The following is a 57,671-nucleotide window of genomic DNA, read 5'->3' as shown; positions in this document are numbered from 1 at the left end:
TCACGCGGATGCCGAAACGCGCCAGCTCACGCGCGGCGGGCAAGGTCAGGCTGGCGATGGCGCCTTTGGATGCAGCATAGGCAGCTTGGCCGATCTGGCCGTCGTAGGCCGCGATGGAGGCGGTATTGATGATCACGCCACGCTCGCCTCCCTCGTCCGCAGCGCCTTCAGCCATGGCAGCGGCCGCCAGGCGCAACAGGTTGAAGCTGCCCAGCAGGTTGACGTTGATGACTTTGGCGAAGCTGGCCAGTCCATGCGGGCCCTGCTTGCCCAGCACCTTCTCGGCGCCGACGATGCCGGCGCAGTTGACCAGCCCGTTGAGGCGGCCGAAGGCGCTGACTGCCGCATCGACCGCCGCCTGGGCGGCCTGCTCGTCACTGATGTCAGCCACTGCGAAGCGGGCGTTTTCACCCAGCTCGCGGGCTTTGGCCTCCACGGCCTGGGCATTGAGGTCGACCAGCATGACCTTGGCGCCGGCCTCGACCAGCATCTGCGCGGTGGCAGCGCCCAGCCCGGAAGCAGCGCCGCTGACGATGAAGTGTTTATTGGCTATCTGCATGATCGGTTTCCTTTCAAGCGCTGGCAGGGGTGGCCTGTTGCGCGTGTTGTTTGGCGACTTCCTGATTGCGCAGGATGAAGCGTTGCAGCTTGCCGCTCGGGGTCTTTGGCAACTCGCTGACAAATTCGATTTCGCGGGGGTAGGCATGGGCGTAAAGGCGTTGGCGTACATGCTGACGCAGGGTTTCTTCCAGCTGAGCGTCGCCTTGATAGCCGTTGGCCAACACGACGAACGCCTTGATCAGTTCGGTGCGCTCAGGGTCCGGCTTGCCGATCACCGCTGCCTCTATCACTGCCGGGTGCTCGATGAGCGCGCTTTCCACGTCGAACGGGCCGACCCGGTAACCTGAAGTAGTGATCACGTCATCACTGCGACCGACGAAGCTGATGCTGCCGTCAGGGTTCAGCTCCACGGTGTCACCGCTGAGGTAGTACTTGCCGACGAAGGATCGGGTGGGCACGCCGTGATAGCCACCAAACCAGCACAAGGGCGATTGCTCACGGTCCACGGCCAGAATCCCTGGCTGGCCGGCCGGCAATTCGGCACCTTGCTCATCCAGCACGACGATGCGATGGCCGGGGATGGCGAAACCGGCTGAGCCCAGGTGCACCGGATGCGCCAGGCCATGGTGGTTGCACAGCACCATGCCCAGTTCAGTCTGGCCGTAGTGATCGTGGATGGTCACACCCAGTTCGTCGGCGAACCAACGAATCACTTCGGGGTTGAGCGGCTCGCCGGCGCTGCTGACGACTCGCAGGCGGCCTTTGATCGGCGAAGAAAACTCACTGCCTGCAGCGATCAGCAGCCGATAGGCCGTTGGTGAGCCGGCCAGGTTGCTGATGCCCAGTTTGTTGATGATGCGTGCGCAGCTCTCGACGCTGAACGGGCCATCGTAGAAAGTCGTGGCGTGGCCCAGTGACAAAGGGCCGGTGACTGCGTAATAGAGGCCGTAGGCCCAGCCTGGGTCGGCCAGGTTCCAGAAGTTGTCCTGCGGGCGCAGGTCGATGGCATCGCGCATGTAGCCCTGGAACGCGACGATGGCGCGCAAGGGGACTTCGAGTGGCTTGGCCGGGCCTGTGGTGCCCGAGGTGAACATCAGCAGGAACGGGTCGTCGCCCGTGCGCATGACGGGCTCGCACCCGTCAGCGACACCTTCCAGGCAGCCATGGAAATCCAGCTCGCCAGCACGTGCCTGCACGGTGATGACCGTCGGACAATCATGAACGTCATCCAGCTTGGCGCGGTTGTGCCGGTCAGTGACGACGACACACGCAGCCGATTGCTCCAGACGATGCTCGATGGCCTTGGGGCCGAATGCGGTGAACAGCGGCTGGTAGACCGCGCCCAGGCGCCAGGTGGCGAGTATGGTCACCAACAACTCCGGAGTGCGCGGCATCAAGCCCGCAACGCGGTCACCCGCATTAACACCTTGGGCCTTGAGCACGTTGGCAAAACGCGCCGCCAAGGCCGCCAGCTCATCGAAGGTATACCGCTTGCTGTCGCCATCGCGGCCTTCCCACAGCAGGGCCAGCTTGCCGCGTCCCACATGCCGGTCGCAGCATTCGACACAGGCATTGAGCGCGGTCAGTTGCCCGCACAGCGCTGCGCGAGCGGCCTGAGCATGGTCGAACGAACGGGCGGCATCGGCGTAATCACGCATCGTCAGACTCCTGGTTTTTTATTGTTGGCGTGCACCATTGGTCTGACGATGTTGTCGCTACCTGCCCTGCCGGGCAATGGCCAAAGCTGTCAATCTGGATGACCGGTTTGGTCGCCAGCTGGCAGGTCCGAGTCCGCGTCGGGCTTCAGCATCGGCTTGGTCAACCAGAGAACCAGTCGGTTTTTCATTTGATCAAGTTCTGCGGCCAGCTTATCGAACTGGTCTTTGTACTGCTGGTCGGTCAACGCGGACTTTTGCTCGAACAACTGGCTCCCTTGTTCCTGGAACTGCTCAAGGATGGGTTCGAAGTCGCGCGCGCGGTGTTTTTCCAACCACTGGACCCAGAACGCCTGATGGCCCAGGAATGCCGCTTTTGCTTCAACGGTTCCCGCGCGCCTTACAAAGGCCCTTGCAGCGTCGAGCTCCGCCTCACTGACATTGGCTATCGCGCCAAACAACATCGAACCGGGCTGACCGGGCAGATTCATCTCTTGGGTCAGCTGCAACCGAAAATAAAGGCTGACTTCGATGGCATCCAGGGTTGGATTGGTCGCGGATTTCTCAGCGATGTAGTGGCCGACGTGTTGATTGAGCAACTGTAGCCTGAACAATCCTTGCCCCAGGTCTAGCAACGCCTGTTGCTGCCCGGCCGCCATGGCCAAGCGCTTCGCGTTGCTCACCAACGCGAGCAGATGCAGCTCGCTGAACCGATCGACGACATCATCCGCGCAGGTGGCATCGCCAATCGCATGGGCATGGACCTCGTCGATGAGCGCAGCATCGGTGTCCATGGCTTCAAGCAACGTCCACACCCGCGTATTCAGTTCAGCCCGATGAACCTGATCGCGAAAATCGCTGCTTTCCTGCAGCCTGCGCAGGATGACTTCCAATTCACTGTTTCTGGGGTCGGCGAACAATCGATCCCATGTTTCCCCACGCGTTTGCGCCTGTTCCCCTGCCACCCAGGCTGCCCTGGCAGCCAGCAGCTCAGGGGCAGATTGCAGAGCGGGCGGATGGAAAGGCGCAGGGCGCGCATACAGGCGCTCCAGTTGCGCTGCCTCAACAGCACCTCGATCCAACAGAATTGAAATACGAAATGTATACGGCATTGCCTGGATGGCAGCTGGCACGGAGGTCAAGTTATTGGAACTCAAGTCGATCCAGCGCAACATCCGACACTGTTCCAACCCAGTGGGCCATTCCAGCAGCCCGCAAAACCGCAGGTTCAGGCGCCTCAACATTGAAGCCCTGTTGACCAAGGCCAAGCGGCGAAGCGACGGATTGAAACTGAGGTCCAGATCCTGCAAATGAGTCAGTGAGCCGAGCGCCTCGGATACGCGCTCGCCATTTCGAATACTGTTGTAAGAGAGCTCGAGTCGTTCGAGTAATGGGAGATGGCGAATGCCGACCGGTAGCGCCTCCAAACGGTTGCGCGCCATGTTCAGTCGGCGTAGTTGCCCGAAACAGCTGAAGAAGGCGTCGGGAACCTCCTGCAGCGGGGTATTGACCATTACCAGGGAGGTGACGTGATGGAAGTCGATTGAGGCATCCAGCTCAGGCAGGCTGGTCACACGATGACCGCTCAGGTCCAGAACGAAGCCTTCCACGGCACTCTCATCGCGATCAATCGGCAATTGCCTGCGCCAAGCTCGTCGCAACATTTGCGCAAGCAAGCGACGCGATGCCCGCTCGCCTTCTCGCCCCGCCGCGACCCACGTTTCCAGCTGACCGTTCAACAGTAGATAGTTATGTTCTTCCATCAACAGCGCTGCGTACGGATTGGCAGCGTCCAGGATGCGATTAAGCTGCTCGTCAATCTGCCTGGGAGTAGCGCCTTCATAGAGCCTGGCCAACCGCCGCCGGATCCTCCGTCCCGGCCCCTGAACACGGGACACGCTGCCGCCCAATGGGTACCCTACACGGCCATCGTCCAATCGCTGCCCTGGGTTGAACCAGCTCGGCTCTTCCCGCCAGGCAAACAGTCTTATCAGCTTCTGCCTGCCGGTTGGCAGCAGTCTGACGACCTGCCGCCGCAGTTCGCCTGCCTGATCGTCGCTGCCGAGGCCGAGGGCGGCTTTCTGTTGTGCTGTCAGCAATGTGACGATGGCGTTGAAGAAGTCATCAGCAGCAGTGCTCTGCGCTGGGAGCTCCAGGCCATTATCGTCATACAGCAGGAACGCGCCCTCTCTACGCACCATTATTACCTGATCTGCTTCCGGTGCCTGCGAGTTGAGCACCGCCAGGCGACGCCCTTCTGCAGAGCCGGAGCGCAACTCCACACGCTGATTGAAAGACCAGGAGCCAAGCCTCGAAAGCAACCCCAACCCCACTTCTCCACTGACATCGCTGTAAGCGTTACGCAGCATCAGGCCTTGCACGGCATGATTCACCCTGGTGAGCTGAAGCAGGGAGCGCGCCTTGGTTGCCACTGAAAGCGGTAGCCGTTGCAGCAATTCGATCTCTTCGCGCTCATCGCCGCTCACCTGGCTGGCCAACTCGATGGCATAGTCGGTTGGCAAACCGGGGAAATCGCGATTGAGCACCGAAACGACAGGGTCAGAAACCGGTTCGACGAATGTCAGGAACTTGAACAGGTCATGACGCAGAAGGCTCTGCTGATCGAGGATAGCCAAAGGTCGTGCGGTGGCAGCCAGCTCGGCTATGCCGGGGCGCGTCTCGCACCACTTCAGAAGCACCGGGTCATCAATCTCGGACGTATCAGCAGCCAGCGACTCAAAGAAACGCTCGATCTTTTCATCGGCCTCGAAACGGCGAAGCGTCTCTCGCAGGTTGGCCGGCAACGGACGATTTTCTACCAGGATACCGCGCAATTCGTCCACATCGCTGCAGGCTGCCTGCAGCACCTGCCTCGCACGTTGCTGATCAAGCGGGCGTTGCTGTGGCCAGAGGCGGGCGAGCATTTGCGGCGCATCATCCCAGTCCAGCGGCGAGTCGTCAGGCAGCAGCCACAAGCGCTCGGCGTTGCGCTGCAGCACCGGGCCATAGGCATGCGGGCATTCCGGGTGAACCAGCCGCCAGGCCCCGTTTTCACTGGGCTGATGTACCTCGTAATGATGACTGCCAGCCTTTAGCCAACGGCGGTCACCGCTGAAGTACAAACCATCCTCACCCATGATCGCGTCATCCGGCAACTCGCTCTCGTAGATGCTCAGGTCGCCGTTCCATAAACCTTGGGCATTGTTGTCCAACGTGACCGCTTCCAGGCCTTCGACCAGCGCCTTGCTGACCAAATGCCCGACCGCTGCACCTACACCCACCCCCGCAGCCGTAGCAGCAGCAATTTGTGCCACGTTCAGTGCATGTTGCAGGGCCTCGTGATCATGCCCCTTGGCCCAGTCTGCAACGCCTTCAAACACCTGGGCACATACATCCTTCACCAATGCCACCAACAGCACGCCCCCGACTGCCGGGATGAAGAAACCCGCCAGCCCGGCCAGCCCCCAGCCAAGCGACTTCCAGTCTTCCAGGCGTTCGCGACTGGCCTGGGCATCTGCATCTGCGGTAGGCACTAGAAGTACCTTGGCATCTGCGCACGCACGTTCGACCTGCGTATCCACCCATCTTGTAAAAACAGAACCATGACCGGTATCACCCTCGATCTCCAGATCCGGTACCGCATCCATCAACCGCGACTGCAGCGTACGGAAAAACGCGTTGCGCTGATCCAGAGCGATCAATTGCAGCAACTCACGCAGGTAACGCTCCTCCTTGAGGGCGGTTACCCATTCAGCTTGCACGTCGCGCGTTGAACTGTGCCAGCGCAATGGATTGCGAGCATCGCCGGGCATGTAGGTAACTACACCGGCATTGTTACCATCGGCGGTCTGCAACTGGATAATCAGCGCCTCATGAACACGCACGCCCAACATGGACATCAAACCAGGGTACGCGGTCAGCCTGGTCTCGGCGCCCCTGGCGCTCGAACCATCGGCGTAGTTTTGCAGTGCGGTTTTCACATCCTCGTCGATCTTGTTCTTCAGAAACGCAACGTGCACGGCCAGCTTGAAACCCGCAAGCTTGTCAGTGACCAGCACGGTCTTGTTCTGGGTGAACATTTGATCAAGCAACGTCTGGTACTGTTTTCCAGCATCCAGCTTGCGGCACGCCTCGATCAATTCCTCGGTATTGCCAATCACTTCTTCGTCATCACGCTGGATGACCAGGCCACTGCCGCTCAACGGCGTAACGCCTGCGGCAAAGTTCTGCATCAGGCGCGTCAGCGCAGGCTGCACTTCCCAAGAATCCTGAATATGGGGAGTGGACTGCCCTTGCCCCGTGCGGATCTTTCTTCGCCACTGCAGCGTGGTCAGTGTCTGCCCACGTGGCAGCAGGCCTGCCAGGGCTTTGGAGAGCATGCTTTCGGCATATTCCCGCAAAGGCACTGCTGCCTGGGTCGCGCTGGCCACAGCCGCCTGACTGACGCTATGGCTGGCAATCAGTACCCGCAGCGTGTGGATGTTCGCTGCAGAGGCACCTTTGATCCATTGAGGGAGCGATTGGGTGAACGCGTCAGCGGCTTTTTGCATATCGCTGGCAGTGACGCTGTTGCGGACACGGGGTAAAGCCGGGAATGTGCGCATGAGGAACCCTCTGTACTGATGAGAGGGGCACAATCTTTCACCCATGCCGGGGAAGGTTCAGAGGGAAGCAGAGCAGTTACCGCAGCAATTCCGGGAGCTGCCTCTCAGCAGTGGGGCCCTCGGGCCTGAACCAACGCTCGGTAATGGCCGGGATTGCAGCCGAACCACTTGCGAAATGCCTTGTAGAACGAACTGCTGTCGGCAAATCCCAGGCGTTCGGCGATATCCGCCATGGACGGCTCAACCTCGCTGAGCCAGGCGATCGCCAATTCACGCCGCACGCTGTCCTTCAGCCCTTGGTAAGTCTGCCCCTCTTCGGCCAGGCGTCGGCGCAGGGTGGAAGGTGACAGACACAGCTGCCGGGCCAGCGCGTCGGCGTCGGGCCACTGGTACGGGTGCAAATGCAAAAGATCGTTGCGCACACGCCGCCCCAGGCTGGCAGGGTCGCGATACTTGACCAGAATATTTCCAGGCGCTTCGGCCAGGAAGCGCTGCAACTCTTGGGGCGTCCGTTTAAGTGGCAGGTCCAGGCTATCGGCGGCAATGATCATGCGCGTACGCTGCCTGTCGAACTGCAGGCTTTCCGAGAACATGACCCGGTAATCATCACAGAAAGAGGGCTCGGAACAACGCAGGTCTATTGCCAGGATCGGAATGCGGCGGCCCGCCAGCCAGCAGGCGACACCGTGCACGATCATCCAGAAAGTGAAGTAAGTAAACGCTCGGCGCGGCTGATCGCGGGGTTCGTTGATGACGATTTCGGCCAGGCTCTGCTGGCGCACCAGGCTGGGCTGCAGGTCTTCGAGCATCAGCGATAGAAAACCGAGCGCAACCTCCAGGCCCTCGCCCAAGGTAGGCTGAGCCATGGCCGCACGGCTCAGGAATGCCAGGCTGCCCACGGGCAGACCACGCCGGTCCATGGCAAAGAATTCATCGTTGCAACGCCGTGCCAGCAGCCGCCACAACCGCGCGTAGGCCTCGGCAGGCACCCGCGCCTGCGGCAGTTCAAGCTGCGCAGGGTCGATACCGGCACGCATCAGCACGCCAAGATCGGCTTGCCCATTGGGGCAGGTCTGCAACAGCGCTTCGCGCACCAGTTGCATGGAGATGGTGTCTTTTTCGCTCATCGGCCATCCGGGCTGGTCTGTGGCGGCCATGTTAGGCCTGGCAAGGGAAAATGTCAGCGCTGTATCACTGGCTCTGCGCCAACCCCATGAATGCCTGGATCAACCGCAGTTCACGCCGCCGCTCCAGGCAGCCGATCATGTGCTGGTTGACCAGCCCCTTGCCCGCCAGCGGCCTTGCCACCACACGCGGGTCGTTGGCCACTTCGGTCGACGAAACCACCCCCACCCCCAGCTCCGAAGCCACCGCCTCGGTCACTGCTTCCCGGCTATCGAGCTCCAGCAGCACACGTGGCTGCACACCCGCAGCGGCACAGGCTTTGTCGAATGTACGGCGGGTCGTCGAACTGGGTTCGCGCAATACCATGATCTGCTGATGCAGTTGCGCCAACGGCAAGTCACTTTCACCGCTCGCCCAGGCATGTCCGGCCGGTAGCAGCGCACACAACTGCGATTCGCACAGGGCCTGCAGATACAGGCCCTTGCGTGGCTCGATCTCGGTCAGCACGGCGACATCGGCGTGCTCCGACAGCAACGCCGCCAGTGTTTCCTGGGCATTACCCAGGCGCAGGTTGACGGTGATGCCCGGGTAGCGCTCGCGCAACTGGGCGAGCATCGGCATGACCCGGTGTGGCCCGTCCGCAGCCACTTCCAGCCGACCGGTAAGCAACTGCCGGTTGGCCTCGAGCATCGCCTGGGCCTCTTCCGCCAGGCCGAACATCGCGCGAGTGATAGCTGCCAGTCGGGTGCCCTCCTCGGTCAGCTCGACACGCCGGGCAGTACGGCGCAACAGGGTGATCTGGTAATGCTCCTCCAGCGCCTTGACATGCCCGGTAACCGCCGGCTGGCTGATGAACAGGCGTGCCGCGGCACGGGTAAAGCTGCCCTCCCGGGCGACGGCATCGAAGGCACGCAACTGAAACAGGTTCATATTTATCGGCCTGACTTATAGCTCGAATAACAACAAACAATTTGATTGATAGGCAGGTGAATTGCAACCTAGGCCCCGTAGTTTCAGCGCCAGTTTTCCGGCTGACCACCCGCCGCTTGTGAGGAACCACGGAATGAGCAACGCCCCGATCCTGCTGACCCCCGGCCCCCTGACCACCTCCGCCCGCACCCGCCAAGCCATGCTGGTGGACTGGGGCTCCTGGGACCGCGACTTCAATCAACTCACCGCCAGTGTCTGCGAACAGCTGCTGGCAATCATCGATGGCAGCGCCAGCCACCACTGCGTACCGCTGCAGGGCAGCGGTACCTTTGCCGTGGAAGCTGCCATCGGCACTCTGGTACCGCGTGACGGCAAGGTGCTAGTGCTGATCAATGGTGCCTATGGCCAACGCCTGGCGAAGATCTGCAAGGTACTGGGGCGAACCTACAGCACCTTCGAGACCGCCGAGGACCAGCCGACCACCGCCACCGACGTCGATCGCCTGCTGACCGCCGACCCTGCGGTGACCCACGTGGCGCTGATCCACTGCGAAACCAGCACCGGCATCCTCAACCCGTTGCCAGAGATTGCCCAAGTGATCAAGCGCCACGGCAAACGCCTGATCATCGACGCCATGAGTTCGTTCGGCGCGCTGCCAATCGATGCCCGCGAGGTTCCCTTCGAGGCACTGATCGCCGCCTCCGGCAAATGCCTGGAAGGCGTACCCGGCATGGGCTTCGTTTTCGCTGAAAAAGCCGCCCTGGCCGCTGCCGAAGGTAATGCCCACTCGCTGGCCATGGACCTGCACGACCAGCACACCTACATGGCCAAGACCGGCCAATGGCGCTTTACTCCCCCGACTCATGTGGTCGCCGCCCTGCATGAGGCGCTGCAGCAATACAACGAGGAAGGCGGCCTGCCTGCCCGCCACCAGCGCTACGCCAGCAACTGCAAGACCTTGCTCGACGGCATGGCCGCTATCGGCCTGCGCAGCTTCCTGCCAGCGGATATCCAGGCGCCGATCATCGTCACCTTCCACGCGCCGAACGACGCCCGTTATCAGTTCAAAGACTTCTACGAACGGGTAAAGGCCAAGGGCTTCATTCTCTACCCGGGCAAGCTGACCCAGGTCGAGACCTTCCGTGTCGGCTGTATCGGCGTGGTCGGCCCGGACGGCATGCAGGCCGCCGTGAATGCCGTGGCCGAGGTGCTGCGGGAAATGGAAGTACTGGACATCTGACCCTTCGCCCAACCGAACTCAGGAATTAGCGCACATGAATTACAACAACCCCACCCAGCTGCAAGCCGCGATCCTCGACTGGGCCGGCACCGTGGTCGACTTTGGCTCCTTCGCACCCACCCAGATTTTCGTCGAAGCTTTCGCCGAGTTCGACGTCCAGGTTTCCATCGAAGAAGCCCGTGGCCCGATGGGCATGGGCAAGTGGGATCACATCCGCACCCTGTGTGACGTGCCGGAAATCGCCGAGCGCTATCGCAAGGTGTTCGGCCGCACCCCCACTGATGACGATGTCACCGCCATCTATAACCGTTTCATGCCGCTGCAGATCGAAAAGATCGCCGTGCATTCGGCGCTCATCCCCGGCGCCCTGGACACCCTCACCGGCCTGCGCCAGGACGGCCTGAAGATTGGCTCTTGCTCGGGCTACCCGAAGGTCGTGATGGACAAGGTGGTGGCGTTGGCCGCGAAGAATGGCTATGTCGCCGACCATGTGGTGGCCACCGACGAAACCCCGAACGGCCGCCCGTGGCCAGCCCAGGCCCTGGCCAACGTGATTGCCTTGGGTATCGACGATGTGGCGGCCTGCGTGAAGGTTGACGACACTGTGCCGGGCATCCTGGAAGGCCGCCGTGCCGGCATGTGGACCGTGGCCCTGGTGTGCTCGGGCAACGCCTTGGGCCTCACCTGGGAAGGCTACCAGGCATTGAGCTCGGAGAAGCTGGAAAGCGAACGCACGCGTATTCACGCAATGTTCGAGCGCTCACGCCCGCATTACCTGATCGACACCATCAATGAACTGCCAGAGGTTATCGCTGATATCAACCAGCGCCTGGCCAAAGGCGAGATGCCGCAGGCGTTCTGACGGCTAGACGTCAAGCCCGTCGCGAGCATGCCCACTCCCAAGGTCTCATCGAGCCTGTAAGGAGCGGGCTTGCCCGCGACAGCTTCTGGGCAGATCACCTGGCCTGCGTGGCGCCTACCCTCTGTTGCGTTCAAGATGGCGAATGAGCTACAACGCTGTGCCGGGCATCCACAAGCAGGTCCGTTCAGACCGCCCGGTTCAGTTTCACCCACGAAGCGAACTTGTCGATGAAACCCTGCAAGAAGGGCCGGGTCTTGTCATTGAGTTTGCCATCGTCCTCGAACAGGCTCGCTGCCCCACCAATGTAAGCCTCTGGCATCTGCATGCACGGCATGTCGAGAAACACCAACGACTGGCGCACGGCATGGTTGGCACCGAACCCGCCAATGGCACCCGGCGAGACGCTCACAACCGCTGCCGGCTTGCCGCCCCAGGCGCTTTGCCCGTAGGGCCGCGAACCGACGTCGATGGCATTCTTCAGGCCGCCCGGCACCGAACGGTTGTACTCCGGCGTGACGAACAGCACCGCATCACTGCGGCGAATCTCATCGCGAAAACGCGTCCACGCCTCAGGCACACCCTCGGCTTCGACATCTTCGTTGTACAGCGGCAAGTCGCCGATCTCGACGATCTTCAAGGCAAGGCTGGACGGCGCCAGCTCCGAAAGTGCGCGGGCCACCTTGCGGTTGTAAGACTCCTTGCGCAAGCTGCCGACGACCACTGCTACCGAATACACCTGGCTCATGGCGTTATCCATCCTTTGCTGGGAAAAAGGGACGTCAGTAGTTATAGATGACCGTTCCTCGGCGGCCTGGATTTTTTTCCACCCTGCGAAAACTTCCGAGTACCTTATACGGTCTATGTCTGCAGACATTTCCTACGCAATTCAGAGGTTTCCCCCCAAATGGCAGCAGTAATGGTCGGCCAGTTCCACGCCCGTGACGCCGAAGGCCGTATCTACCCCGTCCACGAGTTCCAGGAGTCCACCCTCCAGGCTGACGGCAGCGCATTGGGCGCACCGATCACCACCTACCGCCTGGCCATCGGCGATCGCGTCAATCACCTGGGCGAAAACCGCTTCGAACTGGCACAGACTGGCGTCGAGATCATTCGCATTCCTTGATGCAGTCGACCGTGTACTGGCCGCTTTCGCACTGCAGGCCATGCACATCGGCGACGAACCCCGGGAAACCACTGTTGAAGGCCCGGGCAAACGCCAGGTAATCGAGGATCGAGCGGGTCGCTTCGGTGAACCGCTCGCCCGGCATGATCAGCGGAATCCCCGGCGGGTACGGCACCAGCATGACCGCCGCGACCCGGCCCAGCAGGGCTTCGATCGGCACCGCCTGCACCTCCCCGCGCACCATCTGGTCATAAGCCCGCGCCGGGCTCACGGCCACTTCCGGCAAACGCGTGAACAAGCGCTTGAGCTGCTTGGCCGTGGCATTGGCTCGGTAGCAGTCATGCAACTGATCGCACAGGTCGCGCAGCCCCAGCCCCTGGTATCGCGCGGCATCCACCGCAACCACGCTCGGCAGGCAGGTACTCAGCGCAGTGTTGCCATCGTAATGGCGCTTGAACTCCAGCAATTCGGTAAGCAGCGTGCTCCACTTGCCCTTGGTGATGCCCATCGAGAACAGCACCAAAAAGCTGTACAGGCCGGTCTTCTCCACCACCAGCCCGCGCTCCCAGAGGAACTTGCTGACCACGGCCGCCGGTATGCCGTGCTCACCCAGTACGCCACCGGCGCTGAGCCCAGGCATCACCAAGGTCACCTTCAAAGGGTCAAGCAGCACGTAGTTGTCGGCCACCTCGCCAAAGCCATGCCACTCAGCACCCGGTTGCAGCAGCCAGTCCTGCGCGGCCAGGCGATGGATGCCCTCCGCCGCTGGCGGCTGCCAGATACTGAACCACCAGTCAGCGGCGGCGATATGCTCGCGCAGGTTGGCCAGGGCACGCCGGAAGCTCAGGGCTTCGTCGAACATCTCTTGCAGCAGCGAGCGCCCGGCCGGGCCTTCCATCATGGTCGACGCCACGTCCAGCGAGGCGAGGATGCTGTATTGCGGCGAGGTGGAGATATGCATCATGAATGCTTCGTTGAAGCGGTCGCGGTCCAGCTGGCGCTGGGCGCCATCCTGCACGTGAATCATCGATGCCTGGCTGAAGGCGGCCAGTAGCTTGTGGGTGGAATGGGTGCTGAACACCAGCGGGCTGCTCTCGCTGCACGCGGTGCCCATGGCGTAGCGACCCTCGAAAAACTCATGGAACGCCGCATAGGCGAACCAGGCCTCGTCGAAGTGCAGCACTTCAACGCTGCTGCCCAGCGCCTGCTTGATCAGCCCGGCGTTGTAGCACAGCCCGTCGTAGGTGGAATTGGTCACCACCGCCAGCTTGATCCGTGGCTCACGCCCCGCGGCCAGTGGGTTGGCCTGGACCTTGGCCTGGATCGACTCAGGGCTGAACTCGCTGAGCGGAATCGGCCCGATGATGCCCAGTTCGTTGCGCTCCGGGCACAGGTAGATGGGAATCGCCCCCGTCATGATGATGGCGTGGACCACCGACTTGTGGCAGTTGCGGTCGACCAGCACCAGGTCATCGCGACCCACCATGGCATGCCAGACGATCTTGTTGGCGGTGGAAGTGCCATTGATGACGAAAAAGGTGTGGTCAGCGCCGAAGTTACGCGCTGCGCGGGCCTCGGCCTCGGCCAAGGGGCCGGTATGATCGAGCAGCGAGCCCAGTTCGGGCACCGAGACCGACAAGTCCGAACGCAGGGTATTTTCGCCAAAGAACTGGTGGAATGCCTGGCCCACCGGACTTTTGCGGTACGCCACACCTCCGCCGTGCCCAGGGGTGTGCCACGAGTAGTTGGATTGGGCGGTGTGCTGCACCAGGGCCTTGAAAAACGGCGGCAGCAGGCCGTCGAGGTAGTTATGCGCAGCACGCGCCACCTGGCGGGCGAGAAACGGCACGGTGTCTTCAAACAGATAAAGGATGCCACGCAGCTGGTTAAGCTCGCTCATGGCCTCGGCGGGGGCGTTTTCCAGGGTGACCTGCTCGCCCAGGGCGAAAATCGGCAGGTCAGGCGCACGCAGGCGGGCCAGGCGAATCAGCTCGGCCATGTTCTGCAGCAAGTGGGTGTTGTCGCCGACGCCTTCGGCCGCGATCAGCATGCAGGCCAGGCCATGGTGGGTGGTGGCGACCAGGCGCGCTTCGGCATGGTCGGCGGCCTTGATGATGGCGAAGCCGTCCTGGCTCAGTTCCTCGGCGATGCCGCGGATGCGCTCGCCGGCAACGCTGTCAGCCTTGATGGCACGGTGGACGATGAGAATCGGGAACTTGAGGTCCTTGTACATCCGGCTGCTACCTCCGCAGGACTTGTTGTCCTATTGAGGGTAGTAGGCCCTGTACTGTCTGTACCGGCCTCTTCGCGGGTAAACCCGCTCCTACAGGCTGTGGAGATCACTGTGGGAGCGAGTTCACCCGCGAAGAGGCCAGTACAGACAACAAATCAGCCGGCAGATGTCTCGGTAAGGGCTTGCCACATCGAAGGCCCACCCGCCGACTTGGCCACCGCCGCCAGCCGCTCGGCATGCGCCTCGAGCTCCTCGGCACTGGCCATGATCACCCGCCCCGGCGCGCGCCCGACGATGCGGCGGATCTCGCTGCCACCCGTGCCCTGCCCTTGACCATCATCATCGGCCCCGTGCCCGGCCAGCGACAAGCTGGTCTGGCCGCCGGTCATCGCCAGGTAGACGTCAGCCAGCAACTCGGAGTCGAGCAATGCGCCGTGCAGTTCACGCCCGGAGTTGTCGATGTCGTAGCGTTTGCACAGCGCATCGAGGCTGTTGCGCTGCCCTGGGTGACGGGCACGGGCCAACAACAGGGTATCGAGAATGGTGCAGTGGTTGGCGATGTCGGCGCGGTCGCTCTGCCCCAGCAGAGCGAACTCGTTATTGATGAAGCCGACGTCGAACGCCGCGTTGTGGATGACCAGGGTGGCACCCTGGATGAATTCGAAGAACTCTTCTGCCACATCGGCGAAACGCGGTTTGCCGACCAGGAACGCATCCGTGATGCCGTGGACGTTGATCGCGCCCTCGTCACTTTCGCGGTCAGGCTGCAGGTAGACGTGGAAGTGCCGCCCGGTCAGGCGCCGGCCCATGACCTCGACACAGCCGATCTCGATGATCCGGTGGCCTTCGCTGACCGGCATACCGGTAGTTTCGGTATCGAGAATGACCAGCCTGACTGGACCTGATGTGTCAACCAAAACGTTATCTCTCGTCTAAAGTTCCTTGGGTGCAGTGTATCACTGAGCAATAACCCTCCAACAGCGATTCCGCTGTGTAAACAGGTGGTAGTCAACCTCAGTACACCGAGGAAAATGTAAATCATGACCTTTACCCTCAAAACCTACATCGGCCAGCGCGGTGAGCGCTTTTCGCTTCTGTTCAGCTCTGAGGATCCTGGAGTCCCGCTGTTCTACCCTTGCGCATTCATATCTCGACGGGTGAGGGACACAAGCACACATCAAACTCAAACCACCACTCTCAAGGGGATCCAGCGGCTTATTGAATGGGAGCGTGACCGAAAGGTCAGCCTAGAAGGGAAATTAAGCCGGGGCGAAACAATGGCACCCTTTGAGATTGATGACCTAGCTGGCCATGTGCACGGCTGCCGTGACGCAAAAAAAGGTGACGTCATCAGTTCGCAGAAATTCAACGGATACTGGTCAAGCATCTGTAAGTATATCGATTGCAACGCCGAATCGCGTCCACGTCAGCAACACCATGGGCGGCTATTCGAGCAGCATCGTGATCAGCGAGCACTCCGGAGAAACTGGACCTGGCCGCCGCCACGTCGACTCTCTATGCGGGCATCACCCCTACTCGCAGCTCAAGCATGACGGCTTCAAGGACGATGACAAGGCGGACGTGCTTGGCACGGGCGGTCTGAGCCACATGGAAATCAAGTTCGCTAAGGCCACTGAGCGCGGAAATCAGCCTGATCACCCGTTCGGCGAGCAGGCCTGAAGACGCCCGTCGCCAGACCGCGGACCACGTGATCGTGGTCACCGACGCCGAGCAGATGCTGGACCGCACACAGCTATATAAGCCGCTGATGCTGCACTTATAGCACTGCAAACTTCTTTTTCGCTGGATAAGGCTATTCGCGCTTTCGCCTGCTGATTCAACAGGCAGCCAGCTCGAATATGGGTTTTCGATGTATTTGCTGCGCTTTGACCTAGCCTGGGTCGGAAGCGGTTAGTCGCGACCGGCAGCTGTCGACCTATTGGGGTTACTCCAGCGCCCGAATTCACTTAGGCGAATATTTATGAGTACCGTCAATCATGCACCCGCAATCCCCAAACCAGACATTCCAAACGGCTACTGAACCGGTGGTGCTTCAATTTGACATGGCAAGACAGCCTTTTGAGATCAAGCGCATCAAGCCCTCTCAGAGATTTATACACCACGTGAAAAATGTCTTCGCTGACAGCAACCGTCAGTAGTCATATCCTCGTGCCTGCACTTAAGCGAAAGCCGTCGACCAGCAGTTGCAATTCGTCACCAAAGCGCGCGATTTCAACGCTGGCTTGCGCAGTCTTGTCACTGGACCGCGCGCTTTGGTGAGAGGCATCGCGCACCCGCATTACGCTACGATTGATTTGCTCACTTACCGCGCTTTGTTCCTCGGCAGCTGTAGCGATGAACTGGCTCATCTCCTGAATGTTCGATACTCGCTGACTTATACCGCTTAACGCCTCGCCAGCCTTACGTGCGAGCCCGAGCGTTTGATCGGCAAGCTCATGGCCGCCACTCATGACACGCGCCGCGTTCTGCGTGCCTTGATCAATAGCGCTAACTAACGCTTGGATTTCCTCAGTCGAGCGTTGAGTACGCAGCGCTAGACCACGGACCTCGTCGGCTACCACAGCGAAGCCGCGCCCCGCGTCGCCAGCACGGGCAGCTTCGATGGCGGCATTGAGCGCCAGCAAGTTGGTCTGCTCGGCCACTGACTTGATCACATCGAGCACCACGCCAATCTTGCGGCTTTCAGCATTCAGAGTATCAACAGCCAGCGCCGAGTCGTTGACCCCGGCCACCAGTCGTTCGACATGCTCGATGGCGCTGTTGACCACTTGATTGGCCTGCATTACTTCGCAGCTGGCTTCCTGCGCCGCCATAGAGGCCTGCTCGGTATTGCGCGCAACCTCATGTACGGTGGCGGCCATCTCGTTGATCGCCGTGGCTACCTGATCGGTTTCGCTGTTCTGCCGCTCAATGCCGAGCTTGCCCTGTTCGGTGACGACCGATAGTTCGGCCGCAGCCGTGGCGATCCTTGCCACCCCGCCTTGTATCCTGCCTACCAGCGTGCGCAGGCTTTGGGTCATGCTGCCGACCGCGCGCTGCAACTTGCCGATCTCGTCCTCACGGTCGCAATCAAGCTCAAGGCTGAGGTCGCCCGCAGCCACCCTGCTAGCGGCCAGCAGCGTGCGGTTGAGCGGTTCGACGATTTGCCGGGCGATCAGCCAAGCAGCCAGCAGACCGAACAGCAATGCGAGCAAGGTGCCCACCGCGATGGACTGGCGTGCCTGGCCGACATCACGGTCGCGCTTGTCGAGCTGGCTCTGGCGCAGGGCATCGCTGACGCCCTCGATGTGCTCGGTCACCAAAGCCATTTTCGACCGCACCGCCAAGCTGGTATCGATATCGCGGGAGAACGCCACCAGGGTTTTCCGGTAGCTCTGCAAGGTGCCCACCGCCTCGCTGACCGCTGCATGCTGGTTGGCGCCCATGCTGTCGCGCAACGCCTGAGTCTGGGCGATGGCCTCATCGACCGCCTGGAAGGCACCGTCCTTCATGACCTGGTCGTCGCTGACGAAGTAGGCATAGGCGCGAAAACGCGCTTTTACCACCAGCAGGCCTAGTTGCGATAAGCCCTGCATGTATTCCAGGCGCCGCTGCGTATCTGACTCGCCATCTCCAATAATACTGCGTTCGATACGGTCGAAGCCGACAGCCACCTCATTGGTGCGGTCGGTAAGGGCTTTGCGCGCGGCTTCACGGCTATCGAAGGTGCCGACCAGCCCCTTGAAACTCTCGGTATAGGCCTGCACATCCGCGGACAACCGCCCAAGCATTTGCAAGTCTTCTGGCGAAGTGAGGACACCGGCAAGGGTTTCGATCTGGCGCTGGAGGTCGGCGATCAAGGTAAGGACCTTCTCGCGCTCCTGCGCAAGACCCTTGTCCTGATACACCAGGCGCTGGACGCGCAGATCCTTGGCGGCGATCTTCAGTTGCAGGATCGCCAAGGTCTTCTCGCCGCGATCAACCACACTTGCCATGTTCCACCAGGCAATGAACGCCACCAGCAAGGTCATGGACAACACCAGGCCAAAACCGCAAACCAGTTTGTGGCGTATTCCGAGATTGGCAAGCAACCGCTTCATCCGTTTATACATTGTCATTTCCATTGGTTTAGCCATGTGCTAGCCCGGCTGACGCTTGCTCAAGAACCGACTGACTGCCACCGTGAATGCTTCGCTCCCCATGACCCGCGCGAATGCTTGTTCCTCCTGTTCCAGTTGCCCGAACAGCGTGGCCGCGTCGCGGCGCATAAGGCGCTTGACCTCCCCCAGGGCCGGTCGCGGCATGTTGACAAAACGCTCAGCGAGCAGCCGCGTGCGCAGCTCCAGCCGGTCGTCTTCGACCACCCAATTGACCAAGCCCAGCTCCTGGGCGTCTTGCGCGGTCAACGGCTCACCGAGCAGAGCGATTTCCAGCGCCCTACGCAGCCCGACCAGACGCGGCAGATGCCAGGAAATCCCTAGATCACAACTGGCGGCGAGCTTGAGGTAGGCGAAGTCGAAGCGTGCGGAGCGACTGGCGATGATGAAATCGCAAGCCAGCGCGAGGCTCATGCCCGCGCCGGCCGCGACCCCTTGGACGCTGGCGATCACGGGGGCTGGATGCTCCGCCAGCAGGCGCAGTGCCCGGTTCATCGGTCGGATCAACCCGCTCAACACCATCTGCGGACTCTGTTGGAACTCGTTGATGTCACCACCGGCCATGAATGCCCGGCCCTTACCCTGGATAATGATCGCCGCCAGGTCATTGCGGCCCTGCAAGCGCTCACAACTCTCAAGAAAACAGCGAGCGAAATCGCCATCGAAGGCGTTCAGGCTTTGAGGGCGGTTGAACACCAGGCTGACGACACCGGCTTCCTCGACCAGCAACACGGGGGCTTCAGAGTTGGTCATCGGACATCTCCGTCAGCGCCGCGAGAGGCTGGCAGACCCCGAAGATCCATGGTTCGGCGGCCATGCGCGCGTGCTCGTAGCGCTGGATCCGCTGGCGACACAGCAGGCTCTCGCCAATCTCGTCGATGCCTTGGAGCAGGTTCTGCCGGCGCCCTTCCTCCAGTTCAAAGCCCAGATCGAGCTCGGCCAGGGCAAGCGTCTTCGCCTGCACGTCGATGTGCGCGCGCAATCCCGGCGTTGCCTCCACGCGCTGGAACAGGATGTCGATGAGCGATTGCTCCAGGCTCAGCGGCAGCAGGCCGTTGTTGAAGCAGTTGTTGCGGAAGATATCGCCGAAGCTCGGTGCGATGATCACCCGCACGCCAAAGTCGCGCAGCGCCCAGACCGCATGCTCTCGGCTTGATCCACAACCGAAGTTGGCCTGGGCGAGCAGGACGCTACCGCGATTGTAGGGCGTACGATTGAGGATGCAGTCAGGGTTGCGCCGACGACTGGCGGTCGGCGTATCGACTTCCCCCGGATCGAGATAGCGCTCGTCGTCCATGAGAAAGTCGCCGAAGCCGACCGATTCCAGGCTTTTCAGATACTGCTTGGGCAGCAGCACATCGGTGTCGATATTGGCGCGGTTCAACGGAATCACTACGCCGGTGTGACTGGTCAATGCCTTCATCGCTACAAGCTCCCCGGATCGGCCAGTGCCCCGGCCACGGCTGCGGCCGCCGCCAGTGCCGGCGACAGCAGATGAGTACGCCCGCCCTTGCCCTGGCGGCCCTCGAAGTTTCGGTTGGATGTCGCGGCGCAGCGCTCGCCGGCCTCCAGACGGTCGGCATTCATGCCCAGGCACATTGAGCAGCCTGGGTCGCGCCACTCGAAACCAGCTGCTTTGAACACCATGTCCAACCCTTCTTCCTCGGCCTGCTTGCGGACTTTGCCAGAGCCCGGCACTACCAGGGCCTGGCGGACCCGTGGGTGCACCCGGTGTCCGGCAACCACAGATGCCGCGCTGCGCAGGTCCTCGATGCGCGCGTTGGTGCAAGAGCCGATGAATACCTTGTCGATCGGCAAACCCAGCAGGGCCTGGCCCGGTTGCAGGTCCATGTAGCGCAGCGCGCGTTCCCAGTCCTGGCGTTGCAGTGCATCGCGCGCCTGCTCCAGCCTGGGTACATGGCCGGCCAGCGGTACGACCATTTCCGGCGAAGTGCCCCAACTCACCTGGGGCTGAATATCAGCGGCGTCGAACAGCAAGTCGAGGTCGAACAACGCATCAGCATCAGATTGCAGCCCCTGCCAGTACTGGCAGGCCCGGGTCCAGTGCTCGCCGCCTGGCGCCAGCGGACGACCACGCAGATAACGCTCGGTAACCGCGTCGTAGGCAACTAGTCCGACCCTGGCGCCGGCCTCGATGCTCATGTTGCACAAGGTCATGCGCGCCTCCATGGACAGCTCGCGCACCGCCGAACCTGCGAATTCGATGGCATGCCCAGTGCCGCCCGCAGTACCGATGCGCCCGATCACGTACAGGGCCAAGTCCTTGGCGCTGACGCCTGCTGCGAGCCGGCCTTCGATACGAATGCGCAGGTTGCGCTGCTTGCGGCTGCGCAGGGTCTGAGTCGCCAGTACATGTTCGACTTCACTGCTGCCGATGCCATGGGCCAGGGCGGCGAAGGCACCATGCGTGGCGGTATGCGAGTCGCCACACACCAGCGAGCAACCCGGCAGGGTCAGCCCCTGCTCGGGGCCGACCACATGGACGATGCCCTGGCGCACATCGTTGAGGCCGTAAAGGCGCACGCCGAACTCGGCGGCGTTGTCTTCAAGCCTGGCGATCTGCTGCCGGGCAATCGGGTCGTTGACCCCGTCGAGACCGGCCGCACGGTTTTCCGTCGGCACGTTATGGTCGGGGGTGGCCAAGGTGGTATCCAGCCGCCAGGGCGTACGCCCGGCATGGCGCAGGTTGGAAAAGGCCTGCGGCGAGGTCACCTCGTGCAACAGGTGGCGATCGATGTACAGCAGGCTGGAACCATCGGCCAGGTCCGCCACCCAATGGCTGTCCCACAGTTTGTCGTAAAGGGTTTTGCCGGCCATGGTTCAAGCCTCCCCGCGCTGACGGTCACGCTGGCGGCGCAACCAGCTATAGCTACGCCCGCCGAGCGCCACACCGGTCAACTGCTCGACGAAGGGCACGCTGTCGATCAGCCGGTCGAGGTCGATACCGGTGTGCAGCCCCATCGAGTGCAGCATTAGCACCAGGTCTTCTGTGGCCAGGTTGCCGCTGGCTCCCGGCGAGAACGGGCAACCACCAAGGCCACCGATCGAGCAATCGAACTCGCGCACGTCGAACTCCAGGGCTGCGAGCACATTGGCCAAGGCCATGGCCCGGGTGTCATGAAAATGACAGGACAGCGGCAGGTTGGCGGCCACGCTGCGCACTTGCCCCAGCACCTCGCACACCGATGCCGGGTTCGCCGCGCCGATGGTGTCGGCGATGATCACCTTGCCGGCGCCGGCCTCGAGCATTTCCTCGGTTAGCGCGGCAACCACCTTCGCCGGGGTGCGGCCTTCGAACGGGCATTCGAAGGCCACGGCGACATAGGCCCGAGCCTCGATGCCATCCTCGCGGGCCCGTGCCAATACCTGGGCGCTGGCCGCCCGAGCCTGAGCCAGGCTCATGTTGATGTTGCGCTGGTTCATGGTTTCAGTGGCCGACAGCACCACGGCGATGCTGCGTGTTCCCGCCTCGCGGGCCAGCTCGTAGCCACGCATGTTCGGCACCAGGGCGGAATAGCCGATCTCGTCGCGGCGCGGCAAACGCGCCACCAGCTCCGCCGTGCCGGCCATCTGTGGCACCGCCTTCGGCGAGACGAAACTTCCCACCTCGATCGCCTCGACGCCACAGCCCAGCAGGTGTTCGATCAGTGTCAGACGCGCTTCCACCGACAGCGTCTTGCCCTGGCTTTGCAGGCCGTCACGCGGGCCCACTTCGTTGATGATGATGTGTTCGGCCATGACTTAACCCACCACGCCGGCGTTCTTGAGTTGTTCTATACGCTCGCGGTCGAAACCGAGTACTTCCCCGAGCACACGCTCTGTGTGCTGGCCAAGCAGGGGCGGCGGCGAGAAGGCATCGGTGTTGTCGGCGGAAAGCTTGATCGGGTTGCCGGGGGCCTCAAAGTGGCCGCCCTGCGGGTGCTCGATCGAGACCACCATGCGCCGGTGCCGGACCTGCTCGTCGTTGAGCGCCTGGCTCAGCGAGTTGACCGGAGCGCAGGGCACCCGGGCGCGGTCGAGCTGCTCCACCCAGTGGGCGGTCGGCCGGGTTTCCAGGACCTCCTTGAGAATCCCATCGATCAGGATCTTGTCGGCCAGGCGCCCGGGCTGGGTCTTGTATTTCGGATCGCGCAGTACTTCGATGTCCAACAGCTCGACCAGGCTGTCCCAGAAGCCATCGAAAATCACTGCGATGACGATAAAGCCATCGGCCGTCGGGTAGCTGTTGTATGGCACATGAACGAAGTGACCGTTGCCGATAGGGGTTGGATCGATGCCGCTGAGCAGATGCATGGTGGCCATATAGTTGAGCATGCTGATCTGGCAGTCGAGCATGCTGATGTCGACATGCTGCCCGTGGCCCTTGGTGTGCCGGGCCTGCAGGGCGGCGAGAATACCCATCACCGCGAACATACCGCCCCCCAGGTCGCCGATGGGAATACCGGCGCGGATCGGCTGGCTAGCATCGACCCCGGTGATCGACATGCCGCCGCTGATCCCTTGGACTACCTGATCGAAGGCCGGACGACGGTAGTTGGGGCCGTCCTCGCCGAAGCCGGAAATCGAGCAGGTGACGATGCGCGGGTTGACCTGACTGAGATGGGCATGGTCGATCTTCAACTTGCCGGTGACGCCGGCACTGAAGTTATCCAGCACCACGTCCGATTGCCGTACCAGCTCGTAAAACACTTCCAGGCCCTGCTCGCTCTTCAGATCGATGCAGACACTCTGTTTATTGCGGTTGAGGGTGAGGAAATACGCGCCCATGCCGTTCAGCGAGTTGGCCGGGTCCTTGGCCAGCAGGGCTCGGGTGCCCTCCCCGGCCAAGGGTTCGACCTTGATGGTTTCGGCACCGAGGTCGGCCAGCAGCATGCCGCCGTAAGGGCCGGAGAGCATATGGGTGAGATCGAGAATGCGGATGCCATGAAGTGGCTTGGACATGACGAAGTCCTTATGCAAAGTGACGTTGATTGGGTGATCTACAACCCCAGGGCACCGGGGTTGAAACGCTCGTTGGGGTCCAGTGCGCGCTTGATCGCGCGGATGCCGCCAAGTGCGGCCGGGCTGAGTAGATCGGCATAGGGGTAAACCTTGCCGAGCTGGAAGTGGGTGGCGCCGTGGGCGTCGTACAAGGCCACCAGCTCCTTCTTGAACGCGGTGACCCAGGCACGCGCCTCAAGGTTTTCCCCATGCACCGGCAGGCGCGCACGCAAGGCCGGCGACAGGGTCATGTCGTGATAGCTGCCGAGGGCATCCGGCCAGTAGATGCCGACCTCGTACATGAAGGCACCAGGCCCGACGCTTTCGAACATGGCGCCGGTCCATACGCCATGGCGTTGCAGACTGTCCTGATGGCGTTGCAGCAGCGCCTGCAAGTCCTCATGAAAAGCCATGACCGCCGAGTTGGGCAGCACGCCGTGCACCGGCACCCAGCGCTCGCCCTTGGGCCCGACCACGTTGAACATCTTGGCGAATGGCTGGTTGCGGATCACCGTCGGCACACTGTTGGCGACCTCGCTGCCGTGGCCGTCCAAAGCCTCGCGCAAGCGCCTCATTGCTGCATTGACGCTGTAGCGATCGGCGCCTTCGACGATGTAGTGAGCCATGTAGGCGGATTCGCGCAACGCGCGCTCACCGGCCAGGCCCATGCGCAGCAACTGGCGCCCGGCAGCTAGCCAGGACGGCGAGGTGCGCCAGACCTCGCGGGCAATGTCTAAAGTCTCGCGCAGGCTGCGCCCTCGCCGGAGCTGGCCGCGCACCAGGTTGGCATCCATGCCGAAGTGGGTGTCATCGGCCCCGGCCCTTGCTGCGGCGAGCATGCCATCGCGCAATGACTGGAAATCAGCGAAGGCAAACGACGCCGTAGCGTGCTGGGTACCGGCGCGCAACAGCGGCAGGGTAATCCGTGCCTTTATGCCGAACGCGCCACAATCACCGGTGAACAGCCCGGTAATATCTGGGCCGAAGTAACGGTTGACCGGCGCCGCGCCACGCGCCGCCGAGCCGGTGCTGAGCAGCTCACCATCGGCCATCACCACATCCAGCGACAGCACCGACGCAGCGCTGCCACCATAGCCGCCGGTGCCATGGCTGATGCCATGCTGAGCGACCGTGCCACCCACGGTGGCCACCAGCCCCGAGAACGGTCCGCGAAAAGGCGTGCGCAACCCGCGCTCGTCGAGCACGGACTTCAGCGCATCCCAGGTCACCCCGCACTCGACCGTGACGAAGGCGTCCTCCTCGTTGATCTCGACGATACGGTCGAGCCGGCGCAGATCGAACAGCACCGATTCGCGGCGGGTGGGCAGGTAACCGTCGGTATAGGAGGCCCCGCCACCGCGCACGTTGATCGCCAGCCCGGCCTCGGCAACGATCCGGGTCATCCGCTGCAACGCCTGGACCGTGCGCGGCACCAGCACCGCCAGCGGCAGCTCGCGGGCGCGGAAAATGTCGTGGGCGTAGCCGGTCACCCCCGCGCCCTGGATCACATCCGCATCAGCTACCGCAGACACCGCCTGCAGCCACGACGCCGCGACGGACAGGTGGCGGCCCTTCACGCGCTGACCCCCAGCTGCTTCCAGCGCGGCGCCACCGGTGCCGGCAAGTGGGTATCGCGCTCGCAGTTGGCGCGCAGCGTTTCGATATCCGGCCCGCGATTGAACATGGCCAGCTCGCCGCGGTTATCCGCCAGGCTGGCGCGCAGTTGTTCGGTCGCTGCCTCATCCAGCCGGCCCAGGTCATCCACCACCACGCCGTAGGCGCGGGCACCCTCGACACTGACCAGGCCCTGGCGCACTTCCTTGGCCACCAGTTGCGCGTCCCGTTGCAGGGCATCCCCCCAGCCACCGGCACCCCAGGTGACGAAATGCAGGCAATCGCCCGGCTGCACGAGGATGTCGTCGCACTTGGCCGGCAGGTACTCTTCGCTACCGTCGGCGCGGACCATCAGCTTCCATGAGCGCTGCGCCGGTTCACCGCCGTTCACGCCCCACGGCGGCACGAACCAGCGGTCGTCGTGAATGGCGATACGCCCTTCGGCGAGGAAGCAGTAGGTCATGCGGATGCCGTTGCCGCCCCTGAACAGGCCGGCACCACCCGAATCAGCCACGGTTTCGTAGCGTTCGATGCGCAGCGGAAAGTAGTTTTCCAGGAATTCGTTGGGCACGTTGGTGAAACCCGGCCACAAGGAATGGCCGTCCGGCCCGTCGCCGAACGGACGCCCCGGAATACCGCCAAAGCCGATCTGGAACAGTTGGAACCACTCGCCGTGGGCGTCGTAGCCGGAGTACATCAGGTGCGGCGAGCTGGAGAAGCCAGCAGCATTGAGAAACTCTGGCGAACGCTGGCCAAGCAAGGCGCCAAGCACGTCGAAGATCCGCCCCAGGGCATGGGTGCGGCAAGACAGCGCGGCCGGGAAGTCGGGCTTGAGCAGCGAGCCCTGGGGAATGCGCACCTCGACCAGCTCGTAAAAACCGTCGTTGATGAGGATCTGCGGGTCGAAGACCATGATCATGTAAATGCCGAAGAACATCTTCAGCATGTTTTCGTTGAGGTAGAAGTTGATCGACGAGGCCGACTGCGGATCGGTGCCGGCGAAGTCGAGGATCACCCGGTCGCCGTCGCGCTGCAGAGTGCAGCGGATCTTGAACGGGCCGGCGCCGACACCGTCGTCGCACAGGTAGTCCTCGAACGACACCGGCTCCTCGCCGATCGAATTGCGGATCAACTGGCGCATGGCCCGCAGGTTGCGCTCCAACAGCAGGTCCAGCGCGCTGTCGAAAACATCCACGCCAAAGCGCTGGCACAGCTCCACCACGCGCCGCCCGGCCACCCGGCACGAGGCGACCAGGGCATGCAGGTCGGCTTTGAACCACTCCGGCATGCGCGACTGGGCCGCGGCGATACGCACGATGTCGGCCTGCAGCTCGCCGCGCTTGTACAGCTTGACCGGCGGCAGGCGGAAGCCTTCCTCGAAGATCGAGCTGGCATTGGTCGGCAGCGAACCGGGGACCTTGCCGCCGACGTCGGTCATATGGCCGAACATTGCCGACCAGGCCACCAGGCGCCCGTCGAGGAACACAGGAACAATCACCAGTTGGTCATTCAGGTGGCTGACCGCGCCGGCACAGGAGTACGGATCGTTGAGCAGAATCACGTCGCCCTCTTCGATCTCGCCGTCATAGGCATCGAGGAAGCCGCCGATGAACGAGCCAAATTGGCCCACCACCATGCGTCCGCGGCGGTCGGCGATCAGCGGGAAGGCATCGCCCTGCTCGCGGATGCCGGGCGACATGGCGGTGCGCGCCAGGGTCGCGTCCATTTCGTTGCGCGCATTGCGCAGGGCGTTCTCGAGAATATCGAGGGTGACCGGGTCGACGTCGGCGCGGCCAAAGGGTGTGGCATTGGTTTCGATAATGCGTGCGGTCATGGTCTGCGCCTCAAGCCGGATTGATCAGGATGTTGCCGAATGCATCGACGCGACCGATGTGGTCGGCCAAGATCACCGTGGTCGAGTCCATCTCGCTAACGATGGCCGGGCCATGGATGCAGTCGCCCGCACGCAGCCGGGAACGGTCGTAGATCACCGCCGGGCGGAAGCCGCCATCAACCCACATCTGGTGGTCCCGCACCTTCGCTTCGCGGGGATCGCCATTACCTTGCGGCAGCTCGCGGGACGGCAATGCCAGCGCCTTGCCCAGCGCCACGGCACGCAGGTTGACCAGTTCCAGCTCGGCCTCCATGCGGAAGGCGAACAGTTTTTCGTGCGCCGCATGGAAGGCGTCGGCCAGCTGTGCGAGGCCCTGCCCGTTGGCGAAGTCGTCCTGATGCACGGCCAACGGCACTTCAAAGGCCTGGCCGTGGTAGCGCACGTCGGCTTCGCAGCGCAGCTCGATGTCCTCGGCGGCGACACCATCGCCCATTAGCTTGCCCTTGACCTGATCAAGCATCTGCCCGAGCAGTTCGGCGATCTGTGCGTCCTCCGAAGCGGAGAAGCGCCGTGAATAGGAGCGTGCGGTTTCCGTTCGCATCCGTGTGGTGGCATCGCCCAAGGCGCAGAGCACGCCGGGAGACACCGGCGAAACCGCCGGCCAGGCGCCAGAGAGCTTGCTCACCGCGTTGACGTGCAACGGGCCGGCACCGCCAAAGCCCATCAGAGCGAAATCACGGGGGTCATAGCCCTGCTGCACGGAGATCATGCGCAGCGCACCGAACATGTTCTCGTTGACAATATCGATGATCCCGCGCGCTGCTTCGTATACATCCACGCCCAGAGCTTCGGCGACCTTCGCCACCGCAGCATGAGCGGCTTCGCGGTCGAGCTTGAAGGCGCCCCCCAGAAGGTTTTCCGGTAAGTAGCCCAGTACCACGTTGGCATCGGTCACCGTCGCCTCGGTGCCACCACGGCTATAGCACACCGGCCCAGGCACCGCGCCGGCGGACTCCGGGCCGACGCGAAGAGCACGGGTCAGCTCGGGAACGCGGGCAATCGAGCCGCCGCCTGCACCGACAGTCTTCACATCCAGAGCAGAAACCCGCACCGCTAGGTGCCCCACTTCGGTGGTACGTGCCAGGCGCGGCTCAAGGTTCTCGATGAGTGCCACATCGGTGGAGGTGCCGCCGACATCCAGGGTCAGGATGTTCTTCAACCCGGCGTTGCCCGCCACCCAGAGAGCGCCAGTGACACCGCCCGCCGGCCCGGACATTAGCAACGATACCGGATAGTCCTCGGCAGCCTCCGAGGACATCAAGCCGCCATCAGAACGTAACAGGGCAAACTGCGCGCCCATACCGAGGGCTTTCAGCTGTGCCCGCAGGTTGCGGATATAGCGCCCGACCACCGGTCGCACACTGGCGTTGGCCACGGTGGTCAATGTGCGCTCGTACTCCTGCATTTCCGGCAGGACCTGGTGCGACAGCGACACCGGCACCCCCGGCAAAATCTCTGCCGCCAGTTCGCCAACACGCAGTTCATGGGCGCCGTTGACGTAGGCGTTGATCAGCGACACGGTCAGAGCCTCGACCTTTCGCGTCTTGAGCACCTCGAGCTGGGCGCGGATGTTCGCCTCGTCCAGCGGCCGTACCTGTTTCCCGTCGGCGCCCATGCGACCGAGCACTTCGACCGTATCTTCCAGTGCCGCCAAAGGTTCTGGCTTGGGCCAGACGATCCACGCCGCCAGGCCGCCTGGCACCAGCGAACGGGCGATCTGCATCACCTGCCGATAGCCCTCGGTGACCATCAGGCCAACCCGCGAGCCCTTGCCTTCGAGCACCGCGTTGGTGGCTACGGTCGTGCCATGCAAAAACACCTCGATCGCCGACGGCTGAATCTCGGCCTTGTCGCAGATCGCCTTGACGCCAGTGACGATGCCCTCGGAAGAGTCATGTGGGGTCGAAGGCGTCTTGTGCCGCCAAAATCGCCCATCCGCGTCGTCGAACAGCAGCAGGTCCGTGAAGGTCCCGCCAACATCTACACCCAATCGATATGCCATGTTGAATCCGCCAGCTTGGTCTTGTTCGTGGCCTCATCTTGCAAGCCCGACGCGGCCCCGGCGAATGCAGCTGCGGCTTTATCCGCTGTTCGGTTTTCTGCCTTGGCGGGCGGCTGAAACCGGCAAATTGCAAATAAAAAAAGCCCGGGATATCCCGGGCAAAATGGTGGAGCAGGAGAACTTCAGCTCAGCGTCTGGCTACGTTCGCGTTCAACCGCCTCGCGGAATCTGGGCAGCAGCAAGGTAAAGCACAGGGCCGCAAGCAACGCTCCGCTCACCCCGACGATCGCCGCCGAATAGCCGACCGCGGCCTTGTCCTGGAACACATAATCGGTCAACACACCGGTCATGGTCGGGCCCACGGTCAGGCCGACGATATTGATCCCCAACAGATAGAACGCCGAGATCATCGCCCGCTGGCCGTTCGGCGTGATCAGTTGCAAGGCGGCCGGCCCAGCGCCGTAGGCGAACGCACCGAAGAACAAGATCACCGACAGCACCAACGATGCCAACCAGACATTGGGCATGAACGGGAACAGGGCCAGCGGCAGCAGCAGGCCGAAACCGGCGATGCAGGCCACGCGCACCGTACCGTCGACTTTGCCGCGCTGTTGCAGGCGATCGGCGAGCAGGCTGCCGGTGATCAGGCCGGCCGAGCAGAACACCATCATCAGGATGCCGACCGTATAGGCGCCCTGTGCCGGCGTCAGACCCAGGACCCGGGAGAGAAACGGTCGGGCCCAGAGCAAGGTTACGTTGAACGGGATGGACAGCATGGCAAAACCGCAGAAATGCAGGAGGTACGCCGGGCAGTGGCGCATGAACTGCTGGCGGAAGGTCGGCCCGCAACGCTTGCCGTCCTCGAGCACGGCCTTATCTGAGCGGCGCTTGGGCTCTGCCACGGTAAGCGCCAGCAAGGCTACGAACAGCCCCGGCAAACCGACCACGATGAATACCAATTGCCAGGAACGGATCTCGCCCAGCAGCGGTACGATCACCGTCGGCGAAGCACCCACCGCCTGGACCACAAGGCCGCCAATCAACAGCGCAAGCCCGCCACCGAAGAACATTGCCACCGAGTAGGCGCCGAGGGCGAAACTGCGTTTGTTCGGCGGGAAGTAATCGCCGATCAACGAGTAGCTGGCCGGCGACAGGCCGGCCTCGCCGATTCCCACACCGACACGGGCGGCGAACAACTGGCCGAACGTCTTGGTCAGCCCGCACGTGGCGGTGGCCAGGCTCCAGAAGGTGATGCTCGCGGCGATCAGTTTCTTGCGGCTGACTCGGTCGGCTACATAGCCCAACGGTACCCCCAGACCGACGTAGAAGATCACGAAGGCCAAGCCGTGCAACAGCGCCAACTGGCTATCGTTGATCTGCAGGTCTCGCTGGATCGGCTCGACCAGGATGGTCAGGATCACCCGATCGACATAGGAGAATGTATAGGCGATGAACAGCACCGCCACGGCATACCAGCCGCTTTTCACGCTGGGCCAGTCCGCTTCTTCGCTCGCTCGGGTTGGCACGGCTAGCTCTTCTTTTATTGTCATTTTCAACAGCCTCGTTGGGTTCGCAGAAGGAAGATGGCCGGCATGGCCATCGGTCACTGGCAGAACGCATAATCGTGGCCCCCGTAAGAACCACAATGCTCTTGTTATTGTTTTACAAAGGCCTGTCACTGTGCCGCGTACCACTCCCTGAGTACTGTCTTGAGCACCTTACCGTTGGCATTGCGCGGCAAGGCCTCGATGCTGACGAAGGTCTTCGGCACTTTGTACGGTGCCAGCTGGCTGCGACAGAATCGCTCCAACGCCTCGTTGTCGAGCGACGCGCCAGGCGCGAGCACGAGGCACGCCGCGAGCAACTCGCCCCACTGAGCATCCGGGACGCCAATCACCGCCGATTCCACCAGCCCGGGATACTCGTCGAGCACCTGCTCCACTTCACGCGGATAGATGTTGATGCCGCCGCTGATGACCATGTCCTTCTTGCGGTCGACGATGTACAAGTAGCCCTCGTCGTCACGCAGCGCCATGTCACCGACGCTGACCCAGCCGTCGCGGAAGGCGTCCTCTGTCGCCTGAGGCTTGCCCCAGTAGCCGCTGAACAGGAATGGCGAGAGACTGAACAGCTCGCCGACTTCGCCGGGGCCGACTTCGTTGCCCTGTTCGTCCAGCAGGCGTACCGTATTGGCGACAAAGGGCTGGCCGACGCAGTTGACCTTGCGCAGCTGATCCTGGGGCCGCAGGTTGGTGACGATACCCGCCTCGGTGGAACCATAGGTTTCGTGCAGCAGGCCGTCGCCGAAGTAGCTGACGATGCGCTCCTTGATACTCTGCGGCAGCGGCGCGGCGTTGGCGATGATGCCGCGCAGGCGATTGCCACGGTAGCCTTCGAGCACTTCGGCGGGTAGTGAGAAGATCGCGTGATAGTGAGTCGGCACGGTAAACATGCCGGTTACCCGCCCAGAATGCACAGCGGCGAGCACCGCCTCGGCGTCGAACTTCTCCATGATCTCGGTGGTGCCGCCGACGAACACGCAGGCCATGGCATAGGCCAGGCCGGCACCATGGCACATCGGCGCGAAGGCGAGGAAATGGTCGTCCGGCGAGAAGATTCCGTACTCTGCAGCATAGGCCAGGAAGCCCATGGCCCGCGAGCGGTGCGATAGCATCACGCCCTTTGGCTTGCCAGTGGTGCCGGAGGTGTAGGGAATCGAAAAGCTGTCCCATTCGTTAACGGGGCGCTGCACGAAATGCGCCGAAGCCGATGCCTTGAAGGCACGATAAGGCTCGCCCAGCTCGATGACATGCTCAACCGTTTCGAACAAACTGCGCTCGATGCCGCCGAGGCAGGTAGCCTGGACGAACAGCACCCGTACTTGGGCATCGTTGCAGATATCCGCCAGTTCCTTGCCCGTCAGCTTGGGATTGGGCGTGACCACCGCCGCGCCCAGGTCGGAAACCCCGGCAACAATTTCGATGTAGTCCAGACAGTTGAAGGCGATGATCGCCGCGTTCTGCCCCGACCGCAGGCCGAGACTCTCGACGGCATTGGCAACTTGATTCATCCCTTCGACCAAAGCCTGATACGAGCGTGTTTCCCCGCTGCAGATCAGCGCGGTCTTGTCCGGCTGGCGCGCCGCCGCGCTGCGAATACCGCTGGATACGGTCAGCGCGCGAAAGCCGGGCGGCAGGCCGAGAGCTTGCATGTCGGCGCCGCTCATAGTTTGAACACCTTCATGGCGGTATCGCGCATGATCTTCTGCATTGCCCCAGGGCGGAAGTCGTGATCGCGCATTTCAGCGACCGCGCGTTCCGGATCGATCACCGGCCAGTCGGTGCCGAACATCACTTTGTCCTGGCCGTAGCTGTCCATGTAGTGAACCAGGCTTGGCGACAGGTACTTGGGTGCATAGGCATCGATGCCGATATAGACATTGGCGTGTTTCCAGGCCATGGCGATCATCTCGTCGGTCCACGGCACGCCGATATGAATGCCGAGCAGGCGCAGCTCCGGGAAGTCGATGGCGATCTGATCCAGCAGGATTGGCCGTGCCACGCTCGGCAGGCGCACGTCCTTCTGGTAGATCAGGTTCTGCCCGACTTGCATCATCAGCGGTATATCGAGTTCGCAGCACTTGGCGTAGTAGGGATAGTAGAGCGCCTGGTCGGGAGCCAGCTTGAACCAGTGCGGGTACAGGTGGGCACCGACGAAGCCGAGGTCGTTGACCGCATGCTCCAGGTCGCGCAGACCTTGCATGCCACGGAACGGATCGACCCCGGCCAGTCCGGAAAAGCGGTCCGGGTGCTTGCGGCACCACTGAGCGACCTGCTCGTAGGGGATCTCGAACGAGCCCTTCATGCGCTGGTCACCCGCCCGCACCGCGATCAGCAGCGAACGCTCAACTCCGGCGCGGTCCATTTTCTTCAGGTAGTCATCGATGCTGACGCCACCCTTCATCGACTCAGGCATGCGCACCTGGGTGGTGAAGTTTTCGTCGAAGCCTGTCTGCTGGTTGCGAACCTCCTCGGGGGTAAAGAGATTCACGACGATATCAATGTAACCACTCATTGTTGTTGAACTCCTGGCGATGATCCACGTTCACTGAAATCAGTTCGGGATCATCATGCAGAGCCATCGGCCCACCCCGTCAGCACAACCTTTGCGGTTATCCGTAGCGCGGTTATTTGCCCCGCAAAGCGCGCGCTTTATCCATCTGCCGGACAAATCCGCGGCACGGATTGCCGATTGGCCGCGCAGGCTGCACAACGTAGGTTCCCTTACTCGAAGCAGGAAAAATTCATGGACAGCTCGCAACCACTGCATGCCGATTACCAGCGCGCCGGATTCGGCGCCTCCCTGCCCATCGGCAAGACACCTGCGCTGCTGGTGGTCGATGTGGTCCAGGCCTATCTTGTGGAAGGCAGCCCGCTGTATGCGCCACCTTTCGAGGTGGCACTCAGGAGCAACGAACGACTGGTGGCGGCGGCACGTGCCCGTGGCATTCCGGTGATCTTCACCGGCGTGCGCTACGGCGCGCACGGGCTGGATGGCGGGCTGTTCTTTCGAAAGGTGCCGGCGCTGGCCTGCTTCCTCGAAGGCTCGGAGCTGGGCAAGTTCCCGCCCAGCCTGCAACCAGAGCCGCAAGAGGTGGTGGTGATCAAGCAGTACGCCTCCAGCTTCTTCGGCACCTCGCTGGTGGCAACCCTGAACAGCATGGGTATCGACAGCCTGCTGATCACCGGTTTTTCCACCTCGGGCTGCGTGCGCGCCACGGCCCTCGATGCCCTACAGCACGGGTTTACCCCGTTCGTGGTCAGCGATGCCTGCGGTGATCGCAGCGCAGCGCCGCATGATAGCAATCTGTTCGACCTGCAGGCCAAGTATGCCGATGTGATCAGCGAGGCGCAGGCCATCGCCCACCTCGACGCGCTAGCGGGCTGAGGCTCATGCGCGGGCATCGCCGAGTGCCTGGGCGATGTCCCAGGCACAATCCTGCAACGGCCCGGCACAGGTCTGTATGGCCTGCTCGACGCTGAGGTCATCGGCTAAATAGCTCAGGGTCAGCTGGCCCTGCTCGAAGCCCTCCAGCAGGATCGGCGCCGACAGCGAGGAGGTGCGCCCGGGGTTGGCGGTGCATTGGCTGCGCTGGTGGGAGACGAAGCCCTGGCTGCGGATCCCCGCCGCCCAGTCGGCATCGCGGCAGCGCGCGAGCATTTCGCTGTCCCAGGCCTCTTCCTGCAGATGGTCGAGCAACTCGCCACGCTCCGCCTCGCCCAGCCAGGCCACATGCACCAGTCCCGCCGCGCATTCGAGCAATGGGAAGGTATAGCCCGGGTAGTAGTGGTTCAGCGCCAGCGACGACATGGCGTAGGTCGAGTCGCGGATGATCACCGCCTCGCCGACCCCGGTCGATACAGTGACCGGCCAGCCGAAGCGCAGGGTCAGCTCGACGATGAACGGGCGCGCCACCTTGATCAGGTTGCCGCGCTCGTTATAGCCCGACGACAGGCTCTGCACCTGGCGGGTCACGCGGTAGCGCTTGCGCGTGCTTTCGCACTCCATGAAGCCTTCATGGATCAGCGTCTGGACGATACGGAAGGTAGTCGGATACGGCAGATGGATGGCCTTGGAGATTTCCATCAGGCTCATCGAATCGTTGCGGTTCATCAGCTTCAGAACCTGGAGGCTTCGGCTCACCGTTCTGATCGGGACACCTTTTTCCATCGTTACCTCAGCGCATTGGTAAGAGAAACCGTCGCGAACGCGAATCGCTCTTGCCGGATCATGGCCCTGTATTGAAACTACGCCAGAAGCCGCAATCATGCTGCTGGCCACGATGAGCGGCAGACGGCATTGTGGCGTTTGTTCACCAGGCGGATAAACCCTCGGTGCTGCACTTTTCGTGCGGCGCTGCGAGCCCCAAAACGGGGCCCAAGGCAACATCCTGGCCGAAGGAAAACGTCACCGCACCCTCCCCACACAGCGGACGAGGCCACTCCAGAGCCATCGCCATGAGCAGCGGCAATTGCCACATTCTGGCGCAACGACGTTACGCCCGGTAACAGCGATTCGCTAGAGCCTCAGACCGAAGCTTCGTCGCCCTCTCCAAAGGCCTTTTTACAGGCCAATTCCCGGGTTTGGCGGCTCTCATAACCCGGCATGGAGCTTGCTAATTTCTAAAGCAGGATTCGCCAGTAGGCGAGCCTTTCCGACCTTGCAGCCAGCGATGTGATCATGATGGAAAGCCTCAAAGAAGAAGTGCCTATCAGAGCAGTGAGCCGCAGCCTCCATGTACTGCAGTTGATCAACCAGTACGGTCAGCTGTCGATGATGGAGATCTCGCGCCTGTCCCAGTTGCCATATCCGACCACCAGCCGCATCGTGCAGACCCTGGTCCACGAAGGCATGATCGAGTGCGAAACCTCGCGCAAGCGCTATCAGCCCACCGAACTGACCCGCACCCTGTCGGCCAGCTACGAGGACCACGGCAGCCTGCGGCAGATCGCCAAGCCCTACCTGTTGGAGCTCACCGAACGCTTCAACTGGCCCTTCATCATTTCCTGCCAGGCCGGCGGTTCGGTGGAAATCCAGGATTCCACCTACGGCACCGTCTCGACCGCCTTCAACAATTACCATCCCGGCTATCGCATTCCCCTGCTCGAATGCGCGGCCGGCCACGCCTACCTGGCCTTCGTCGACACGCCGACCCGCGACTGCCTGTTGCGCGGCTTGGAACAGAAAGGCAATCGCCACCCGGCGCTCAAGGCGTTTCAGGAGGGGCGTTATCCCGAGCGGATCCGCGAGTTCGGCTTCGCCACCTATGATCGCACCATGTGCACCGCCAACCCCGGCAAGACTTCGGCCATTTCCGTGCCACTGAGCCAGGACGGCCACCGGGTCGCGCAACTCTCGATCAGCTACATCAGCTCGGCGATGAACCTTGCCGACGCGGTGCGCCGCTTCGCTACCCCACTGCGCGACACCGCCGCGCTGATCGAGAGTGCGATGCAAGGGTTGGTGCACTGACCGCCTGGCGAACAGACCACACCTGCCGGTTTGGAGTCCCGGCGGTGCGCATGGCATGACCCTAGTGTCATCCATGCACACCAGCCGAGGGCGACCCCGATGCCTGTCAGAAATGGCTATACCGATACAGATCACGGCCAAATCCACTACCGCCATACCGCCATCCCCCACAGCCAGCGCTTGCCGGTAGTGTTCCTGCACAAGTCGGCCAGCTCATCGCGGATGTTTGAAGCATTGATGAGGGGCCTGGCGCCGGAGCATGCCACCTTCGCTCTCGACACCCCGGGGTTCGGGAATTCGTTCGATCCACCCGAAGTTACCAATCTGGGATACTACGTCGCGGTTTTCCTGCAGGCTTTGGACAGCCTGGGCATCCAGCGTTTTCACCTAGTTGGACACCACACCGGGGCCTGCGTCGGCGTGCAGATGGCTGCGCAGCAGCCTCGGCGAGTGGCCAGCCTGACACTGATGGGCCCGGCCATCCTTACTGCAGAAGAACGCGAAATCTTTCGCCAGCACTATTCCACGCCCTTCAACGCCCCTCGCGCCGACGGCAGCCACCTGCAACTGACCTGGGATTACCTGGCGCGAATGGGGGTCGGTAATTCGCTGGAACTGCACCAGCGCGAAGTGCTCGACCACCTGCGCGCGTGGCAAGGCCGGACCCAAGCCTACAACGCCGTGTGGGACCAGGACCTGTGCGAGATGTTCATGAGCATTGCTTGCCCGATGCTCGCCACCTGCGCCCCGGACGATGTGCTTTGGCCTTATTTCCGGCGCACCGCCGACTGGCGACCTGACATCGAATGCGCGGTCACCCTGGGCGCCAACTTTGAACCCGACATCGACCCCGACGGCACCCTGGCGGCGTTGCAAAGTTTCCTCAAGCGCGTCGATCCATGAATTCCCTACCAGGCGAACAGAGCGTTCCGCCTGACGAAGAACCCGCGACGACAAACTCTACGCCCCCCCGGCCCTGTGCGATGTTGCCTGCGTGGCCGGGCGGGACGATTAAATGACAGAACTCCCCCACCAGCTCTGTACCCCCGGTCACGCCAACATTCTGCATTGTGCGCCTGCCAATTCATTCAATAACAACAGGGCCTGACCAGGCCGTTTTGGAGCTACAAATGTCGAAACTCTCTCCGTTGCCGTGTGCAATCCTGGGCTGCAACCTTGCATTGCTGGCGTCAGGCAGTGCGAGTGCCGCAGGCTTTCTCGAAGACAGCAAGGCCTCGGTGACCTTGCGCAACACCTACTACAACGATGACTACCGCGAGGGGCAAGGCGTGTCCAAGCTGGAGGAATGGGGCCAGGGCTTCCAGCTCAATTACAGCTCCGGCTTCACTCAGGGCACCGTTGGCTTCGGCCTCGATGCCATCGCCCAGTGGGGTATCCGTCTGGATGGTGGCGGTCGCGCTTCGGCCACCGGGCCGGGCACTGACTTCAGCGCCAATGCCGACAGCCGACAACCGACCAACATGTTCCCGCGCAACAGCGATGGCAGCTCGGTGAACGAGTTCGGCAGCCTAAGCCCGGCAGTGAAGATGCGCATATCCAAGACGGAGCTGCGCTACGGCGTGATCGAGCCGAACATGCCGGTGCTTACCCTGATCGATGGCCGCTTGCTTCCCCAACTGTTTGAGGGCACCCAGATCACCTCGACCGACATCGACAACCTCAAACTGATCGGCGGCCAGATCGAGAAGGTCAAGGACCGGGGCTCGAGCAGCTACGACAGCATGAAGGTCAGCGGCGCACTCGGCGACAGCAACAAATTCCGATATGTCGGGGGCGACTACCAATTGGGCAAGTCGCTGACCCTGCAGTACTACTACGGCAACCTGGAAGACTTCTACAAACAGCACTTTCTCGGCGCGATCAAGACCTGGGACATAGGCCCGGGCAAGCTCAAGGCCGACCTTCGCTACTTCCACAGCCGCCCCGACGGCGCCAATGGCAAAGGCGACGCCAACTATAGCTCCAGCGGCTTCTACGGCGACGGAAAGACCCGCGGCAAGGTCGACAATGACCTATACAGCGGCCTGTTCACCTACAGCGTCGGTGGGCATGCGATCAGCCTGGGTTACCAGCAGAGTGAGGGCGAAAGCTACTTCCCGTCGATCAACCTTGGCGCCGGCAGTGGGGTGTACCTCATCACCGATGGCATGCTCGGCCGCTTCGGCGCCGCCGGCGAACATGCCTGGCAGGCCCGCTACTACTACAATTTCGCTGCCCAGGGCATTCCAGGTCTGATGGCCGGTATGCACTATACCCGCGGCGACAACATCAAGGCCAATGACTATGAGCGCAAGGAGTTCGAGCGCATAACGTTCATCAGCTACACGCTGCAAGACGGGCCATTGAAAGGTCTAGGCGCGACCATTAGCCAGTCAATGTACCGTACAAACCAAACGGGGCTGCGAGCCCAAGATGAATATAAGTTGATGGTCAAATACGAAATTCCGATTTTCTGACATATAAGTGCTTCGTTAACCGCGCTTTGCAACGGCGTCCGAAGCACGTACAGAGGATCGCCGGCGTTCTGCGAATCGCCTCCGGCGCGTCACCCAACGGGAGTTCCAGCAGCAGCGATGTTCCGACGCCCGCGCCTGTTAGATGATTGAGCCTTGCTGTTAGAGCATTTCGCACATCAGGACTGAATGGCACACATTGCTTTGCCGATCGAGGCAGCTTCCGGACTTCTTGTCGGTAGTGCGCAGTGTACGCCCGGCTCTCATAGGGGTGCGCATTCCGTAGCCGATGCAGTCGAGGAAGCCGGTGTTAATGAACATCAGACGCTCGGTGGGTTGGGCAATTCAGACCTTGGGGTTGAGCCTGGTGCGCCGGGCTTCGTCCATTATGCTCATGTTCAGGATGTTGGCCGAGATAGCCAGCATCGCTTCGACGCGGCCCAGCAACTGGTTGGTCAAAGCCACTTCGTCAAATCCATGCATCTTGGGTTTGACGAAGTAGGCGCTACCAAGCCGAGAATTGGGACGGTGCTCCAAGTCATGGATGGCCGCCAGGCTGTTGGTGACGGCATCGATAATGCCTTCGGGTACCTCCTGGCCATCGCAGTCGAGCAGCGCGGGCGTGGTCACGTGGCAGGCCCAGTTTGGACAGCAACTGAGATTCGCAGGCCGTCACCGAACCAGCCGCATTCCTTGTTCTACCGTTCACGAAATGTACATTGGTGATTCACCATCCGCTGTTGAGCAGACAATTCGTGGGGAGTATTTTTTATGGAATACTGTCTAGCCCATGGGAACTCAATGTGCTCTCGCTACTGATTGATCTTGTATTTGGTGTTGCCATGGGAGCCTTGGGAGGTTTTTTTGGGATTGGTGGTGGGCTGATAGCTATCCCAATAATGACCATCCTTTTTGATCAAACCCAGACGCTTGCCCAAGGCACTGCTCTGGTCATGATGGCGCCAAATCTCATTCTCGCCTTTTTGCGATACCAACAGCGCACGCCCTTAAATCTGTCACTGGTTTTACCGCTCGCTGGGGCTGGTCTAGTGTGTGCCGGACTAGGGGCGAAGATAGCGACCAGTATGAGTCCCCAGGTCATTCAGCTAGGCTTTGCAATTCTGATGATTTTCCTAGCAGGCTTGAATTTAGCCCGGGCCCGCCTGGTTGCGGTTTCAAAAGCCCTTACACCTTCCACCTCACCTCGTCTGGGAGCATTAGGCGGAGCCTGTGGTGCTCTGGGCGGATTTTTTGGAGTCGGCGCTTCGGTTGTCGCAGTACCCGTCTTGACCAGCGTGTTTGGGTTTACCCAGGTTGCCGCGCAAGGGATGGCCCTCTCTCTTGCTCTGCCTAGCTCGATGATTACCCTCGTCACATACGGGCTCGGGGGCCATGTGGATTGGCCGATGGGATTAGCTATGGCGTTGGGCGGCGTCTTGAGTGTCAGCTGGGGCGTGAAGTGGGCGTATCGCGCGCCAGAGAGAGTACTGTGCGGTCTGTTCTCTCTATTTTTGCTGGGCTGTTCTGCGCTACTCATCCTTCGTCATTAGCGGTCACTTCACGAAGTGTGAATCCACACTCCACTGAGCGCTAGTTGATGCATGATCTGGTATCGATATCCTGTTGTTGACACTGGTTTGCAGTGGCCGTGATGCCTTCGGGCCTGAACAATAACAAAGGGTACGTACTTGCGATGAACATCCCAAGAACGCTTTATCAGAAGCATATCGACTCCCATACCGTTTGTGAGCTGGACGATCAGGGCCATGTGCTCCTTTACATTGATCGCCAAGTCGCCAATGAGTACACCAGCCCTCAGGCTTTCAGCGGTCTGCGTGAAGCCGGTCGCAAGGTCTGGAGACCGTCAGCAACATTGTGTGTCGTAGACCACGTAAACCCGACAGCGCCAGAACGTATTTCGGAAATGCCGGACGCTGGAGGCGCTCTTCAGGTCAATTACTTTGAGCAGAACTGCCGCGATTTCGGCATCGAACTGTTCGACGTATTGGACAAGCGCCAAGGCATTGAGCACGTTGTCGCTCCCGAACAAGGCTTCATCCTGCCTGGCATGGTTGTCGCTGCCGGTGATAGTCATACCACTACCTACGGTGCGCTTGGTGCATTCGGGTTTGGCATTGGCACGTCAGAGATCGAACATCTCCTGGCTACTCAAACCCTCGTGTACAAGCGCCTCAAAACGATGCGTGTGACAGTAGAGGGGGCCCCAGGACCCGGGTTGGTATCCAAAGACATCATCATGGAACTCATCCGCCAGATCGGCGCTGCCGGTGCCACCGGATATGCCATTGAGTTCACCGGGCCGGCTATCACCGCTTTGAGTGTTGAAGCGCGGATGACCATCTGCAATATGGCAGTTGAGGCCGGTGCGCGGGGCGCCTTCATGGCTCCTGATGAAAAAGTTTTCGCCTACCTCGAAGACAAGCCACGCGCACCCAAAGGGGCCCAGTGGAACGCTGCAGTCGAAAAGTGGAAAACACTTTCTACAGATCCAGAGGCCACGTTTGATAAAGAAGTCCGGATGCATGTCGCGGATCTTCAACCGATGGTCACTTGGGGCACCAGCCCCGATCAAGCTGGCGCCATCACCGGCCTCGTCCCGGATCCAATGCAAGAGCCTGACCTCATCCTCCGTCAGGACTTACAGCGCGCACTGCGCTACATGGATTTGCAACCAGGAACTGCTCTTGAAGGCATTCAAATCAGTCACGCCTTCATCGGCTCGTGCACGAACGCCCGGATTGAGGATTTGCGCGATGCCGCGCGGGTCGTTAAGGGCCGTAAGGTCGCGGATGGTGTGCGTGCGATGATCGTCCCAGGCTCCACCTTGGTACGTGACCAGGCCGAAACTGAAGGGCTGGCACAGATCTTCCGTGATGCTGGTTTCGAATGGCGTCAATCCGGCTGCTCCATGTGCTTGGCAATGAACGATGACGTATTGAGTCCGGGGGATCGTTGTGCTTCCAGTACAAACCGTAACTTTGAAGGCCGCCAAGGTGCTGGGGCCCGCACCCACCTGATGTCCCCTGCAATGGTTGCCGCAGCCGCAGTCACCGGTCACTTGGTTGATGTACGTTCTTTGGCGTTGGAGGCTTGAGCATGGAACCTTTCAAATATGTTGAGGGCTTCGCGGCCCCAATGCTGGCAGCCAACGTCGATACCGACGTAATCATGCCTAAGCAGTTTCTGAAGGGAATCGACCGTAGCGGTTTGGACCGGGGGGTGTTCTTCGATCTGCGCTTTCTCCCTGATGGCACTCCGAACCCTGACTTTGTTCTTAACCAAGATCCGTGGAATAACGCCAAATTCTTGGTGGTCGGGCCAAACTTTGGATGTGGCTCAAGCCGTGAACATGCCGTTTGGGGTTTGAAGCAGCTTGGTGTCCGTGCCCTGATCGGTACTACTTTCGCAGGCATTTTTTATGATAACTGCCAGCGTAATGGAGTACTGACCATTCAGCTCTCGCCAGCAGAACTCAAAGAAATTGGCCAGCTTGTGAGTCAAAGCAGGAGCGCCTGCATCGCGGTTGACCTTGAGGCCCAACATATTCTGTTGGTGGGCGGTCGAGCCATTCCCTTCAATATCGATTCATTGCGTAAAGAAGCGCTGATATTGGGTCTCGATGCTATCGGTACGACTTTGCAACGTCAGGATCAGATTCGAGAGTTCGAATCCCGCCACCTTGAGAGCAACCCTTGGCTGGCGTGATAAGTCGTCAGTCTGAAGAGCGGGAGCTTTAGTTTCCCGCTTAGGAGCTACTGCAATGTTGAATGTGACAAGTCATGGTGACTGGCCCGCAGGCTACTTGATTAACCCATGTGCGCCATCGCTGAAGGATTGGCACGAAGTATTTCAAGGGATGCCATCAGCGATTGTTAGCGATTGCCTCGGTCGTAACACTGGTGGCCTCGGGTTAAAGCCCTATCATGGTCTGCGCCATCTTTGCGGCACCGCGTTAACGGTACGGGTCCGTCCTGGTGATAACCTACTCGTGCTTAAGGCCATACAGATGGCGCGCCCTGGCGATGTGTTGGTCATCGATGGTAGCGCGGACCTGAGCAGAGCTGTCATCGGCGGCATCATGCGCGCAATGGCTATCAAGGCGGGGATCTCAGGTGTCGTCATCAACGGCGCCATCCGGGACCGAGAAGAGTGGCTGGATGGAGAGCTACCGGTCTATGCGCTCGGTTATGTTCATCGAGGACCTAGTACCGATGGAGGCGGCGAAATTAATGTTCCAATCGCTTGCGCAGGTATGTTGGTAAATCCTGGTGATCTTATCGTCGGTGACGCAGACGGTGTCGTTGCAGTACGGACCGACGAACTAGCCAAAGTACACGCCCGTTGCACGGAACTGCTGGACAGAGAGGCCGACATCCTAAAAGCAGTGGCATCCGGTGAACTCGATCCGTCCAGGTTTGACGACATACTTCGTGGTAAGGGTTGCCCTATTTAAACAGAACCGCAAGCATGGTTCATTCAGCCCTGAGTCGACTGAACCATGCCTGTAAAAACTCAACACACGCTCTCAGCTTTCCTGATTCAGCTAACCTGGTGGGGTAAACAGCCCAAACATTTGCGCTTTGACTGTAATCGTGAAGCACCTGCACCAAACGACCTTGCTCCAGTAGTGGCTTCACATCCCACATCGAGCGCAATAAAAGTCCGCGATTTTTCAAAGCCCACTGCAAGACGATCTCCCCATTATTTGATGACAACTGACCGCTCACACGAACGGCTACATCCTTTTGGCCATTTCGCAGCTGCCATACACCAAAGTTATTATTTCGCTCTTTAAGAACCAAGCAGTCATGGCTGGCCAAATCCTCGATAGTCTTAGGCACGCCACGCTTTTCTAGATACTCAGGCGTAGCACAGATGACCCGACGATTAGCGACCAGCTGCCGACTGATGTGCTGGCCTGGAATGTCATCTCCAACACGTATCTCAAGATCGAAACCTTCTGCAACAATGTCTACAACACGATCAAATACATCCATGCGTACTTCGAGGTCCGGATACTCAACTGCCAGATCGGCAATCGCCGGGGCTACGTAATTACGTCCAAAACCGAAACTGCTGCAAATATGAAGGAGGCCGCGAGGAGCCTTGCGCACCTGGCTGAGGTCGCCCATGAAATCATCAATGTCATTGAGGATTCTGGTGGCCCATTGTTCCGCACGCAAACCACTTTCCGTCAGTGCAATACGCCGGGTTGATCTGTGAATGAGTTTTGTTCCAAGAGTCTCCTCTAAGATCCTGATTCGCTTACTTACATACGCTGGGGACTGCTGAAGCTCAGCTGCTGCACCGCCAAAGCTGGCTTTGCGGATTACCGTAAGGAAGACCCGAAGGTCCTCTGGAAGAGGGGCTTCTTCATGAATCGTGTTCATAGCGTTCATAGAACTCGTATTTTTCTACCGTTCGGGAAAGGATAGCATGTACGAAGCCTAGGAAAACCGTGAACCGGGCGGAAATTAATTCTCCTCACACAAAAATAATTGAGGACCTGCGCATGACCACCGTTACCCTTGCCTCGACCAAAAAAAGCCGACTCAGCGCTCTCTTACAATACGAAATTGGCGTCATACCCTTTCCGTATTTTCTCGGGATTTCGCTGATTGTCTTCATGTCAGCACACTTCGGATTTTTGCCGAAAACAATGATCGGCGGCTTAGCCGTGATCATGACACTTGGCATCCTCCTCGGACAGATTGGCCAGCGTCTACCCATCCTAAGGGATATCGGGGGTGGAGCAATTCTCTGCCTTTTGCTCCCCTCCATTCTTGTATTTCACGGCTTCTTCGGCAGCACCACCATTGATGCCACAAAGATGCTGATGAAAGATGCCAATTTCCTGTACTTTGTAATTGCCAGCCTTGTGGTTGGCAGTATCTTGGGCATGAACCGTACAATCCTTGTCCAAGGTATGATTCGAATGTTCATCCCCTTGATAGCAGGCACTGCCGCCGCAATCTTGGCAGGCATTGTTGTTGGCGTTTGCTTCGGCTACACCGTTCACCACACACTTTTTTACATCATCGTCCCGATTATCGGCGGCGGTATTGGTGAAGGCATTTTGCCGCTTTCGCTCGCCTATGCGCACATATTGGGTGGCGCTCCTGAACAGTTTGTCGCGCAGCTCGTTCCAGCCGCAGTCGTAGGCAACATTGCTGCAATTATCTGCGCAGGCGTACTCGCTAGACTGGCTGTTCGCAAACCGCACCTCAGTGGCGAAGGTATGCTCATTCGAGCCAAAGACGAAAACGACAAGTTCAAGGTAGAAGAAGAGGACGACAAAGAAATAGACTTTCGTTACATGGGCGCTGGCGTTCTCCTAATCTGCTCGTTTTTTGTCCTGGGTGGTCTATTGGAAAAGCTAGTGCATATTCCAGGCCCAGTCATGATGATCGTGGTTGCGGTACTGTTTAAATATCTGCGAGTTTTGCCAGATCGCTTGGAAAAAGGTAGCAAGAAATTCTACAAACTGGTTTCAACGGCGTTCATCTGGCCAACCATGATTGGCCTAGGAATGCTCTATGTGCCACTGGAGAGCGTTGCAAGTGTGTTTTCGTTTGGCTATGTGATGGTCTGTGTCTCGGTAGTTATATCGATGGCACTGGCTGGTTTCCTGGTAGGCAACCTGCTGAAAATGTATCCCATCGAGTCAGCCATCGTGACGAGCTGCCACAGTGGTCTGGGTGGTACAGGTGATGTTGCAATCCTTTCTGCTTGCAACCGAATGTCCCTGATGCCTTTTGCACAGATTTCGACCCGTATCGGTGGGGCTGCGACCGTCATCGGCGCTACGATCCTCCTGGGGTTCTGGCACTGATCGAGAGCGCCCGGGTTCGCTAAGTTCTCGAATACGTCTTCGCTCCCCTCCAGCTTCCCCCTTTGCCACGCACTCGGGGGGGAGAAAGATGGGAGCATTTTTGCTGCTTTGAGTCTAGGGTGAATCATTCGCTGCTAGTCAGCCAACTGGCACGCCTGCAAGGCTTGGTCGAGCAGGGGTCATCCGACAGTCCAATTCCTCAATGATGGATCAAGCTTGGCGCAGAGTCGTCCCACCTCACGCGAGCGACAGTGTGTGCATCAGCGCATGCTTTACTTTCTGCTCCCAGCATCGGCCTACCAGCTTAATTTCCAAAGAGGCTAGTTCTGCATTCTTTCCTGGCTTTCCATTTTCACCATCAAGAGACATGATTGACTTGGCCTTCAATTGCTCGTGACGCTTTCTTTCATCCTTGAGGTCTTTGAGTCGATCAAGCTGATCCTTCTCGGCCTTGCCTAATGTAAATACTCCCTGAAATTCTTTGGAATCTGTGAAGTTGGCGGTAATGAAGTCATTGTTGTAGATCATCGCTGGCACTGGCGTATTTCGGAGCCAAGTGATGCTGGAGTCTCCTGAGATGCCTGGCTTATAAATGAGCCGGCTGATTGTGGTCTTGCCAGCTCCATTCGCCCCATAAATGAAGTTGACCGGCTTGAGGTTGATCACTTCAGGTTTGACAGCGCTATAGGTGGCGATGTTGGACAGACTAATCGACTCGATCATGGCGGGGCATCCCAGCATGCCGGGGCACTTAGGTGGCCCGTGCTTAGTGAAAATCTATAAGGTTTAGGCGATGGAATAACTGCCTAACCGTTGTCCGACCGCATGATGGCGATTGGCCGCATAAGCCTAGACGGCGTGGAGGGTTACGTTTACACACCTCCCCTAAATACAGAAGCGCATGACCAGGCGTTTATCTTGCTGCTGCTCCACGCGGGGCGCTCCAACTTGCATCAGTTACTAAGGCGGCGATTGTAGCGCAGCTCAGCGCTTGGCGCGCACTTCCTCGACGCCGCGGTTGGCCAACTGGTCGGCACGTTCGTTACCGGGGTGGCCGATATGCCCACGCACCCACTTCCAGGTGACCTTGTGGCGGTTGACCTGCTCGTCGAGCAACTGCCACAGGTCGGCGTTCTTCACCGGCTCCTTGGCGGCTGTCTTCCAACCGCGTTTCTTCCAGTTGACCATCCACTCGTTGATGCCCTTCATCACGTACTGCGAGTCAGTGGTGAGCACCACCTCGCATTCACGCTTGAGCGCCATCAGCCCCTGGATCGCCGCCATCAGCTCCATGCGGTTGTTGGTGGTTTCGCGTTCGCCGCCCCACAGTTCCTTCTCGACGCCCTTGAAGACCAGCAGGACGCCCCAGCCACCTGGGCCAGGGTTGCCCTTGCAGGCGCCATCGGTATACATCTCGACGCTATCGCTCATGTACCACTCATGTTCAGTGCTTTTCGGCATCCGGATTGGCAGCGTTGCGGTTGACCTTGGCCAACGGCAACGGCAGCAGCTTGCCCATCGGCTCGCGACGCACCTGGCGCAACGGCCGCAGGCCGACCACCATCTTGCGCGCCACCAGCAGGTAGACCCCGCCGCCGGCGCTCTGCCAGCCTCCCGCCATCCGTTCCCAGCCTGCCAGGCGTTGCTGCCAGGCCGGCGAAGTGAGCGGCGGACGATAGCACCCGAAGCGGCGTTTCTCCAGCGCGAAGCCCAGCAGGTTGAGCCAGTCGCCCACCCGCGACGGCGAGATGCAGCGCGCCTTGCGCAGGGCGCCATGGCTGAAGAAATGGCGCATGCCCCAGCCGCTCCAGGGGTTGATACCGACGATCAGCAGGTGCCCGCCCGGGCGCACCGCGCTGGCCGCCTCACGCAGCAGGCCATGGGGCGACAGGCTGAAGTCCAGGCCATGCTGCAGCACCACCACGTCGGCGGCATGCTCGCTCAACGGCCAGGCCTGCTCCTCGCAGACGATCTCCACCCCCGGCAGCGGTGCGCCAAGGCGCACGTTACGCTGCACCTGGGGCGCGCTGGGCGGTGCCTCGGCACAGGGCCCATAGTGCACGAGGTAGCCACCGAAGAAGCGCCCGAGCTCTTCTTCCAGCAGTTTTTCCTCCTCCTTCAACATCAGCTGGCCGAGTGGGCCGTTGAACCACTCACGGGCCAGGCTGATCAGTTCGACCCATTCCGGGTCGGCCTGAGCAAAGGCTTGGTCAGTCATTGCGCTCTCCCTCGAAGGTTCTCGCACCGCGCCATCGCGGCTAAGATGGCCTCATGTGCCACGCCTGGCGATACGGATCCGCACCATGATACAGATCGACGCTCTTCCCGCTTTCTCCGACAACTACATCTGGTTGTTACAGGATACTGCCAAACGCCGCTGCGCGGTGGTCGACCCCGGGGATGCCGGCCCGGTGGAGGCCTGGTTGGCCGCCAACCCCGGCTGGGTACTGGACACCATCATGGTGACTCACCACCACCATGACCATGTCGGCGGGGTCGAACGCCTCAAACAGAAGACCGGTGCCCGCGTTTGTGGCCCGGCCCGGGAGCAGATCCCGGCCCGCGACCTGGCGCTGGACGAAGGCGACCCGGTCAGCGTGCTGGGCGTGAACTTCCAGGTGCTCGCCGTGCCGGGCCACACGCTCGGGCACATTGCCTATTACAGCGATCAGCCAGCAACACCGTTGCTGTTCTGTGGCGACACCCTGTTCGCCGCCGGTTGCGGGCGCATGTTCGAAGGCACGCCGCAGCAGATGCAGCCTGCCCTCGCCCGCCTGGCCGCGCTGCCGGAGCAGACCGAAGTCTACTGCACCCATGAATACACCTTGAGCAACCTGCGTTTCGCCAAGGCCGTGGAGCCCACCAACCTGCACGTTCAGCAGCGGTTCGAAGACGTTAGTCGTTTGCGCGCCGAAAATCGCATCACATTGCCATCAACCATCGGTCTCGAGCGCCTGACCAACCCTTTCCTGCGTACCGCTGAAACATTAGTTAAACAAAAAGCAGACGAATGGAAGGGACATCCAAACGACTCGCAGGTCACTGTTTTTGCTGCTTTGAGGTCTTGGAAGGACGCCTTCTGATAACCTCAAGATATATCGCAGCGGGATGTCAACGGTTGACCCAGGCGGGAGCGGTTTCTAGAATCGCCGAAATTTTTCGCCCGGATACCTGTGTCAGCCGATGTCTTCCCGTAGCCGCAGAACCGCTCATTCAGTCGCCCTGACGCGTCTGGCCCAAATCAGTGCGCTGGCGCTGGCCGCCACCCTGGTGGGCTGCCAGAGCACCCGTCAGCTCGACGAAGCCGATAGCGTTCGCGCGCACAGCTACCAGGCACGGATCAAGCACAAGCCCTCGCCGCTGGCGGTCAAGCCTGCCGAACCGCCGCAGGATGTGTGGGAGCGCATGCGCCAGGGCTTCGCCCTGCAGGACAACATCGACGTCAACCCGCGCATCGAGCAGCAACGCCTGTGGTTCGCCAGCAACCCGACGTTCATCGAAAGCGCTGGCGAACGCGGCAGCCTTTACCTGCACTACATTGTCGAGCGTCTTGAAGAGCGCGACATGCCACTGGAGCTGGCCCTTCTGCCGGCCATCGAAAGCGCCTATAACCCGATGGCGTACTCGCGTGCCAGCGCTGCGGGCATGTGGCAGTTCATGCCGGCAACGGGGCGTCACTTCAACCTGCGCCAGACCAACTTTTACGACGGCCGCCGCGACATCACCGCGTCGACCAACGCCGCGCTGGACTACCTGACCCGCCTGCACGACATGTTCAACGGCGACTGGCTGCTGGCCCTGGCTGCCTACAATGCCGGCGAAGGCACCGTCAGCCGGGCCATCGAGCGCAACGAGAAACTCGGCCTGCCCACCGATTACTGGAACCTGCCGCTGCCGCAGGAAACCCGTGACTACGTGCCCAAGCTGCTGGCCCTGTCGCAGGTGGTCTCCACGCCCGAAGCCTATGGCGTGAACCTCAACCCGATCGCCAACGAGCCGTACTTCGAAGCGGTGGCCATCAACGACCGCCTCGACCTGTCGCGGGTCGCCGCCTTCGCCAACATAGACGAAGACGAACTGATTCAGCTCAACCCGGCCTTCAAGAAGCGCATGACCGTGGATGGCCCCAAGCAGCTGCTGGTGCCCACCGCCAAGGCGCAACTGCTCAGCGACAGCCTGTCCAACCTCAAGCCTGAGCAGTTGGTCAGCCTGCAGCCGAACAAGGCCGTGTTCGCCGCCGCCGTGGCTGAAGCCAAGGGGCCGGCAGCGCGCAGCTACAGGGTCAAGCGTGGCGACAGCCTGAGCAGTATCGCCAAGGCAAACCGTGTTGCGGTCAAGGACATCCAGCGCTGGAACAAGCTGCCGGGCAACCGCGTCAAGGCCGGCCAGGTCCTGGCGCTGCGCGGTGGCAACGCACCGAGCGCTGCGGGCAACCGCGTAGCGGCCTCCGGCCAGCGTTCCACCCAGTACAAGGTGCGCAAGGGTGATTCTCTGTATCTTGTAGCCAAACGTTTCAATGTCGAAATGCAGCACCTCAAGCGCTGGAACCCACGCAGCGGGCATGCGCTCAAGCCAGGCCAGACCCTGACCGTCTACCTCTCCCACTGATATCAGCCTCGCCCCACGGCCTTTGTGGGAGCGGCCTTGCCGGGGCGCCGGACCGGTCGGAAAGGGCTGCGAAGCGGCCCCAGAATTCAGCAGCGTCGCACAGATTGTTGGGGCCGCTTCGCAGCCCTTTCGCGACGCAAGGCTGCTCCTACAAGATCAAGCATTTCATAGCCTGCTGACTCTCTCTTTTTCCATACCCGACAAGCTGTTACTGTACCCCGACCAAAGCCCAACGCCTCTGGATCGGATGCCGACTTGATACGTCCCCTCCTGCTGTCACTCAGCCTGGCCTTGAGCTTCCCCGCCGTCGCGATGGTGAGCGAAAGCCACGGATACGCGCAGTTCGGCACGCTCAAGTACCCAGCCACATTCACCCACTTCGACTGGGTCAACCCGCAAGCGCCCAAGGGCGGTACCTTGCGGGCCATGGCATTCGGCACCTTCGACACGCTCAACCCGTACACCTTCAAGGGCACCAGCCCGGTCACCACGCCAAACTTCCTGCAATATGGCGTCAGCGAGCTGAACGAAACGCTGATGGTCGGCACCGGTCAGTACGACCCCTCCGGTGACGAGCCCACCTCCAGCTACGGCCTGATCGCCCGCTCGGTGGAGTACAGCGAAGACCGCAGTTGGGTGGTGTTCAACCTGCGCCCGGAGGCGCGCTGGCATGACGGCACGCCCATCACCGCCGCCGACGTGGCGTTCTCGTACCGTACCCTGCTCAAGCAAGGCCACCCGATCTACCGCACCAACCTGCAGGAAGTGCAGCGCGTCGACATCCTCGGCCCGCTGCGTATCCGCTTCGTCTTCAAGCGTGCCGGCAACCCGCTGCTGATCCTGCGCCTGGGTGAAATGCCAGTATTGCCCAAGCACTACTGGCAAAAGCGCGACTTCGAGGCCACCACCTTCGAACCGCCGCTGGGCAGCGGGCCGTATCGCATCACGCAGGTGGAGCCCGGCCGGCGCCTGGTTTTCGAGCGGGTGAAGAACTACTGGGGCAAGGACCTGGCGGTGAACCGCGGCAAGTACAACTTCAACCGCGTCGAATTCGAGTTCTATCGCGATGCCACCGTGGCCTTCGAAGCGTTCAAGGCTGGCGAATTCGACATCTATATCGAGCACCAGGCGAAAAACTGGGCCAACGGTTACAACTTCCCGGCCGTGCGCCGTGGCGAGGTGATCAAGGCACAGATCCCACACCGCATCCCAACCCAGACCCAAGGTCTGTTCATGAACAGCCGCCGGGCGACTTTCAGCGACCCCAGGGTTCGCCAGGCGCTGGGCCTGATGCTCGACTTCGAGTGGACCAACCGCGCGCTTTTCAGCAGCGCCTACCGCCGTGCGACAAGCTACTACCCCAACAGCGAGTTCGCCGCCAGTGGCGTGCCTACCGGCAAGGAATGGCTGCTGCTGGCACCATGGCGCGACCAGCTGCCCGACAAGCTGTTCACCCAGCCCTACCAGGTCAGCCACACCGATGGGCGCGGCATTGGCCGCCAGACCCTGCGCCAAGCCCTGGGCCTGCTCAACCAGGCTGGCTGGAAGCTCGACGGCCAGCGCCTGGTCAACGCCAAGGGCCAGCCGATGCGCATGGAACTGCTGCTGGTGAACCCAAGCCTCGAACGCATCCTGCAACCTTATGTCGAAAACCTGGCCAGCATCGGCATCGACGCGCGCTTGCGCACCGTGGACCGTGCCCAGTACAAACAGCGCCTGGACCAGTTCGACTTCGACATGATCCTGATGACCCTGAACCAGACCTTGAGCCCGGGCCTCGAGCAATGGCTGTACTTCCATTCCAGCCAGGCCGCGACCAAGGGCAGCAAGAACTATGCTGGGGTCAAGGACCCGGTAGTCGACCACCTGCTCGACACCCTGCTGGCCGCGCGCACCCGCGACGACCAGGTCGCCGCCGCCCGCGCCCTGGACCGCGTGCTCTCATGGCAGTACTACATGATCCCCAACTGGTACCTCGACAATCACCGCCTGGCCTACCGCAACCGGTTCGCCTTCGTCACCACGCCGCCCTACACCCTCGGGCTGAATACCTGGTGGATAAAGCCTTCGGAGAAAGCCAAATGACGCCGACGCATCGCCTGGCCTGCAGCCTGCTGTTCGCCTGCCTGAGCCTGCCCGCGCTGGCCGCGCCGCAGCACGCGCTGACCTTGTACGACGAGCCGCCGAAATACCCGGCCGACTTCAAGCACTTCGACTATGTGAACCCCGACGCGCCCAAGGGCGGCACCTTCCGCCAGTCCAGCTTCGGTGGTTTCGACAGCCTCAACCCGTTCATCAACAAGGGCGTGTCGGCCGACAACCTCAACATCATCTACGACACCCTGATGCGCCAGAGCCAGGATGAGCCGTTCACCGAGTACGGCTTGGTCGCCGGCAAGATCGAGAAGGCCCCGGACAACAGCTGGGTGCGTTTCTACCTGCGCCCCGAAGCGCGCTTCCACGACGGCCACCCGATGCGCGCCGACGACGTGGTGTTCACCTTCAATGCCCTGATCAAGGACGGCGCACCGCTGTACCGCCAGTACTACGGCGACGTTGCCGAGGTGGTCGCCGAAGACCCGCTGCGGGTACTGTTCAAGTTCAAGCACAAGAACAACCGCGAGCTGCCGCTGATTCTTGGCCAACTGCCGGTACTGCCCAAGCACTGGTACGAAAACCGCGAGTTCAACCGCGGCAACCTGGAAATCCCGCTAGGCAGCGGCCCGTACAAGGTTGCCGAGGTCAAGGCCGGCCGCACCATCCGCTACGAGCGGGTCAAGGACTACTGGGCCAAGGACCTGCCGATCAACCGCGGCTTCTACAATTTCGATGCCATGACCTTCGATTCCTATCGCGACACCGCCGTCGCCCTGGAAGCTTTGAAAGCTGGCGCCTTCGACTACGCGCTGGAGGTCAGCGCGAAGAACTGGGCCACTGCCTACAACGTGCCGGCCGTGCGTGAAGGCCGCCTGATCAAGGAAGAGCTGCCCAACGGCAACCCGACCGGGATGCAGGGCTTCGTCTTCAACATCCGCCGCCCGCTGTTCCAGGACGTGCGCGTGCGCGAGGCGCTGAGCCAGTTGCTGGACTACGAATGGACCAACAAGCAGCTGTTCAATGGCGCCTACACCCGCACCGGCAGCTACTTCGAGAACTCGGAAATGGCCGCCCATGGCCTGCCCGGCGCCAATGAACTGAAGATCCTCGAACCGCTGCGCGGCAAGATTCCCGATCAGGCCTTCAACGAGGCCTTCCACAACCCGGTCAGCGATGCCAGCGGCATGATCCGCGAGCAACAGCGCAAGGCCTACAAGCTGCTGCAGGAAGCCGGCTGGAAGATCGTCGACGACAAGATGGTCGACGCCCAGGGCAAGCCGGTGGTGATCGAGTTCCTGCTGGCGCAGACCGAGTTCGAACGCATCCTGCTGCCGTTCAAGCGCAACCTTGCCGACCTGGGCATCGACCTGAACATCCGCCGTGTCGACGTCTCGCAGTACATCACCCGCCTGCGCTCGCGTGACTACGACATGATCGTCAGCGGCTTCCCGCAGTCCAACTCCCCGGGCAACGAGCAACGCGAGTACTGGAGCAGCAGCGCGGCCGACAACCCCGGCAGCCGCAACTTCATCGGCCTGCGCGACCCGGCTATCGACCAACTGGTGGAAGCGCTGATCAACGCCGACTCTCGCCAGAGCCTGATCGACCATTGCCGGGCGCTGGACCGCGTGCTGCTGTGGGGCTACTACGTGATCCCCAACTGGCACATCAAGACCTGGCGCGTGGCCTACTGGAACCACATCGGCCACCCCAAGGTATCGCCGAAGTACGACGTCGGCATCGACACCTGGTGGATCAAGCCCGACGTGACCCCAGCGGTCACCGAAGCCCCAACGGACGAGGCCAACTGACATGCTGGCCTATATCCTGCGCCGCCTGCTGCTGATCATCCCGACCCTGTTCGGCATTCTGATCATCAACTTCATCATCGTCCAGGCCGCCCCCGGCGGCCCGGTGGAACAGATGATCGCCAAGCTCGAAGGCTTCGAGGGCGCCACCAGCCGCATCGCCGGCGGCGGCGCCGAGGTCTCGGTGGCTGGCTCCAACTACCGCGGTGCCCAAGGCCTGGACCCGGCCTTGATCGCCGAGATCGAGCACATGTACGGCTTCGACAAGTCGGCGCCCGAACGCCTTTGGATCATGATCAAGAACTACGCCACGCTGGACTTCGGCGACAGCTTCTTCCGCGACGCCAAGGTCATCGACCTGATCGCCGAAAAGATGCCGGTGTCGATCTCGCTGGGGCTGTGGAGCACGCTGATCATGTACCTGGTATCGATCCCGCTGGGGATCGCCAAAGCGGTACGACACGGCAGCCACTTCGACGTCTGGACCAGCTCGGCGATCATCGTCGGCTACGCCATCCCGGCGTTCCTGTTCGCCATCCTGCTGATCGTGCTGTTCGCCGGCGGCAGCTACTTCGACTGGTTCCCGCTACGCGGCCTGACCTCCAACAACTTCGACGAGCTCTCCACCACGGGCAAGGTGCTGGACTACTTCTGGCACCTGGTGTTGCCGATCACCGCGCTGGTGATCGGCAACTTCGCCACCATGACCCTGCTGACCAAGAACAGCTTCCTCGACGAGATCAACAAGCAGTACGTAGTCACCGCCAAGGCCAAGGGCCTGAGCCGGCCGCGGGTGCTGTACGGGCATGTGTTCCGCAACGCCATGCTGCTGGTGATCGCCGGCTTCCCGTCGGCGTTCATCGGCATCTTCTTCACCGGCTCCTTGCTGATCGAGGTGATCTTCAGCCTCGACGGCCTCGGCCTGATGAGCTTCGAAGCGGCAATCAACCGCGACTACCCGGTGGTCTTCGGCACCCTGTTCATCTTCACCCTGCTCGGGCTGGTGGTGAAACTGATCGGCGACCTGACCTACACCCTGGTCGACCCACGCATCGACTTTGCCAGCCGGGAGCACTGACATGGCCCTCTCCCCCCTCAACCGCCGACGCTTCGAGCGCTTCAAGGCCAACCGCCGAGGCTGGTGGTCGCTGTGGCTGTTCCTCATCCTGTTCGGCCTGAGCCTGGGCGCCGAACTGATCGCCAACGACAAACCAATTGCCGTGCGCTACGAAGGCTCATGGTACTTCCCGGCGTTCAAGCGCTACCCGGAAACCACCTTCGGCGGCGAATTCCCGCTGGAGGCCAACTACAAGAGCCCGTACATCCGTGACCTGCTGGAGAAAAAAGACAGCTTCGTGGTCTGGGCGCCAATCCCGTTCAGCTACCAGAGCATCAACTACGACCTGCGCGTGCCAGCCCCGGCGCCGCCCTCGACGGACAACTGGCTGGGCACCGACGACCAGGGCCGCGATGTGCTGGCACGGGTGATCTACGGCTTCCGCGTCTCCGTCCTGTTCGCCATTACCCTGACCGTATTGAGCTCCATCGTCGGCGTCATCGCCGGCGCCTTGCAGGGTTTCTACGGCGGCTGGGTCGACCTGGCCGGGCAGCGCTTTCTGGAAATCTGGTCGGGCCTGCCGGTGCTTTACCTGCTGATCATCCTCGCCAGCTTCGTGCAGCCCAACTTCTGGTGGCTGCTGGGCATCATGCTGCTGTTCTCGTGGATGAGCCTGGTGGACGTGGTGCGCGCCGAGTTCCTGCGCGGGCGCAACCTGGAATACGTGCGCGCTGCCCGTGCCCTGGGCATGCGCAACGGCGCGATCATGTACCGGCATATCCTGCCCAACGCCATGATCTCGACCATGACCTTCATGCCTTTCATCCTCACTGGCGCCATCGGCACCCTGACAGCGCTGGACTTCCTCGGCTTCGGCCTGCCCCCCGGCGCTCCGTCGCTGGGTGAACTGGTGGCGCAAGGCAAGTCCAACCTGCAAGCCCCGTGGCTGGGCATCAGCGCTTTCGCCGTGCTGGCGATCATGCTGAGCCTGCTGGTGTTCATCGGCGAATCCGCCCGCGATGCCTTCGACCCGAGGAAGTGAAATGAGCGAACAGAACCTGATCGAAGTGCGCGACCTGGCCGTGGAGTTTGTCACCGGCGAGCAGGTCAACCGCGTGGTCGACGGCATCAGCTTCGACATCCGCAAGGGCGAAACCCTGGCCCTGGTCGGCGAAAGCGGTTCAGGCAAGTCAGTTACCGCGCACTCGATTTTGCGCCTGCTGCCCTACCCGCTGGCCCGCCACCCCAGCGGCAGCATCCGCTATGAGGGCAAGGACCTGCTGCAGCAGAACGAGAAGGCCATGCAGCGCATTCGCGGCAACCGCATCGCGATGATCTTCCAGGAGCCGATGACCTCGCTGAACCCGCTGCATTGCATCGAGAAACAGATCAACGAAATCCTTCTGCTGCACAAAGGCCTGACCGGCAAGCAAGCCACGGCGCGAACGCTGGAACTGCTGGAAATGGTCGGCATCCCCGAACCGCGCAAACGCCTGAAGGCTTTACCCCATGAACTGTCCGGCGGCCAGCGCCAGCGGGTGATGATCGCCATGGCCCTGGCCAACGAGCCGGAGCTGCTGATTGCCGACGAGCCGACCACGGCGCTCGATGTGACCGTGCAGTTGAAGATCCTTGACCTGCTCAAAGAGCTGCAGGCGCGGCTAGGCATGGCACTGCTGCTGATCAGCCACGACCTCAACCTGGTGCGTCGTATCGCCCATCGCGTGTGCGTGATGCAACGCGGGCAGATCGTCGAACAAGCCGAGTGCGCCACGCTGTTCAGTGCCCCGCAGCATCACTACACGCAGATGCTGATCAATGCCGAGCCCAGCGGGTTGCCTGCGCATAACCCGGTTGGGCCACCCTTGCTGGAGGTAACTGACCTGAAGGTGTGGTTCCCGATCAAGAAGGGGTTATTGCGCAAGACGGTTGACCACGTAAAGGCGGTGGACGGGATCAACTTCAGCCTGCCCCAGGGGCAGACGCTGGGGATCGTCGGCGAGTCTGGGTCAGGCAAGTCGACGCTGGGTTTGGCGATTCTGCGCCTGATCTCCAGCCAGGGCGGTATTCGCTTTCACGGGCAGCAGCTGGAAGGGCTGAACCAAAAAGCAGTGCGGCCACTGCGTCGGGAGATGCAAGTGGTGTTTCAGGACCCTTTCGGCAGCCTGAGCCCGCGGATGTGCGTGGCGGATATCGTTGGCGAGGGGTTGCGGATTCACAAGATCGGTACGCCTGAGGAACAGGAGGCAGCGATCATTGCGGCCCTAGAAGAAGTGGGATTGGACCCGCGGACTCGGCATCGCTACCCGCATGAGTTTTCCGGTGGCCAGCGCCAGCGCATCGCCATTGCCCGGGCGCTGGTGTTGAAGCCGGCGCTGATTCTGCTGGATGAGCCGACATCGGCGCTGGACCGCACGGTGCAGCGGCAGGTGGTGGAACTGCTGCGCAACCTGCAGCAGAAGTACAACCTGACGTACCTGTTCATCAGCCATGACCTGGCGGTGGTCAAGGCGCTGAGCCACCAGTTGATGGTGATCAAGCATGGGCATGTGGTGGAGCAAGGGGATGCGCGGGAGATCTTCCATGCGCCGCAGCATGTTTATACGCGGCAGTTGTTGGAGGCGGCATTCTTGGGGGAGTGATTTCCTTATGAGGGCTACGAGGGGCCTGCTTCAGAATGCATGAAGGCCACCCAGTGCCTGTCGGACGATTTGCAGCGCCTTTGAGATCGAGCGCCGCCC

44 protein-coding genes and 3 pseudogenes (1 of these 47 running past the window's edge) are annotated in these 57,671 nt (G+C 61.2%); 20 read left to right on the top strand and 27 right to left on the bottom strand.

The genetic code is table 11. From position 1 onward, the window contains the following. The 5 genes from APH27_RS15185 to APH27_RS15165 form a co-directional block, all read right to left on the bottom strand. On the bottom strand, positions 1-559 hold the 5' portion of the coding sequence (locus APH27_RS15185) for an SDR family NAD(P)-dependent oxidoreductase (protein ID WP_027919097.1). The gene continues 209 nt to the left of window position 1, outside the view; 559 of the gene's 768 nt are visible here — the first part of the coding sequence; its start codon is at positions 557-559; the stop codon falls past the left edge of the window. 13 nt (positions 560-572) lie between these two features. Continuing rightward, positions 573-2,219: an AMP-binding protein gene (locus tag APH27_RS15180; RefSeq protein WP_027919096.1), complete on the bottom strand. Its 1,647-nt coding sequence runs from the start codon at positions 2,217-2,219 to the stop codon at positions 573-575. Between the two features lie 89 nt (positions 2,220-2,308). Next, on the bottom strand, positions 2,309-6,820 hold the full coding sequence (locus APH27_RS15175) for an NEL-type E3 ubiquitin ligase domain-containing protein (protein WP_060485239.1): 4,512 nt from the start codon (positions 6,818-6,820) through the stop codon (positions 2,309-2,311). A 104-nt stretch (positions 6,821-6,924) separates the two neighbouring features. Continuing rightward, complete coding sequence (locus APH27_RS15170) at positions 6,925-7,947, bottom strand: AraC family transcriptional regulator (protein WP_060485238.1); 1,023 nt, start codon at positions 7,945-7,947, stop codon at positions 6,925-6,927. Between the two features lie 64 nt (positions 7,948-8,011). Then, positions 8,012-8,875 carry a LysR substrate-binding domain-containing protein gene (locus tag APH27_RS15165; protein ID WP_027919093.1) on the bottom strand — a complete coding sequence of 288 codons (864 nt, stop codon included), beginning with the start codon at positions 8,873-8,875 and terminating at the stop codon, positions 8,012-8,014. A gap of 133 nt (positions 8,876-9,008) precedes the next feature. Between APH27_RS15165 and APH27_RS15160 the strand changes: the two genes are divergently transcribed. Continuing rightward, on the top strand, positions 9,009-10,115 hold the full coding sequence (locus APH27_RS15160) for a 2-aminoethylphosphonate--pyruvate transaminase (protein ID WP_060485237.1): 1,107 nt from the start codon (positions 9,009-9,011) through the stop codon (positions 10,113-10,115). Positions 10,116-10,149: 34 nt separating this feature from the next. After that, entirely contained in the window at positions 10,150-10,977 is an 828-nt protein-coding gene (gene phnX, locus APH27_RS15155) for a phosphonoacetaldehyde hydrolase (protein ID WP_027919091.1), read from the top strand. A gap of 184 nt (positions 10,978-11,161) precedes the next feature. Here the strand turns inward: phnX and APH27_RS15150 are convergent, their stop codons facing one another. After that, positions 11,162-11,722 carry an NADPH-dependent FMN reductase gene (locus APH27_RS15150; RefSeq protein WP_060485236.1) on the bottom strand — a complete coding sequence of 187 codons (561 nt, stop codon included), beginning with the start codon at positions 11,720-11,722 and terminating at the stop codon, positions 11,162-11,164. Between the two features lie 159 nt (positions 11,723-11,881). Between APH27_RS15150 and APH27_RS15145 the strand changes: the two genes are divergently transcribed. After that, positions 11,882-12,100, top strand: coding sequence for a hypothetical protein (locus APH27_RS15145; RefSeq protein WP_027919089.1), 219 nt, complete (start codon positions 11,882-11,884; stop codon positions 12,098-12,100). Here APH27_RS15145 and APH27_RS15140 read toward each other — a convergent pair. Together APH27_RS15140 and dnaQ are read right to left on the bottom strand one after the other, a co-directional pair. Continuing rightward, positions 12,084-14,333, bottom strand: coding sequence for an Orn/Lys/Arg decarboxylase N-terminal domain-containing protein (locus APH27_RS15140; RefSeq protein WP_027919088.1), 2,250 nt, complete (start codon positions 14,331-14,333; stop codon positions 12,084-12,086). The two genes, APH27_RS15145 and APH27_RS15140, sit on opposite strands and share 17 nt — an antisense overlap. Before the next feature lie 155 nt (positions 14,334-14,488). After that, complete coding sequence (gene dnaQ, locus APH27_RS15135) at positions 14,489-15,193, bottom strand: DNA polymerase III subunit epsilon (protein ID WP_060485235.1); 705 nt, start codon at positions 15,191-15,193, stop codon at positions 14,489-14,491. A 532-nt stretch (positions 15,194-15,725) separates the two neighbouring features. Here dnaQ and APH27_RS26430 point away from each other — a divergent pair. After that, a pseudogene (locus APH27_RS26430) lies at positions 15,726-16,071 on the top strand (NAD(P)-dependent alcohol dehydrogenase); the annotation flags it as partial. Between the two features lie 564 nt (positions 16,072-16,635). Here the strand turns inward: APH27_RS26430 and APH27_RS27175 are convergent. From APH27_RS27175 to APH27_RS15070, 13 genes and pseudogenes are all read right to left on the bottom strand, one after another. Then, positions 16,636-17,374 (bottom strand): annotated as a pseudogene (locus APH27_RS27175) (methyl-accepting chemotaxis protein); the annotation flags it as partial. Next, positions 17,369-18,328 (bottom strand): annotated as a pseudogene (locus tag APH27_RS27170) (methyl-accepting chemotaxis protein); the annotation flags it as partial. The pseudogenes APH27_RS27170 and APH27_RS27175, both read right to left, overlap by 6 nt. 144 nt (positions 18,329-18,472) lie before the next feature. Continuing rightward, positions 18,473-19,243, bottom strand: a complete 771-nt coding sequence (locus tag APH27_RS15120) for an enoyl-CoA hydratase/isomerase family protein (protein ID WP_060485232.1) — start codon at positions 19,241-19,243, stop codon at positions 18,473-18,475. Beyond that, on the bottom strand, positions 19,230-19,913 hold the full coding sequence (gene leuD, locus APH27_RS15115; protein ID WP_060485231.1) for a 3-isopropylmalate dehydratase small subunit: 684 nt from the start codon (positions 19,911-19,913) through the stop codon (positions 19,230-19,232). Before leuD (APH27_RS15115) ends, APH27_RS15120 begins: the two co-directional genes overlap by 14 nt. A gap of 2 nt (positions 19,914-19,915) precedes the next feature. Beyond that, a complete protein-coding gene (gene leuC, locus APH27_RS15110) occupies positions 19,916-21,328 on the bottom strand; it encodes a 3-isopropylmalate dehydratase large subunit (protein WP_060485230.1) in 1,413 nt (470 codons plus the stop codon). A 3-nt stretch (positions 21,329-21,331) separates the two neighbouring features. Next, positions 21,332-22,249 (bottom strand): hydroxymethylglutaryl-CoA lyase, encoded by a 918-nt coding sequence (locus tag APH27_RS15105; RefSeq protein ID WP_060485229.1) that lies wholly within the window; start codon positions 22,247-22,249, stop codon positions 21,332-21,334. Positions 22,250-22,252: 3 nt separating this feature from the next. Further along, a complete protein-coding gene (locus APH27_RS15100) occupies positions 22,253-23,452 on the bottom strand; it encodes a CaiB/BaiF CoA-transferase family protein (RefSeq protein WP_060485228.1) in 1,200 nt (399 codons plus the stop codon). Between the two features lie 38 nt (positions 23,453-23,490). Beyond that, the gene (locus APH27_RS15095) at positions 23,491-25,068 is read right to left on the bottom strand and encodes an FAD-binding oxidoreductase (RefSeq protein WP_060485227.1); all 1,578 of its coding nucleotides are present in this window, start codon (positions 25,066-25,068) and stop codon (positions 23,491-23,493) included. Continuing rightward, entirely contained in the window at positions 25,065-26,939 is a 1,875-nt protein-coding gene (locus tag APH27_RS15090; RefSeq protein WP_060485226.1) for a hydantoinase B/oxoprolinase family protein, read from the bottom strand. Before APH27_RS15090 ends, APH27_RS15095 begins: the two co-directional genes overlap by 4 nt. A 10-nt stretch (positions 26,940-26,949) precedes the next feature. Next, positions 26,950-29,001: a hydantoinase/oxoprolinase family protein gene (locus APH27_RS15085; protein WP_060485225.1), complete on the bottom strand. Its 2,052-nt coding sequence runs from the start codon at positions 28,999-29,001 to the stop codon at positions 26,950-26,952. A 182-nt stretch (positions 29,002-29,183) separates the two neighbouring features. Continuing rightward, positions 29,184-30,527, bottom strand: a complete 1,344-nt coding sequence (locus tag APH27_RS15080) for an MFS transporter (RefSeq protein ID WP_060485224.1) — start codon at positions 30,525-30,527, stop codon at positions 29,184-29,186. 149 nt (positions 30,528-30,676) lie between these two features. After that, positions 30,677-32,227, bottom strand: a complete 1,551-nt coding sequence (locus APH27_RS15075) for a class I adenylate-forming enzyme family protein (RefSeq protein ID WP_060485223.1) — start codon at positions 32,225-32,227, stop codon at positions 30,677-30,679. Continuing rightward, complete coding sequence (locus APH27_RS15070; protein ID WP_060485222.1) at positions 32,224-33,075, bottom strand: amidohydrolase family protein; 852 nt, start codon at positions 33,073-33,075, stop codon at positions 32,224-32,226. Before APH27_RS15070 ends, APH27_RS15075 begins: the two co-directional genes overlap by 4 nt. A 231-nt stretch (positions 33,076-33,306) precedes the next feature. On the opposite strand from APH27_RS15070, the gene APH27_RS15065 reads away from it, so the two are divergent. Beyond that, positions 33,307-33,948, top strand: a complete 642-nt coding sequence (locus APH27_RS15065; RefSeq protein ID WP_060485221.1) for an isochorismatase family protein — start codon at positions 33,307-33,309, stop codon at positions 33,946-33,948. A gap of 3 nt (positions 33,949-33,951) precedes the next feature. On the opposite strand, the gene APH27_RS15060 is transcribed toward APH27_RS15065, so the two are convergent. Next, entirely contained in the window at positions 33,952-34,731 is a 780-nt protein-coding gene (locus tag APH27_RS15060) for a helix-turn-helix domain-containing protein (RefSeq protein WP_256250589.1), read from the bottom strand. 549 nt (positions 34,732-35,280) lie between these two features. Here APH27_RS15060 and APH27_RS15055 point away from each other — a divergent pair. The 3 genes from APH27_RS15055 to APH27_RS15045 all read left to right on the top strand — a co-directional run bounded on the left by APH27_RS15055 (position 35,281) and on the right by APH27_RS15045 (position 38,510). Further along, complete coding sequence (locus tag APH27_RS15055) at positions 35,281-36,033, top strand: helix-turn-helix domain-containing protein (RefSeq protein WP_177331680.1); 753 nt, start codon at positions 35,281-35,283, stop codon at positions 36,031-36,033. 99 nt (positions 36,034-36,132) lie between these two features. Further along, positions 36,133-36,936, top strand: coding sequence for an alpha/beta fold hydrolase (locus tag APH27_RS15050; RefSeq protein WP_060485218.1), 804 nt, complete (start codon positions 36,133-36,135; stop codon positions 36,934-36,936). Between the two features lie 227 nt (positions 36,937-37,163). Beyond that, entirely contained in the window at positions 37,164-38,510 is a 1,347-nt protein-coding gene (locus APH27_RS15045) for an OprD family outer membrane porin (RefSeq protein ID WP_060485217.1), read from the top strand. 342 nt (positions 38,511-38,852) lie between these two features. Here APH27_RS15045 and APH27_RS15040 read toward each other — a convergent pair whose 3' ends face one another. Next, entirely contained in the window at positions 38,853-39,137 is a 285-nt protein-coding gene (locus APH27_RS15040) for a hypothetical protein (protein ID WP_060485216.1), read from the bottom strand. Between the two features lie 92 nt (positions 39,138-39,229). Here APH27_RS15040 and APH27_RS15035 point away from each other — a divergent pair, with 92 nt between their 5' ends. The 4 genes from APH27_RS15035 (at position 39,230) to APH27_RS15020 (ending at position 42,981) form a co-directional block, all read left to right on the top strand. Next, positions 39,230-40,057 carry a sulfite exporter TauE/SafE family protein gene (locus APH27_RS15035; RefSeq protein WP_371262713.1) on the top strand — a complete coding sequence of 276 codons (828 nt, stop codon included), beginning with the start codon at positions 39,230-39,232 and terminating at the stop codon, positions 40,055-40,057. Positions 40,058-40,200: 143 nt separating this feature from the next. Beyond that, positions 40,201-41,622, top strand: a complete 1,422-nt coding sequence (gene leuC / locus APH27_RS15030; protein WP_060485254.1) for a 3-isopropylmalate dehydratase large subunit — start codon at positions 40,201-40,203, stop codon at positions 41,620-41,622. Further along, positions 41,619-42,233 carry a 3-isopropylmalate dehydratase small subunit gene (leuD, locus tag APH27_RS15025; RefSeq protein ID WP_177331678.1) on the top strand — a complete coding sequence of 205 codons (615 nt, stop codon included), beginning with the start codon at positions 41,619-41,621 and terminating at the stop codon, positions 42,231-42,233. Before leuC (APH27_RS15030) ends, leuD (APH27_RS15025) begins: the two co-directional genes overlap by 4 nt. 55 nt (positions 42,234-42,288) lie before the next feature. Next, positions 42,289-42,981 carry an RraA family protein gene (locus tag APH27_RS15020; protein WP_060485213.1) on the top strand — a complete coding sequence of 231 codons (693 nt, stop codon included), beginning with the start codon at positions 42,289-42,291 and terminating at the stop codon, positions 42,979-42,981. Between the two features lie 19 nt (positions 42,982-43,000). On the opposite strand, the gene APH27_RS25960 is transcribed toward APH27_RS15020, so the two are convergent. Next, entirely contained in the window at positions 43,001-43,918 is a 918-nt protein-coding gene (locus tag APH27_RS25960) for a LysR substrate-binding domain-containing protein (RefSeq protein WP_082435138.1), read from the bottom strand. Between the two features lie 122 nt (positions 43,919-44,040). On the opposite strand from APH27_RS25960, the gene APH27_RS15010 reads away from it, so the two are divergent. After that, positions 44,041-45,360, top strand: coding sequence for a 2-hydroxycarboxylate transporter family protein (locus APH27_RS15010; RefSeq protein WP_060485211.1), 1,320 nt, complete (start codon positions 44,041-44,043; stop codon positions 45,358-45,360). 237 nt (positions 45,361-45,597) lie between these two features. On the opposite strand, the gene APH27_RS15005 is transcribed toward APH27_RS15010, so the two are convergent. The 3 genes from APH27_RS15005 to APH27_RS14995 form a co-directional block, all read right to left on the bottom strand. Continuing rightward, entirely contained in the window at positions 45,598-46,083 is a 486-nt protein-coding gene (locus tag APH27_RS15005) for an AAA family ATPase (protein WP_082435150.1), read from the bottom strand. A gap of 261 nt (positions 46,084-46,344) precedes the next feature. After that, positions 46,345-46,791, bottom strand: coding sequence for a ribonuclease HI (gene rnhA / locus APH27_RS15000; protein ID WP_027919086.1), 447 nt, complete (start codon positions 46,789-46,791; stop codon positions 46,345-46,347). 13 nt (positions 46,792-46,804) lie between these two features. Further along, positions 46,805-47,578, bottom strand: a complete 774-nt coding sequence (locus APH27_RS14995) for a class I SAM-dependent methyltransferase (protein ID WP_027919085.1) — start codon at positions 47,576-47,578, stop codon at positions 46,805-46,807. 85 nt (positions 47,579-47,663) lie between these two features. On the opposite strand from APH27_RS14995, the gene gloB reads away from it, so the two are divergent. The 7 genes from gloB to APH27_RS14960 all read left to right on the top strand — a co-directional run bounded on the left by gloB (position 47,664) and on the right by APH27_RS14960 (position 57,572). Continuing rightward, on the top strand, positions 47,664-48,443 hold the full coding sequence (gene gloB / locus APH27_RS14990; RefSeq protein WP_060485209.1) for a hydroxyacylglutathione hydrolase: 780 nt from the start codon (positions 47,664-47,666) through the stop codon (positions 48,441-48,443). A 100-nt stretch (positions 48,444-48,543) separates the two neighbouring features. Beyond that, positions 48,544-49,968, top strand: a complete 1,425-nt coding sequence (locus tag APH27_RS14985) for a lytic transglycosylase domain-containing protein (RefSeq protein WP_027919083.1) — start codon at positions 48,544-48,546, stop codon at positions 49,966-49,968. Positions 49,969-50,280: 312 nt separating this feature from the next. Continuing rightward, entirely contained in the window at positions 50,281-52,053 is a 1,773-nt protein-coding gene (locus APH27_RS14980) for an extracellular solute-binding protein (protein WP_060485208.1), read from the top strand. After that, entirely contained in the window at positions 52,050-53,876 is a 1,827-nt protein-coding gene (locus tag APH27_RS14975; protein WP_027919081.1) for an extracellular solute-binding protein, read from the top strand. The genes APH27_RS14980 and APH27_RS14975 overlap by 4 nt, the downstream gene beginning before the upstream one ends. Position 53,877: 1 nt before the next feature. Next, the gene (locus tag APH27_RS14970) at positions 53,878-54,951 is read left to right on the top strand and encodes a microcin C ABC transporter permease YejB (protein WP_027919080.1); all 1,074 of its coding nucleotides are present in this window, start codon (positions 53,878-53,880) and stop codon (positions 54,949-54,951) included. 1 nt (position 54,952) lies between these two features. Beyond that, entirely contained in the window at positions 54,953-55,972 is a 1,020-nt protein-coding gene (locus APH27_RS14965; RefSeq protein WP_027919079.1) for an ABC transporter permease, read from the top strand. A 1-nt stretch (position 55,973) separates the two neighbouring features. Continuing rightward, positions 55,974-57,572 (top strand): ABC transporter ATP-binding protein, encoded by a 1,599-nt coding sequence (locus APH27_RS14960; protein WP_060485207.1) that lies wholly within the window; start codon positions 55,974-55,976, stop codon positions 57,570-57,572. Positions 57,573-57,671 lie beyond the last annotated feature (99 nt).

Origin of the sequence: Pseudomonas sp. NBRC 111123, from assembly GCF_001320205.1 — a bacterium.
GTDB classification, from domain to species: domain Bacteria; phylum Pseudomonadota; class Gammaproteobacteria; order Pseudomonadales; family Pseudomonadaceae; genus Aquipseudomonas; species Aquipseudomonas putida_J.
Note: the sequence above shows the minus strand (reverse complement) of the source record. Positions and strands in the feature narration are given on the sequence as shown.

Coding starts and splice junctions, on each gene's coding strand:
- APH27_RS15180 (WP_027919096.1), bottom strand. CDS start 2,219: ATGCGTGATTACGCCGATGCCGCCCGTTCGTTCGACCATGCTCAGGCC.
- APH27_RS15175 (WP_060485239.1), bottom strand. CDS start 6,820: ATGCGCACATTCCCGGCTTTACCCCGTGTCCGCAACAGCGTCACTGCC.
- APH27_RS15170 (WP_060485238.1), bottom strand. CDS start 7,947: ATGAGCGAAAAAGACACCATCTCCATGCAACTGGTGCGCGAAGCGCTG.
- APH27_RS15165 (WP_027919093.1), bottom strand. CDS start 8,875: ATGAACCTGTTTCAGTTGCGTGCCTTCGATGCCGTCGCCCGGGAGGGC.
- APH27_RS15160 (WP_060485237.1), top strand. CDS start 9,009: ATGAGCAACGCCCCGATCCTGCTGACCCCCGGCCCCCTGACCACCTCC.
- phnX (WP_027919091.1), top strand. CDS start 10,150: ATGAATTACAACAACCCCACCCAGCTGCAAGCCGCGATCCTCGACTGG.
- APH27_RS15150 (WP_060485236.1), bottom strand. CDS start 11,722: ATGAGCCAGGTGTATTCGGTAGCAGTGGTCGTCGGCAGCTTGCGCAAG.
- APH27_RS15145 (WP_027919089.1), top strand. CDS start 11,882: ATGGCAGCAGTAATGGTCGGCCAGTTCCACGCCCGTGACGCCGAAGGC.
- APH27_RS15140 (WP_027919088.1), bottom strand. CDS start 14,333: ATGTACAAGGACCTCAAGTTCCCGATTCTCATCGTCCACCGTGCCATC.
- dnaQ (WP_060485235.1), bottom strand. CDS start 15,193: ATGCCGGTCAGCGAAGGCCACCGGATCATCGAGATCGGCTGTGTCGAG.
- APH27_RS15120 (WP_060485232.1), bottom strand. CDS start 19,243: ATGACCAACTCTGAAGCCCCCGTGTTGCTGGTCGAGGAAGCCGGTGTC.
- leuD (WP_060485231.1), bottom strand. CDS start 19,913: ATGAAGGCATTGACCAGTCACACCGGCGTAGTGATTCCGTTGAACCGC.
- leuC (WP_060485230.1), bottom strand. CDS start 21,328: ATGGCCGGCAAAACCCTTTACGACAAACTGTGGGACAGCCATTGGGTG.
- APH27_RS15105 (WP_060485229.1), bottom strand. CDS start 22,249: ATGGCCGAACACATCATCATCAACGAAGTGGGCCCGCGTGACGGCCTG.
- APH27_RS15100 (WP_060485228.1), bottom strand. CDS start 23,452: ATGTCCAAGCCACTTCATGGCATCCGCATTCTCGATCTCACCCATATG.
- APH27_RS15090 (WP_060485226.1), bottom strand. CDS start 26,939: ATGACCGCACGCATTATCGAAACCAATGCCACACCCTTTGGCCGCGCC.
- APH27_RS15085 (WP_060485225.1), bottom strand. CDS start 29,001: ATGGCATATCGATTGGGTGTAGATGTTGGCGGGACCTTCACGGACCTG.
- APH27_RS15075 (WP_060485223.1), bottom strand. CDS start 32,227: ATGAGCGGCGCCGACATGCAAGCTCTCGGCCTGCCGCCCGGCTTTCGC.
- APH27_RS15070 (WP_060485222.1), bottom strand. CDS start 33,075: ATGAGTGGTTACATTGATATCGTCGTGAATCTCTTTACCCCCGAGGAG.
- APH27_RS15065 (WP_060485221.1), top strand. CDS start 33,307: ATGGACAGCTCGCAACCACTGCATGCCGATTACCAGCGCGCCGGATTC.
- APH27_RS15060 (WP_256250589.1), bottom strand. CDS start 34,731: ATGGAAAAAGGTGTCCCGATCAGAACGGTGAGCCGAAGCCTCCAGGTT.
- APH27_RS15050 (WP_060485218.1), top strand. CDS start 36,133: ATGCCTGTCAGAAATGGCTATACCGATACAGATCACGGCCAAATCCAC.
- APH27_RS15045 (WP_060485217.1), top strand. CDS start 37,164: ATGTCGAAACTCTCTCCGTTGCCGTGTGCAATCCTGGGCTGCAACCTT.
- leuC (WP_060485254.1), top strand. CDS start 40,201: ATGAACATCCCAAGAACGCTTTATCAGAAGCATATCGACTCCCATACC.
- APH27_RS15020 (WP_060485213.1), top strand. CDS start 42,289: ATGTTGAATGTGACAAGTCATGGTGACTGGCCCGCAGGCTACTTGATT.
- APH27_RS25960 (WP_082435138.1), bottom strand. CDS start 43,918: ATGAACACGATTCATGAAGAAGCCCCTCTTCCAGAGGACCTTCGGGTC.
- APH27_RS15010 (WP_060485211.1), top strand. CDS start 44,041: ATGACCACCGTTACCCTTGCCTCGACCAAAAAAAGCCGACTCAGCGCT.
- APH27_RS15005 (WP_082435150.1), bottom strand. CDS start 46,083: ATGATCGAGTCGATTAGTCTGTCCAACATCGCCACCTATAGCGCTGTC.
- rnhA (WP_027919086.1), bottom strand. CDS start 46,791: ATGAGCGATAGCGTCGAGATGTATACCGATGGCGCCTGCAAGGGCAAC.
- APH27_RS14995 (WP_027919085.1), bottom strand. CDS start 47,578: ATGACTGACCAAGCCTTTGCTCAGGCCGACCCGGAATGGGTCGAACTG.
- gloB (WP_060485209.1), top strand. CDS start 47,664: ATGATACAGATCGACGCTCTTCCCGCTTTCTCCGACAACTACATCTGG.
- APH27_RS14985 (WP_027919083.1), top strand. CDS start 48,544: ATGTCTTCCCGTAGCCGCAGAACCGCTCATTCAGTCGCCCTGACGCGT.
- APH27_RS14980 (WP_060485208.1), top strand. CDS start 50,281: ATGGTGAGCGAAAGCCACGGATACGCGCAGTTCGGCACGCTCAAGTAC.
- APH27_RS14975 (WP_027919081.1), top strand. CDS start 52,050: ATGACGCCGACGCATCGCCTGGCCTGCAGCCTGCTGTTCGCCTGCCTG.
- APH27_RS14970 (WP_027919080.1), top strand. CDS start 53,878: ATGCTGGCCTATATCCTGCGCCGCCTGCTGCTGATCATCCCGACCCTG.
- APH27_RS14965 (WP_027919079.1), top strand. CDS start 54,953: ATGGCCCTCTCCCCCCTCAACCGCCGACGCTTCGAGCGCTTCAAGGCC.
- APH27_RS14960 (WP_060485207.1), top strand. CDS start 55,974: ATGAGCGAACAGAACCTGATCGAAGTGCGCGACCTGGCCGTGGAGTTT.